This window comes from Desulfovibrio inopinatus DSM 10711 (assembly GCF_000429305.1).
In the GTDB taxonomy this organism is placed as follows: Bacteria; Desulfobacterota; Desulfovibrionia; order Desulfovibrionales; family Desulfovibrionaceae; genus Alteridesulfovibrio; species Alteridesulfovibrio inopinatus.
Map to the genome: position 1 here is coordinate 56,864 of NZ_AUBP01000027.1, position 57,671 is coordinate 114,534.

52 protein-coding genes and 2 tRNA genes (2 of these 54 running past the window's edge) are annotated in these 57,671 nt (G+C 48.4%); 39 read left to right on the forward strand and 15 right to left on the reverse strand.

The window, feature by feature from the left end; genetic code table 11:
- The 8 genes from ispE to G451_RS0116330 form a co-directional block, all read left to right on the forward strand.
- A protein-coding gene (gene ispE / locus G451_RS0116290) for a 4-(cytidine 5'-diphospho)-2-C-methyl-D-erythritol kinase (protein WP_027185094.1) crosses the window boundary here: on the forward strand, positions 1–522 show its 3' portion. The gene continues 366 nt to the left of window position 1, outside the view; only the last 522 of its 888 coding nucleotides appear in the window; the start codon falls outside the window, past its left edge; its stop codon occupies positions 520–522.
- Positions 523–620: 98 nt separating this feature from the next.
- Positions 621–696: transfer RNA gene (locus G451_RS0116295), tRNA-Gln, on the forward strand.
- A 21-nt stretch (positions 697–717) separates the two neighbouring features.
- Positions 718–1,665 (forward strand): ribose-phosphate diphosphokinase, encoded by a 948-nt coding sequence (locus G451_RS0116300; protein ID WP_027185095.1) that lies wholly within the window; start codon positions 718–720, stop codon positions 1,663–1,665.
- Between the two features lie 46 nt (positions 1,666–1,711).
- Positions 1,712–2,308, forward strand: coding sequence for a 50S ribosomal protein L25 (locus tag G451_RS0116305; protein ID WP_027185096.1), 597 nt, complete (start codon positions 1,712–1,714; stop codon positions 2,306–2,308).
- Between the two features lie 309 nt (positions 2,309–2,617).
- The gene (gene pth, locus G451_RS0116310) at positions 2,618–3,223 is read left to right on the forward strand and encodes an aminoacyl-tRNA hydrolase (protein ID WP_027185097.1); all 606 of its coding nucleotides are present in this window, start codon (positions 2,618–2,620) and stop codon (positions 3,221–3,223) included.
- Between the two features lie 213 nt (positions 3,224–3,436).
- Positions 3,437–3,949: a CarD family transcriptional regulator gene (locus G451_RS0116315; RefSeq protein WP_027185098.1), complete on the forward strand. Its 513-nt coding sequence runs from the start codon at positions 3,437–3,439 to the stop codon at positions 3,947–3,949.
- Positions 3,950–4,358: 409 nt separating this feature from the next.
- Positions 4,359–5,606, forward strand: coding sequence for a transcription termination factor Rho (gene rho / locus G451_RS0116320; RefSeq protein WP_027185099.1), 1,248 nt, complete (start codon positions 4,359–4,361; stop codon positions 5,604–5,606).
- A gap of 256 nt (positions 5,607–5,862) precedes the next feature.
- Positions 5,863–7,323 (forward strand): beta-barrel assembly-enhancing protease, encoded by a 1,461-nt coding sequence (locus tag G451_RS0116330; protein WP_027185100.1) that lies wholly within the window; start codon positions 5,863–5,865, stop codon positions 7,321–7,323.
- A gap of 122 nt (positions 7,324–7,445) precedes the next feature.
- Here the strand turns inward: G451_RS0116330 and G451_RS0116335 are convergent, their stop codons facing one another.
- From G451_RS0116335 to G451_RS0116350, 4 genes are all read right to left on the reverse strand, one after another.
- Positions 7,446–8,429 (reverse strand): GGDEF domain-containing response regulator, encoded by a 984-nt coding sequence (locus G451_RS0116335; protein ID WP_027185101.1) that lies wholly within the window; start codon positions 8,427–8,429, stop codon positions 7,446–7,448.
- A gap of 51 nt (positions 8,430–8,480) precedes the next feature.
- Positions 8,481–8,840, reverse strand: coding sequence for a hypothetical protein (locus tag G451_RS0116340; RefSeq protein WP_027185102.1), 360 nt, complete (start codon positions 8,838–8,840; stop codon positions 8,481–8,483).
- 90 nt (positions 8,841–8,930) lie between these two features.
- Positions 8,931–9,407 carry a tRNA (cytidine(34)-2'-O)-methyltransferase gene (locus tag G451_RS0116345; protein ID WP_027185103.1) on the reverse strand — a complete coding sequence of 159 codons (477 nt, stop codon included), beginning with the start codon at positions 9,405–9,407 and terminating at the stop codon, positions 8,931–8,933.
- A 101-nt stretch (positions 9,408–9,508) separates the two neighbouring features.
- A tRNA-Val gene (locus tag G451_RS0116350) sits at positions 9,509–9,584 on the reverse strand.
- Between the two features lie 81 nt (positions 9,585–9,665).
- Between G451_RS0116350 and rfbB the strand changes: the two genes are divergently transcribed.
- From rfbB to dnaK, 5 genes are all read left to right on the forward strand, one after another.
- Positions 9,666–10,688: a dTDP-glucose 4,6-dehydratase gene (gene rfbB, locus G451_RS0116355; RefSeq protein WP_027185104.1), complete on the forward strand. Its 1,023-nt coding sequence runs from the start codon at positions 9,666–9,668 to the stop codon at positions 10,686–10,688.
- The gene (gene rfbD, locus G451_RS0116360; RefSeq protein WP_027185105.1) at positions 10,685–11,545 is read left to right on the forward strand and encodes a dTDP-4-dehydrorhamnose reductase; all 861 of its coding nucleotides are present in this window, start codon (positions 10,685–10,687) and stop codon (positions 11,543–11,545) included. The genes rfbB and rfbD overlap by 4 nt, the downstream gene beginning before the upstream one ends.
- A 254-nt stretch (positions 11,546–11,799) precedes the next feature.
- Complete coding sequence (gene hrcA, locus G451_RS0116365) at positions 11,800–12,831, forward strand: heat-inducible transcriptional repressor HrcA (RefSeq protein ID WP_027185106.1); 1,032 nt, start codon at positions 11,800–11,802, stop codon at positions 12,829–12,831.
- Between the two features lie 143 nt (positions 12,832–12,974).
- Positions 12,975–13,520 (forward strand): nucleotide exchange factor GrpE, encoded by a 546-nt coding sequence (gene grpE / locus G451_RS0116370; RefSeq protein WP_027185107.1) that lies wholly within the window; start codon positions 12,975–12,977, stop codon positions 13,518–13,520.
- Between the two features lie 137 nt (positions 13,521–13,657).
- Positions 13,658–15,571, forward strand: coding sequence for a molecular chaperone DnaK (gene dnaK / locus G451_RS0116375; RefSeq protein ID WP_027185108.1), 1,914 nt, complete (start codon positions 13,658–13,660; stop codon positions 15,569–15,571).
- A gap of 122 nt (positions 15,572–15,693) precedes the next feature.
- Here dnaK and G451_RS32970 read toward each other — a convergent pair whose 3' ends face one another.
- The gene (locus G451_RS32970) at positions 15,694–16,359 is read right to left on the reverse strand and encodes a Crp/Fnr family transcriptional regulator (RefSeq protein ID WP_027185109.1); all 666 of its coding nucleotides are present in this window, start codon (positions 16,357–16,359) and stop codon (positions 15,694–15,696) included.
- A gap of 124 nt (positions 16,360–16,483) precedes the next feature.
- On the opposite strand from G451_RS32970, the gene G451_RS0116385 reads away from it, so the two are divergent.
- The 9 genes from G451_RS0116385 (at position 16,484) to G451_RS0116430 (ending at position 25,302) form a co-directional block, all read left to right on the forward strand.
- On the forward strand, positions 16,484–17,149 hold the full coding sequence (locus G451_RS0116385) for a chloramphenicol acetyltransferase (RefSeq protein ID WP_027185110.1): 666 nt from the start codon (positions 16,484–16,486) through the stop codon (positions 17,147–17,149).
- A 48-nt stretch (positions 17,150–17,197) separates the two neighbouring features.
- Positions 17,198–17,791 carry an HD domain-containing protein gene (locus G451_RS0116390; protein ID WP_051261582.1) on the forward strand — a complete coding sequence of 198 codons (594 nt, stop codon included), beginning with the start codon at positions 17,198–17,200 and terminating at the stop codon, positions 17,789–17,791.
- A 411-nt stretch (positions 17,792–18,202) separates the two neighbouring features.
- Complete coding sequence (locus tag G451_RS32975; RefSeq protein WP_051261583.1) at positions 18,203–20,452, forward strand: penicillin-binding protein activator; 2,250 nt, start codon at positions 18,203–18,205, stop codon at positions 20,450–20,452.
- A 107-nt stretch (positions 20,453–20,559) separates the two neighbouring features.
- Complete coding sequence (gene gatC, locus G451_RS0116405; RefSeq protein WP_027185112.1) at positions 20,560–20,844, forward strand: Asp-tRNA(Asn)/Glu-tRNA(Gln) amidotransferase subunit GatC; 285 nt, start codon at positions 20,560–20,562, stop codon at positions 20,842–20,844.
- 35 nt (positions 20,845–20,879) lie between these two features.
- Positions 20,880–22,349 carry an Asp-tRNA(Asn)/Glu-tRNA(Gln) amidotransferase subunit GatA gene (gatA, locus tag G451_RS0116410; RefSeq protein ID WP_027185113.1) on the forward strand — a complete coding sequence of 490 codons (1,470 nt, stop codon included), beginning with the start codon at positions 20,880–20,882 and terminating at the stop codon, positions 22,347–22,349.
- A 372-nt stretch (positions 22,350–22,721) separates the two neighbouring features.
- Positions 22,722–23,009, forward strand: coding sequence for a hypothetical protein (locus G451_RS0116415; RefSeq protein WP_027185114.1), 288 nt, complete (start codon positions 22,722–22,724; stop codon positions 23,007–23,009).
- A gap of 243 nt (positions 23,010–23,252) precedes the next feature.
- A complete protein-coding gene (locus G451_RS0116420) occupies positions 23,253–23,531 on the forward strand; it encodes a hypothetical protein (protein WP_027185115.1) in 279 nt (92 codons plus the stop codon).
- A 218-nt stretch (positions 23,532–23,749) separates the two neighbouring features.
- Positions 23,750–23,956, forward strand: coding sequence for a hypothetical protein (locus tag G451_RS0116425; protein WP_156921680.1), 207 nt, complete (start codon positions 23,750–23,752; stop codon positions 23,954–23,956).
- A 644-nt stretch (positions 23,957–24,600) separates the two neighbouring features.
- Positions 24,601–25,302 (forward strand): hypothetical protein, encoded by a 702-nt coding sequence (locus G451_RS0116430; RefSeq protein ID WP_027185117.1) that lies wholly within the window; start codon positions 24,601–24,603, stop codon positions 25,300–25,302.
- Positions 25,303–25,406: 104 nt separating this feature from the next.
- Here G451_RS0116430 and G451_RS0116435 read toward each other — a convergent pair whose 3' ends face one another.
- Complete coding sequence (locus tag G451_RS0116435) at positions 25,407–25,829, reverse strand: bacteriohemerythrin (protein WP_027185118.1); 423 nt, start codon at positions 25,827–25,829, stop codon at positions 25,407–25,409.
- A gap of 230 nt (positions 25,830–26,059) precedes the next feature.
- Between G451_RS0116435 and G451_RS0116440 the strand changes: the two genes are divergently transcribed.
- Positions 26,060–26,617: a hypothetical protein gene (locus G451_RS0116440; RefSeq protein WP_027185119.1), complete on the forward strand. Its 558-nt coding sequence runs from the start codon at positions 26,060–26,062 to the stop codon at positions 26,615–26,617.
- A 632-nt stretch (positions 26,618–27,249) separates the two neighbouring features.
- Complete coding sequence (locus G451_RS32980; protein ID WP_169727892.1) at positions 27,250–27,900, forward strand: tetratricopeptide repeat protein; 651 nt, start codon at positions 27,250–27,252, stop codon at positions 27,898–27,900.
- Between the two features lie 70 nt (positions 27,901–27,970).
- On the opposite strand, the gene G451_RS0116450 is transcribed toward G451_RS32980, so the two are convergent.
- The 5 genes from G451_RS0116450 to G451_RS0116475 all read right to left on the reverse strand — a co-directional run bounded on the left by G451_RS0116450 (position 27,971) and on the right by G451_RS0116475 (position 33,045).
- Complete coding sequence (locus G451_RS0116450) at positions 27,971–29,356, reverse strand: protein kinase domain-containing protein (RefSeq protein ID WP_027185120.1); 1,386 nt, start codon at positions 29,354–29,356, stop codon at positions 27,971–27,973.
- Positions 29,357–29,457: 101 nt separating this feature from the next.
- Positions 29,458–30,195, reverse strand: a complete 738-nt coding sequence (locus tag G451_RS0116455) for a metallophosphoesterase family protein (protein WP_027185121.1) — start codon at positions 30,193–30,195, stop codon at positions 29,458–29,460.
- 28 nt (positions 30,196–30,223) lie between these two features.
- Positions 30,224–30,919 (reverse strand): DVU0298 family protein, encoded by a 696-nt coding sequence (locus G451_RS0116460; protein ID WP_027185122.1) that lies wholly within the window; start codon positions 30,917–30,919, stop codon positions 30,224–30,226.
- Positions 30,920–31,245: 326 nt separating this feature from the next.
- A complete protein-coding gene (locus G451_RS0116465) occupies positions 31,246–32,139 on the reverse strand; it encodes a flagellin N-terminal helical domain-containing protein (protein ID WP_027185123.1) in 894 nt (297 codons plus the stop codon).
- Positions 32,140–32,595: 456 nt separating this feature from the next.
- The gene (locus G451_RS0116475) at positions 32,596–33,045 is read right to left on the reverse strand and encodes an FKBP-type peptidyl-prolyl cis-trans isomerase (RefSeq protein WP_027185124.1); all 450 of its coding nucleotides are present in this window, start codon (positions 33,043–33,045) and stop codon (positions 32,596–32,598) included.
- 295 nt (positions 33,046–33,340) lie between these two features.
- Here G451_RS0116475 and G451_RS0116480 point away from each other — a divergent pair, with 295 nt between their 5' ends.
- From G451_RS0116480 to G451_RS0116495, 4 genes are all read left to right on the forward strand, one after another.
- Positions 33,341–33,535 (forward strand): Nif11-like leader peptide family natural product precursor, encoded by a 195-nt coding sequence (locus tag G451_RS0116480; protein ID WP_027185125.1) that lies wholly within the window; start codon positions 33,341–33,343, stop codon positions 33,533–33,535.
- A gap of 147 nt (positions 33,536–33,682) precedes the next feature.
- Positions 33,683–34,909 (forward strand): hypothetical protein, encoded by a 1,227-nt coding sequence (locus G451_RS0116485; RefSeq protein ID WP_034642533.1) that lies wholly within the window; start codon positions 33,683–33,685, stop codon positions 34,907–34,909.
- Between the two features lie 122 nt (positions 34,910–35,031).
- Entirely contained in the window at positions 35,032–38,223 is a 3,192-nt protein-coding gene (locus G451_RS29900) for a beta-phosphoglucomutase family hydrolase (RefSeq protein WP_051261585.1), read from the forward strand.
- 183 nt (positions 38,224–38,406) lie between these two features.
- Entirely contained in the window at positions 38,407–40,425 is a 2,019-nt protein-coding gene (locus G451_RS0116495; protein WP_027185127.1) for a monovalent cation:proton antiporter family protein, read from the forward strand.
- A gap of 335 nt (positions 40,426–40,760) precedes the next feature.
- Here the strand turns inward: G451_RS0116495 and G451_RS0116500 are convergent, their stop codons facing one another.
- Positions 40,761–41,153, reverse strand: coding sequence for a Ros/MucR family transcriptional regulator (locus tag G451_RS0116500; RefSeq protein WP_027185128.1), 393 nt, complete (start codon positions 41,151–41,153; stop codon positions 40,761–40,763).
- A gap of 309 nt (positions 41,154–41,462) precedes the next feature.
- Positions 41,463–43,046, reverse strand: a complete 1,584-nt coding sequence (locus G451_RS32985) for a hypothetical protein (protein ID WP_051261586.1) — start codon at positions 43,044–43,046, stop codon at positions 41,463–41,465.
- A gap of 158 nt (positions 43,047–43,204) precedes the next feature.
- On the opposite strand from G451_RS32985, the gene G451_RS29910 reads away from it, so the two are divergent.
- The 5 genes from G451_RS29910 to rbr all read left to right on the forward strand — a co-directional run bounded on the left by G451_RS29910 (position 43,205) and on the right by rbr (position 49,946).
- Positions 43,205–43,876: a TetR/AcrR family transcriptional regulator gene (locus tag G451_RS29910; protein ID WP_051261587.1), complete on the forward strand. Its 672-nt coding sequence runs from the start codon at positions 43,205–43,207 to the stop codon at positions 43,874–43,876.
- 10 nt (positions 43,877–43,886) lie between these two features.
- Positions 43,887–44,906: an efflux RND transporter periplasmic adaptor subunit gene (locus G451_RS0116520; protein WP_034642536.1), complete on the forward strand. Its 1,020-nt coding sequence runs from the start codon at positions 43,887–43,889 to the stop codon at positions 44,904–44,906.
- A 3-nt stretch (positions 44,907–44,909) separates the two neighbouring features.
- On the forward strand, positions 44,910–48,107 hold the full coding sequence (locus G451_RS0116525; RefSeq protein WP_027185130.1) for an efflux RND transporter permease subunit: 3,198 nt from the start codon (positions 44,910–44,912) through the stop codon (positions 48,105–48,107).
- A gap of 27 nt (positions 48,108–48,134) precedes the next feature.
- A complete protein-coding gene (locus tag G451_RS0116530; protein WP_027185131.1) occupies positions 48,135–49,283 on the forward strand; it encodes a trans-sulfuration enzyme family protein in 1,149 nt (382 codons plus the stop codon).
- An 87-nt stretch (positions 49,284–49,370) separates the two neighbouring features.
- Entirely contained in the window at positions 49,371–49,946 is a 576-nt protein-coding gene (gene rbr, locus G451_RS0116535) for a rubrerythrin (RefSeq protein ID WP_027185132.1), read from the forward strand.
- 121 nt (positions 49,947–50,067) lie between these two features.
- On the opposite strand, the gene G451_RS0116540 is transcribed toward rbr, so the two are convergent.
- Positions 50,068–52,332, reverse strand: a complete 2,265-nt coding sequence (locus tag G451_RS0116540; protein ID WP_084448621.1) for a transglycosylase SLT domain-containing protein — start codon at positions 52,330–52,332, stop codon at positions 50,068–50,070.
- A 50-nt stretch (positions 52,333–52,382) separates the two neighbouring features.
- Between G451_RS0116540 and G451_RS0116545 the strand changes: the two genes are divergently transcribed.
- The 3 genes from G451_RS0116545 to G451_RS29915 all read left to right on the forward strand — a co-directional run bounded on the left by G451_RS0116545 (position 52,383) and on the right by G451_RS29915 (position 54,737).
- Positions 52,383–53,156, forward strand: coding sequence for a ParA family protein (locus tag G451_RS0116545; RefSeq protein ID WP_027185134.1), 774 nt, complete (start codon positions 52,383–52,385; stop codon positions 53,154–53,156).
- A 9-nt stretch (positions 53,157–53,165) separates the two neighbouring features.
- Positions 53,166–54,365: a hypothetical protein gene (locus G451_RS0116550; RefSeq protein ID WP_027185135.1), complete on the forward strand. Its 1,200-nt coding sequence runs from the start codon at positions 53,166–53,168 to the stop codon at positions 54,363–54,365.
- A gap of 90 nt (positions 54,366–54,455) precedes the next feature.
- Positions 54,456–54,737 (forward strand): amphi-Trp domain-containing protein, encoded by a 282-nt coding sequence (locus tag G451_RS29915; protein WP_051261588.1) that lies wholly within the window; start codon positions 54,456–54,458, stop codon positions 54,735–54,737.
- Positions 54,738–54,860: 123 nt separating this feature from the next.
- Here G451_RS29915 and G451_RS0116560 read toward each other — a convergent pair whose 3' ends face one another.
- The gene (locus G451_RS0116560; protein ID WP_027185136.1) at positions 54,861–55,364 is read right to left on the reverse strand and encodes a hypothetical protein; all 504 of its coding nucleotides are present in this window, start codon (positions 55,362–55,364) and stop codon (positions 54,861–54,863) included.
- A 257-nt stretch (positions 55,365–55,621) separates the two neighbouring features.
- Between G451_RS0116560 and G451_RS0116565 the strand changes: the two genes are divergently transcribed.
- The 3 genes in view from G451_RS0116565 to dsrK are tightly spaced (at most 39 nt apart) and all read left to right on the forward strand, a layout consistent with a single transcriptional unit that may run on beyond the window.
- Complete coding sequence (locus tag G451_RS0116565; protein WP_027185137.1) at positions 55,622–56,170, forward strand: RsbRD N-terminal domain-containing protein; 549 nt, start codon at positions 55,622–55,624, stop codon at positions 56,168–56,170.
- A 28-nt stretch (positions 56,171–56,198) separates the two neighbouring features.
- Positions 56,199–57,197 (forward strand): sulfate reduction electron transfer complex DsrMKJOP subunit DsrM, encoded by a 999-nt coding sequence (dsrM, locus tag G451_RS0116570; protein ID WP_027185138.1) that lies wholly within the window; start codon positions 56,199–56,201, stop codon positions 57,195–57,197.
- 39 nt (positions 57,198–57,236) lie between these two features.
- On the forward strand, positions 57,237–57,671 hold the beginning of the coding sequence (dsrK, locus tag G451_RS0116575; RefSeq protein WP_027185139.1) for a sulfate reduction electron transfer complex DsrMKJOP subunit DsrK. Its footprint extends 1,173 nt past the window's final position; 435 of the gene's 1,608 nt are visible here — the first part of the coding sequence; the start codon lies at positions 57,237–57,239; the stop codon falls past the right edge of the window.

Genomic DNA, 57,671 nt, shown 5'->3' on the forward strand with positions numbered 1-57,671 from the left:
GGTGAAAAAGGATTGGCTCTTGATGCACTTATTGATATTGCTGCCGGTCTTGGCGCTGACGTCCCGGTCTTTCTTTTGGGAAAACCGGCATTGGCGACTGGAATTGGTGAAAAGTTGGTTTCTGTTGCAATCGATATGACAGGGATGACGCTTGTTTTGGCTTGTCCGGACGTTCATGTTTCCACAGCATGGGCCTATAAAGCGTATGATGAGCATGTGGCATCGCGGGAAGCAGAAAAAATTGATGATGAAGACTTGACAAGCCGCCTGCGTCGGCATACACACATGCCCTTCCAAAACGGGGTTATGCTGTACAACAGCTTTGAAGAAGTCGTTTTTTCTCAGTACCCCGAAATTTGTCGGCTCAAGGAAATCCTTCTGACGAACGGTGCGCTTGGCGCACTCATGACAGGGAGTGGAGCCGCAGTGTTTGGTCTCTTTCATCAGGCTGAAGCTGCAAGAAACGTAAAATGTTCTCTTGACAAATCCGGAATCAGGACGTATTTAGCGCACTTAGGTTGAATCGATGTTTTCAGAAGCCCGTCGGTTCCGCTTCGTAGTTTGCGCTAATTATTCGCGTCGCATTGTGCATAGTTTGTACAAATAATGACGCAACTTGCTGGGGTGTAGCCAAGTCGGTAAGGCACGGGGTTTTGGTCCCCGCATGCGAGGGTTCGAGTCCTTCCGCCCCAGCCACTAATTATCTCGAGGCGGATCATGGGTGCACACGGCGATCTGAAGATACTCACCGGTACGGCCAACCCGGCTTTGGCCACTGCTATTTGCGATCATCTTGGATGTTCGCTCCTTCCGGCAAAAGTAACCACTTTTAGTGATGGCGAGATTCGCATTGAAGTCGGGGCAAATGTCCGTGGCTCTGATGTTTTCGTGGTACAACCCACGTGTTCGCCGGTGAATCACAACTTGATGGAGCTGCTTCTTATTCTGGATGCACTCAAGCGGGCCAGTGCCCGCCGCGTCACTGCGGTCATGCCATATTATGGATATGCTCGCCAGGATAGAAAGGTTGTTCCCAGGGCTCCTATCAGCGCACGACTTGTCGCTGACATGTTGTCGACGGCTGGTATGAATCGTTTATTGACGATCGATTTACATGCCGGACAAATTCAGGGCTTTTTTAATGTCCCTGTCGACAACCTCTACGCTGCTCCTATTCTTGCCGATTATTTCAAGGACGATGCAATAAGCGACCTTATGGTGGTTTCCCCCGACGCCGGCGGTGTGGAACGTGCTCGTGCTTTTGCTAAGCGGTTGTCTGGCGGGCTTGCTATTATCGACAAGCGTCGTGAAGCGCCCAATCAGGCCAAAGCGATGAATGTTATTGGCGATGTCACCGATAAGACGTGTGTCGTGCTTGACGATATGATCGATACGGCGGGAACCATCTGTCAGGCCGGTCAGGTTCTGATGGATAATGGTGCCAAAGCGGTTTACGCCTGTGCATCTCATGCGGTTCTGTCGGGGCAGGCTGTCGAAAGACTTGAGCAGTCACCTTTCTCTCAGGTCATTTTCACCAATTCTATTCCGCTCAATGCTGCCGCGCGCGCTTGCTCCAAAATCAAAGTTTTGTCCGTGGCCGGTATTCTGGCCAAGGCCATTCATAACATCCACACCGAGTCTTCGGTGAGCGTACTTTTTACTTGATGAAGACCGCGAGTCGAGAAGACCGCGCCCAAAGGAGATATACCTCATGAGCCAGTCCTTTTCCCTGAATGTGAAATCCCGCGCTGAAACAGGCAAGGGACCCAATCGTCGCCTGCGTCAGGAAAGCATGGTGCCGGGCATTTATTACAATTCTGAGGGAGAAAATATCCAGATTACTGCCGAGTCGAAAGCTCTGCGTAAGGTGCTGCAAAAAGCCGGCTATTCCCGTCTTGTTGAGTTGAGCATCAATGACGACGCCGCTCGCCCCACACTGATCTGGAAGGTTCAGCGCCATCCGTTCAAGAATGAATTCATTCACGTTGATTTCTACGGCGTGGACATGGATAAAGACATTACCGTCAGCATTCCTGTTGAAGTGAAAGGTCGCGCCAAAGGTGTGGTTCAGGGTGGTAAGCTTGAAATTTACCACGAACGCATCAACATCACCTGCTTGCCCGGTATTATCCCCGAGAAGGTTGTTCTTGACGTCACTCCGCTTGGTATCAATAGCTTCATTGGTATCAAAGAGATCGAACTTCCTGAAGGTGTAAGCGCTGTTTTTACGGATAACTTCGCCGTTGTCGGTGTTATCTTGCCGAAACGTGCATCGGAAACCGCTGGAGAAGCTGCCGAGGAAGAGTAGTCCTCTGTCTCTTGCGTCCGGGCTCTGGGCTGGTCCAAAACTGTTCTGGAGTTGCACGCGTTTTCTTTGCTTACTCGTTGTTTACGTATGCATTCAGCACGGTCGGGCGACGTTAATAACGCCCGACCGTGCTTTTTTTTATTGGGCATCGTACGGTTCCGCTATTTTTCTGTATAACCGGATGTGCCAACCGTATAGATCGATAATACATGCACAGGAAAGGGTCGGCATGGAGAACTTCGGCATCTGTTGACATGTGTCGTACTAGCTTTCGGCGCTTCCATGCATTTCAACACAAGAGTGTGCTCAATGGCTTTTGATGGACTGCTTGTCGGGCTTGGCAATCCCGGTGAAAAATACGAACATACGCGCCATAACTTTGGTTTTTGGGTTGTCGACGCATTTCTGGCAGAGCTCAATCGGTTGGGGGAAGATGTTCGTCCCATTTCGTTTGGCAAAGAGACGCTTCTTTACGAGTCCAGATTGTCACCAGGAGGAATGCGGCTTCTTTTAGCCAAACCGCAAACCTTTATGAATCGGAGCGGGATGGCTGTCGCCAAAATTGCCAATTTCTTTAAACTTGATCCTTTGCACGTGCTTGTTGCCCACGATGAACTGGATTTACCTGTTGGTAGGTTGAAGTTCAAACACGGGGGAGGCACAGCTGGACATAATGGGTTGAAGTCGATAGCCACATCTCTTGGTACACCTGATTTTTTTCGACTCCGTCTTGGGGTCAGCCGACCTGAACCTGGTCGCGATGTGGCGGGTTATGTTTTGAACAAACCAGCTCCACAGGAAAAACAGGCTGTTGATGCGGTTGTTGAAGAAGCCGTTCGAGGAGTCTTTCTCTTTTTTGAATCGGGCTTTGAGAAAGCGGTGACCTCGGTGAATGGATATAACGCTTGTCCCTGACGGTCATGTTGGTCGTCAAGGCCAGAGGTTTGCGTGTTACCTGTTCAAGACAAGCAAGCATATTGATTTCTTTTTGCGGTTTATTGCCATGATGCAATGTTTCGTTCTTCTTTTGAGTTTGGTCGTGGACTGTTTGAAAGTTATTTGTTATCATTACCAATACTCAATTAGAGTCAGAAGAGGATTCCTCATCCTTCCAAAGGAGCTCCGGCCGTGTTTTCCGTGGACCAACTCGTTGTATATCCAGCTCAAGGTGTGGGCAAAGTGGAGCGTATTGAAACGCAGGAAATCGGCGGTGCCAGCGCAGATTTTTTCATCGTTCGTATTCTGAGCAATAATGTCACCCTGATGGTTCCGGTTATGAATGCCGACAATGTCGGTCTTCGTCCTCTTTGCTCTCGAGAACAAGGGGAAGTTATTCTCGAATCATTAAAAGACCGATCTGATTTTACCGGGTACACCGGGCAGAACTGGAATCGTCGGTATCGAGAATATTCGGAAAAACTTAAAAGTGGTGATCTTGCCGACGTTGCGTATGTTCTAAAAGAACTTTTACTTATTGGCGAAAATAAAGAATTATCATTTGGTGAGCGCCGTCTTTTGGAACAAGCAACAAGTCTTTTGACGTTGGAGCTTGCCTTGGCACTTGACAAAGAGCAGGACGACATCAAAAGTGTCATCAATGAACTGTTTGCAGATGTGCTGCAAGATAAACCTTTGGAGTAGTTGCAGAGCAAAGAGCGATTTACACTGTACGATATGTACGCGCCGCAAGGATTTTTTACGCAAGATTCTTCTGTGGTCTTGACACATTTTCGAAATAGTATAAGTACCGCCTTGGGTGTGCGTCTGCGTCAGCTTTCAGTCGAATATCCCTAACCGATGCTATGCAGGTTTTTTTCTTGATCGTGCTTGCTAGCATGCGGTTCAATCGACCGATATAATTGAATCCTCATACTACAACACATTCCGGACATTCTTCTTAAATAATTACGACGGTCTCAATGGAACATATGACATCCCGCGGCGTAATGCACCGCGTGGGTAGTGCCTCATTGCATAAGCTGTACTCGGTATCTGATACCGGGTTATTCTTGTACGCAACAATTCCTCTTTCCTTGCATGGAGTATCTCAATGAATCTATCCGATCTGAAAACCAAATCAATGCCGGAACTTATGGAGCTGGCCAGCGAATTCAATGTTGAAAATCCAAGTGGTATGAGAAAGCAGGAGCTTATCTTTTCCATCTTGCAAAACTGTGCCTCGCAAAATGGCTCCATCTTCGGGGAAGGTGTTTTGGAGATCTTGCCCGATGGATTTGGTTTTCTGCGGTCCCCTATGTACAGCTACATGCCTGGGCCCGATGATATCTATGTTTCGCCGTCCCAAATTCGTCGTTTCGGCTTGCGTAAAGGGGATGTCGTTTCGGGACAGATTCGACCGCCGAAGGAAGGAGAACGCTATTTTGCCTTGTTGCGCGTCAATGAGATTGGTTTTGCGCCTCCGGAAGCGTCAAAAAATATTGTACTCTTTGACAACCTGACGCCACTCTACCCAGATCGTCGTTTTACGATGGAAAATGGTGACAAGAACTATTCATCTCGCGTCATCGATCTCCTCACTCCCATTGGCTTTGGCCAACGCGGGCTCATAGTTGCCCCACCGCGTACCGGGAAAACAATGCTCTTGCAGACCATCGCCAACTCCATCAATGCCAATCATCCTGAAGTTTTCCTCATTGTCTTACTCATCGACGAACGTCCCGAAGAAGTCACGGATATGGAACGGACCGTCAGTGCTGAGGTTGTTAGCTCGACCTTTGATGAATCTCCGCAACGCCATGTTCAGGTTGCCGAGATGGTCATTGAGAAAGCCAAGCGTCTTGTTGAAAGAAAACGCGATGTCGTTATCTTGCTTGATTCCATCACGCGCCTTGGTCGGGCTTATAACGCGGTGACCCCTTCGTCGGGTCGTGTGTTGTCCGGCGGGCTTGATGCTAACGCCCTGCAGCGTCCGAAACGCTTTTTTGGTGCAGCCCGGAATATGGAAGCCGGGGGATCTTTAACCATTATTGCGACAGCCCTCATTGATACAGGGTCCCGTATGGACGAAGTTATCTTTGAAGAGTTCAAGGGAACTGGCAATATGGATCTCTATCTTGATCGCCACCTTGCCGAAAAACGTGTCTTCCCCGCCATTGATATCAATCGTTCGGGCACACGTAAGGAAGAACTGTTGCTGCCTGACGATGTCCTCAATCGTGTCTGGATATTGCGTAAACTGCTTTCGCCCATGAATTCCATCGACAGTATGGATTTTCTGCTCGACAAAATGCGCGGTACAAAAAATAATCGCGAATTTCTTGATATCATGAATAAATAATTCCGGTTTTTTCAGACGGTATACGGTTTTCTCAAAGGATGCGTGTTTGCATGAAGCACGTGTCTTCGTCGGATTCTCACGTCAAGGAGCAAGGCCTCTTTCCTTGACGTGAGAAATTTTGTTTGCATTTTGAACTGTTGTCTTTCTTCCTTTCTGTTTTCACCCGCCTGTGTGTTTCGCATAGCGCTTATAGCGTGTTTGTCCTTTGTCTTTGCCTCCGCTTCCCAAATTCACGGCAAGAGTGTAAAGCGAACTCATGAAAACCATCCGTTGCTTTGCCTCTCTTTACGGGCTTGCGAAATCGGCCTGTGTACTCGCTCTCGTCGTGTTTCTTGTGGCGACGTTGTCTGTACGAAGTCAGGCTGGATTATTTGATTTTACTATAAAAGATGAGAAAGAACTTGGGGACAAATTCAATGTGCTTGTTCGGTCTCATCTTCAGCTCGTTGAGGATCCCTATATCATCGACTACGTTCGTGGGATAACTGATCGCATTTTACGGCAAATGCCTCCGACGCTGTTTCCTATCAAGGTTGGTGTTGTCGACGATCCATCCATGAATGCATTTGCCGCTCCTGCAGGCTATATGTATGTGTTCACGGGCCTTATACTTAATCTCGACCATGAGTCTGAGCTCGCCGCTGTCATTAGTCACGAATTGGCGCACGTTTCAGAGCGACACTTGGCGAATCGAATGGAATCGTTTCAGAAGATTTCCATTGGCGCATTGCTAGGCATGTTAGCTGGGTTGGCTGCGGGTGTTGCTTCGGGAAATTCCGATATCGGGGGGGCTGTTGCTGCCGGCTCACGTGCTTTGGGTGCCACAGCTATGTTGAAGTACAGTCGAGACGATGAACGCGAAGCCGATAAAGCTGGGTTGACGTTTCTTGTTGATGCCGGTTTTCAGCCAAACGGTATGCGCGGAGCATTCGAGACTATGCAACGCATGCGATGGTTCAAGGGGACAGGCACAATTCCGACATATTTAAGTACACACCCCGGGCTTTCCGAGCGTGTTGGATACATTGAAGATCAAATAAAGAAAATGCCAGCCAACATCCAGAATCGGCCGGAAGACGATGTGAACTTCAAGCGCGTCCAGACGTTAGTTCGGGCACGGTATACTCCTCCGAAATCTGCTTTGTCAGCTTTTAATAAGGCCGGTGATTCGACGTGTCTTGACCGTCTTGGGTTGGCCATTGCGCTTTCCAGACAAAACAACAAAAGTCCCGCCGGACCTGTATTTGAAAAGGCATTAGCCTGTGGAGGGAGCGACCCTCTGTTTTTACGCGAAGCAGGATTTTATTATCAGTCGATGCGGCAATTCGACAAAGCAGAAGGGTACTTGTCCAGAGCCGTATTGGATAATCCTCAAGATAGCCTGGCTCTTTTTGAGTATGCTCGTTTACTTTCTCAGCAACGGAAGGATGCTGATGCTATTGGTGTCATGAAAAAAGTCGTCGCGCTTGTTCCTGACAATCCTGATGTGCGTCAGGGGTATGGCCAGATACTGGGCAGTGCCGGCGAGATGTTCGGCGCGCAGCTTCAATTCGCCTATGCAGCGATGTATCGCGGGGACAAAAGAAAGACCGAGTATTTCATGGAACGCGCAGAAAAAGCCCAAGGACATAATCCTGAAAATAGTCGGGCATTGAAGCGTTTTAAAGAAGAGTACGAGAAACGTCGTGAAATATGGAAGGAACTCAAAATGGACTAGCGCCGTTTTCTTGTGACCTTATCTCCTGCTCATGCGAAAAGACAGGCGTATGTCTTTAGATACACTTTTCGGTCAAAGATATGCGCTTGCTTGTTCTCAATTCCCCGGTGAGCGCGTAAGTCTTAGAAGCTACAGCTTCCCGGAGTGTGAATATTGATCCGGTCCCGCCCCATGGATTTCGCTTGATACAAAGCTTGGTCTGAGGAACTGAGCAACGTTTTGGAATCAATGCTGTCGTCAGGAGTATGGCCGGCGATGCCAATACTCACAGTGACAACGTCGCTGACGTCGGAAGCCGAGTGCTCTATGTGAAGAGCGCCAACATTGTTTCGAATTGCTTCGGCAATGGTGACGGCTCCAGTCGGAGAGGTATCGGGGAGGATAACGACAAACTCTTCTCCACCATAACGAGCGATAAAATCACCTGGACGGCGTATTGAGGACTGAATGGCCTGGGCAACTTGTTTTAGACACGTGTCACCCTCAAGGTGACCATAGGTATCGTTGTAGCGCTTGAAGAAATCAATATCGATCATCATGACCGATAAGGGCTTTTTTTCCCTTTTAGAGCGGCGCCATTCCCGACCGTACGTATCTTCAAAACTGCGACGATTCGCGACGTTGGTCAACCCGTCGAGGTTAGAAAGTTCATGGAGTCGGCGCGTCAAATTTTCGAGTTGACGCTCACGGGCTTTGCGTTGATCCATTTCTTGCTTCAGTTTGAGAACGGAGCCGACCCGCGCACGGAGCTCTATTTTGCTGACAGGTTTATTAATGTAATCAATTGCCCCGGCTTCAAAGGCGCGTTCAAGACTATCTTCTTCATCTTTGACCGTTACCATAATGATCGGCACATCTCGAAGTTGTGGATCATTTTTAATGGCTCTTGTGGCTTCAATGCCATTGAGTCCCGGCATGACGATATCCATAAGAATTAAGTCTATCGGCGGTTGTGTCTCTGGCGACTCCTTCTTCGCTAGGTGAAGAAATTCAAGAGCTTCAGTTGCTGCATTGGTCCGGACAAGGTCATGATATCCAGCTCCATGGAGAATGGTTTCCAGCAGCATGAGCGACGTTTCGGAATCATCGACCAAGAGAATTTTCATGACGGACTCTCGCTCTCTGACACGGGGTTGAATACTAGCGTCATAGAGAAACTATTGTGCTCCAGAAGGTGTTGGCTCGACGGGCAGGGGCGTCGGCGTGCCGGACATATCTTGTAATATTTCAAATTTGGTGATTTTGATTTGTTTGACGTTGTCACCGCTTCCCGTTTCCGTAAAGGATTCATCGATTGTTGCGGTGATTTGGACTTCGATCCCCAGAACGTCAGCAGGATCTTGCACTGACGCAACAGGAATATAGATTGTATTCGGATGTTGGTTGGATTTGAATTGAACCATGCCTTCGTGTTGCTTGAATACGCCTGTCATTGTGAGAGCCTTTTGAGCAAAACTTGTCACTGAAACAAAAAGCAAGGTGATAGCGATAAACATGGCAAGAATGAACGATTTCATAGTATTCCTGTCTATATTAAAGTGATTGTTTTAAGGCACAATATTTATTTCACGGCAGACACAGTACTGTCAATTCCTATACTGATGTTATCACCCGATGTGAGAATTAAGTGTGCCTAATTGGCGGAGTGACTCATATAGAATAATAGAGGCTGCATTCGCGAGGTTGAGGCTACGGACTTCGCCAAAGATTGGGATTGCAATACATTGTGTCGGATCGGTGAGGAACGATTCCGGGAGCCCTTTGGATTCAGCGCCGAAAAGAAGCGCATCATTTTCCTGATAGGCGAATTTATGGTAAGGAACGGCGCCATGGCCACGATGCTGTGACGTTGTCGCAACAAAGCGTAAATGCGCATTGGCTTTGGCAAATGCAGAAAAATCGGGCCAGACCGAAAGATTGACATGGGGCCAATAATCGAGGCCGGCTCTTTTTAAATATTTATCTTCCAGCTTGAAACCGAGTGGTTCAATAAGGTGTAAGGGAATGCGAGTTGCAGCGCATAAGCGAGCGATGCTGCCTGTATTAGGAGGAATTTCAGGCTCGTACAAAACGATACATGGCATGGGAAAACATCCGTTGTTGCTTGACTTTGTTTCTTCTTGAAGCGAAAAGCACGGCCAACGGGGAAAAGAAAAAGCCCCGTTGCCGGGGCTTGATGTTTCGGTGGTGGGCGGTCGGGGATTTGAACCCCGGACTTCCACCGTGTGAAGATGGCACTCTAACCACTGAGTTAACCGCCCATTTGTCAATTTGCCTGAAACCATCGGGATTGGCAAGCCTTTTTTGTGCATGTCCCGAAAAAAATGAACTAAAGGAGCATCATGCGACTTCTTGTCACCGGTGGCTGCGGATTTATCGGAGCCAACTATATCCATCTCGTGATGCGGGAACAGCCTGAAGACGTCATCGTCAACCTCGATAAGCTCACTTATGCCGGCAATCCTGAAAATATGGTCGACATAGAGCGGGAATTTGGAGGGGAACGCTATTTTTTCGTACAGGGCGATATTGGGAACGTCGAGCTCGTTTCGCATATTCTTCGGACACACAAGATTGATGCTGTGGTGAACTTTGCAGCTGAATCCCATGTTGACCGCTCAATAGACGATTGTTCTCCATTTATTGAGACGAATGTCGTTGGTACAAAAAACCTTCTTGAGGCGAGCCGGAAATACGGTGTTGACCGATTTGTCCATGTTTCGACAGATGAAGTTTATGGAACGCTTGGAGAAGACGGGCAATTCAGCGAAGAAAGCCCGCTTGCTCCCAACAGTCCGTATTCTGCTTCCAAGGCTTCCTCTGATATGTTGTGTCGGGCATTTTTTGAGACGCATGATTTCCCTGTTGTCATCACACGGTGCTCCAATAACTACGGTCCGTATCAGTTTCCGGAAAAACTTATTCCTTTGATGTACTCCAAAGCCAAGGGCGGTGAATCTTTACCTGTCTATGGAGACGGCCAAAACGTACGCGACTGGATTTATGTTGCCGACCATTGTCGAGGTGTCGATTTGGCATTGCGCAAGGGACGCCTCGGTGCCGTGTATAACTTTGGCGGCGCAGCGGAAATGAAGAATATTGATGTCGTGAAAACAATTCTTTCTGCCCTCGGAAAATCTGAAGATCTCATTACATACGTGAAAGATCGTCCTGGACATGATCGACGGTATGCCATGAATTTTGACCTTGCAGCCAAGGAACTTGGTTTTGCACCGAGTCTGAATTTTGCTGCAGGTATTCAAGAAACGATCGACTGGTATGAGCAAAATAGTGCATGGCTTGAGGGAGTAGAAAGCGGTGCATATCGCTCGTTCATGAACCGTTGGTACGGAGAACGATCATGATTCCGGGGAGGGTCGTTGTTCTTGGCGGCAAGCGCGGCTTGCTCGGTATGCCGTTGACCCGAACACTTACAGAGGCCGGGTACGAGGTTGTTCCTACAGGGCGAGATACCCTCGATGTGTTTGACGAGTCGGCTGTCGCTCGACTTTTGAATGATTTCAAGCCGGACTATGTTTTCAATACGATAGCCTATACAGCCGTTGACCAAGCCGAAGATGAACCGGTGGAAGCAGCAAAGCTCAATAAGACACTCCCTCGTTTACTTGGTCAAATATGTCTGGATCACGGGAGTTGCCTTGTTCATTACAGCACGGACTTTGTTTTTGATGGAACAAAGACCGAACCCTATGTTGAGACCGATCCTGTTAACCCGCAATCCGTGTACGGAAAGACCAAGCTCGAAGGGGAGTTGGCCCTGGCCGATATGGGGATGGAGCATTTTTTATGTTTGCGCACCGCGTGGTTGTTCGGACCGGGAAAAATCAACTTTGTGGAAAAAATTCTTGGTTATGCAAGGGAGCGTGATGTTTTGCGTATCGTGCATGACCAGGTGGGGTCACCGACATCCACCATTGATCTCTCCTCTATGAGCTTGGCTTTGATCAAAGCGAATGCTCGTGGATTGTTTCATACAGTTGGAGGTGGCAAGGCGAGTTGGTGTGAACTCACCAGTGAGGCTGTAGCGGCAGCCGGCGTCAACTGTCGTGTTGAACCAATTATGTCAGATGAATTTCCACAAAAAGCGAAACGCCCAGCGTACTCCGTCCTTTCCACGCAAAAATTGACCGAGGTGACCGGGTTCACCCCAAGACCCTGGGTACAGTCCTTGCGGGAGTATGTTTACGGTTTCCTCGCATAACCCTTCTCCAACATTACAGAATACGCAAAGAAAGCATCCGGTCAGTCGGATGCTTTTTTTTATGCGTTGAACCAACCAGACGGCATATTTCGAAGAGGGAGTGGATCCAGTGATATCATTTTCTTTTAATGAATTTTCATCGACTTATGGGCGCTCATTTATTTGTCCAACAATTGAGCCGGGTTGACAGGGGGCACAACCGTTGTTACCTCCTTTGGCACTCAAAGAGGAAGAGTGCTAAGAGAGGTGGAAGCATGACTCTGACGGAGCGGGAACTTATTGTTTTACATTCGATCGTCGATACATATATCGCCGATGCCCAGCCCGTGGGGTCGCGTACTGTGGCCAAGACCTGTCCGCTCAAGCTGTCAGCCGCCAGTATACGAAATATCATGGCGGATTTGACAGATAAGGATTATTTGGCCCAACCGCATACGTCGGCCGGTCGTGTACCGACAGCACGTGCTTTTCGTTTATATCTCGATGAGATCATGAAGCAACGCCCGCTCTCCAATTTGGAGAAAGAGCGTATCATGATTGCGCTTGGGAAGGCTGGTCTGGAAATCGGCGATATTTTACGCCAAGCATCACGGGTATTGTCGGATACGTCACTGCAGGTTGGAATGGTGATTGCGCCGCGCCACACGAATATTCGGTGGCGTCGAATTGAGTTCGAACTCATCAAGCCGGGCTTGATTGTGGTGATGCTCATTTTGCAAGGGGGCATCGTTAAAAAACAGGTTATTGCCGTCGAGAAGGATATTACATCCAATGACTTAGTGAAGTTCGGCAACTACTTGAATTATCTTTTCCAGAATATGACGGTGGCAGAAGCGCGAGGGCGCATTGTCGCAGAGCTCAATGGAGCCAAAAGGGAACTGGACCGACTGTGTCACAAAGCATTGACGTTGGCGCTCTTGACATTCGAGGAAGACGAAGAGCCTGAAGTCTACGTTGAGGGCCGAGCCAATATTCTCGCGCAGCCTGAATTCTCCGACGCGACAGCGATGCGAGAATTGCTCTGTATTTTGGAAGAACATAATACTTTATTGCAGATTCTTGATACGACCGTACGAGAGTACAAGACTGCTGTTGTCATTGGTGAAGAAAGTCATCTTGATGAATTCAGTGTACTCGGTATCATTGCCGCGCCGTATGGGCCGGAATCGGCTCCATTAGGCACTGTTGGGCTCATTGGTCCTGTTCGTATGGACTATTGCCGTTTGGTTCCTATGGTACATTACACGGCAAGGACGTTAACCCAACTGTTGACAAAACACTTTTGAGTTCAAAAAGAATTGTGACGCCTTGTCCATGACAGAAAGAATGATTCGTTTGGGCAGAATGGCTTTCAACAACGTAAAAAAACGGATATGTCGGAATGAGCATTCCACAAATCCGTTATTTCCTATGTGAAGGAGAACCATACATGGTAGATGCAGACAAGGAAACCGTCCGTGAAGAGCTTTCGAAGGACGTTCCCGAGTCCGAAGACCAGGTGGAGATTTCCATGTCTCCCGAGGAAGAGATTGAAACGTTGCGGGAACAGCTCAAGGTCGAAAGCGAACGCAGGTTGCGTGCCATGGCGGACGCTGAGAACCTCAAGCGTCGCTTGACGCGGGAGAAGGAAGAGTTTGTCAAATATGCTGCAGAAACAGTGTTGCGCGACATTTTACCCGCTCTCGACAATCTTGATCTGGCGCTGACCCATGGTCGCGGCAACGAAGCATGTAAAGATTTCGTCATGGGCGTGGAGATGACGCGCAAAGCATTGATGGATGCGCTCAAAGGGCATGGTGTTGCCGAATTCGGCGAAATTGGTGAGGCCTTCGACCCCGCCTTTCACGAGGCTTTGGGACTCATGGCGCGTCCTGACCTGGATCAGGATTGTGTGGCTGAAGTCGTGCAGAAAGGATTTCGTTTGCACGACCGGTTACTGCGCGCTGCGAAGGTGATGGTCAACAAAACATCATAAAAAAAATCAGATGTGCCCCTTTACAATCCGGAAAGGGGAATTAAAATGCTGGTTTGTGTGAGCGCATTCCCGCAGAGCGATGGCATGCGCCTGCGGCATCCATTATACATTTTCGATTTTGAGGAGGATAAATACATATGGGCAAAATTATCGGTATCGACCTCGGTACGACCAACTCGTGCGTTTATGTTATGGAAGGGAAAGACCCGAAATGTGTCTCCAACCCCGAGGGTGGCCGTACCACCCCTTCGGTGGTGGGATTCACCAAAGAACGCCTTGTCGGTGAAATCGCCAAACGTCAGGCCGTGACGAACCCGGACAAGACCGTTTTCGCAATTAAACGTCTTATGGGCCGGAAATTTGATTCTCCCGAAGTTTCCCGTTGGCTGGATCACTGCCCGTACAAGATTGTCTCTGGCAATAACGGTGACGCGTATGTCGAAGTGGACGGTAAAAAATACAGCCCGTCTGAAGTTTCGGCCATGATTCTACAAAAGCTGAAAAAAGACGCGGAAACCTACCTTGGTGAGTCCGTGACCGAAGCAGTTATTACGGTTCCGGCATACTTTAATGACTCGCAGCGTCAGGCTACGAAAGACGCCGGACGTATTGCCGGTCTCGAAGTGAAGCGCATCATCAACGAACCGACAGCTGCTTCGCTCGCTTACGGATTTGACAAGAAGTCCAACGAAAAGATTGCCGTCTTCGACTTGGGTGGTGGTACGTTTGATATCTCGATTCTTGAGGTTGGCGATAATGTTGTTGAAGTTCGCGCAACCAATGGCGACACGTTCCTCGGTGGGGAAGACTTTGACCAGCGTGTCATCGACTACCTTGTTGCCGAGTTCAAGCGCGAAAATGGCATTGACTTGTCGCAGGATCGTATGGCCCTGCAGCGCCTGAAAGAAGGCGGTGAAAAAGCCAAGAAAGAACTTTCCACGGCCATGGAAACCGAAGTCAACCTGCCGTTTATCACCGCCGACGCCAGCGGTCCCAAGCATATGCTTGTCAAACTGACTCGTTCGAAACTGGAAAGCTTGGTCGAAGACCTGGTAAGCCGCACGATCGAACCCTGCAAGAAGGCTTTGGCCGATGCTGGCGTCAGCGCTAGCGACATCGACGAAGTTGTTCTTGTTGGTGGTATGACGCGTATGCCTTTGGTTCAGAAAAAGGTGCAGGAATTCTTCGGTAAGGAACCCAACCGCAGCGTGAACCCTGACGAAGTCGTCGCCATGGGCGCAGCTATTCAGGGTGGTATCCTGGCCGGTGACGTTAAAGACGTGCTGTTGCTCGACGTAACGCCGCTGTCGCTCGGTATCGAAACTCTGGGTGGAGTTTTCACCAAGCTCATCGACCGGAACACGACGATTCCGACTCGCAAAAGCCAGACCTTTACGACTGCTGCTGACAACCAACCGTCTGTTTCCATTCACGTCATGCAGGGTGAACGCCCCATGGCCGGAGACAATATGACCTTGGGCCGCTTCGAACTGACCGGTATTCCGCCGGCACCTCGTGGTATGCCGCAAATCGAAGTCTCCTTCGACATCGATGCGAACGGTATCGTCAACGTTTCGGCGAAAGATCTGGGTACCGGCAAAGAGCAGTCGATCCGCATTACGGCTTCTTCTGGTCTTTCCGAAGACGAAATTCAGCGACTGGTCAAAGACGCTGAGTCGCATGCTGACGAAGACAAGAAAAAACAACAGCTTATTGAAGCGAGAAACGAAGCTGACACCTTGGTTTACACCACGGAAAAATCCATTCGTGACCTCGGTGAAAAGGTCGATCCGGCGCTCCGTGCTGAAATCGAAGGTAAGGTTGAGGGCGTTAAAAGCGCACTCCAGACGGATTCTCTTGAAGACATCAACAAGGCCAAGGACTCCCTGGCGCAGTCGTCGCACAAACTGGCCGAACTGCTGTATCAGCAGAAGGGTGACCAGGGTGCAGGAGCGGGTGGTCCTGAAGCCGGCCCGCAAGCTGGTCCGTCCGGTGCAGCCGGTGGCCCCGATGACGACGTCGTCGATGCCGACTACACTGAAGTGAAATAAGGTTTACTCCTTAAATAACATATTGTGCTCAAAGCCCTCGGTCCCGCGTTTAGTGGGACCGAGGGCTTTCTTCGTAAGTTGAGGGAGACTCCACTCAAGACGAAAAGCAGGCAGCAGAAATTTTATGCGTCGTATTGGCGCATGACGTTTTCAAGACCCTCCATCGTTATAATCTCAATTTTTTGAGCGGGTGAGATGACGTGCTTGCTACACAGGTCTTTCAAAATTCGATTGATGCTTCTCACACTCGTTCCCAGGTAATTGGCAATATCCTCTTTGGATACATGCAATCTGAGTGAAGAGCGTTCTTCCGCCATCATTTTCAGCAACTTGAGCACAGAATATTCCATAGGGTAGGAAAGGTGAGTTGCAGCTCTCTTTGTCATGATTTGGAGGCGATATGTAATGATTCGATTCACTAACAGCGCAAAGGCATGGTCCTCATTGAGCCAATTTGGGTACGCCTGCAGAGAAATTTTTGCCACCTTACTTTCCATTAACGCTGTGACAGAGCAGGTCGCTGCTTCCCCGGTCAATGCTTCAACTTCCCCGAAGAGAACGCCTGGCCCCTCAATGGCAACAAGAAATTCGTTTCCTTTTGGGGTGTTGAGATGGATTTTCATGCTGCCGTGAAGGATGATGTAAACAAATTCGGGAGACTCTTTCTGAAGAATGATTGATGTCCTTGGTTGTATGACGGCTTCTGATATTCCAGCCTGACCTTGTCGAAACCTACGCGCTACCGCTGCTAACAATTCTTGGGCGAGTTCCTTGTGCACGGATTGCATTGAAATATCCTGTGGGACAAATGTCCTTTCCTGTTAATCTTTCATTCTGTATTGCCCTTCTCGAGCACGTGGCGAGTGTTAAGAACACTCTCGGTTGTTATCAACACAATGGGGTGGAGTTATTATGAAAATTATCGACATGAGTACGTGGGAAAGAAAAAGTCATTTCTCTTTTTTCTCCGGAATAGACTTGCCGCATTTCAGCGTCTGTTTTGATCTGGACGTGACGACCGCGCGCGGCTTTGCAAAAGAACATGGGGTGAAGATTTTCAGTTTGATGCTGTTTCTCGCATCGTACGCCGCCAATCAGATTCCTGAGATGAAAACCCGAATTCGAGATGGGCAAGTGGTGGAACATGATTGTGTTCACCCTGCATTCACCATAATGGGAAAGAATAATGTCTTCAACTTCTGTCGAGCTCGTTTCAATCGTGATAGTCGGATTTTTTTTCAGGAAGTCGATGAAAACACTGAAATAAATAAGCAAGCAGAGGAGCTTATTCTTGGCGACTTCGGACAAGATGACGAGGTCTACATGACCTCTTTGCCCTGGATTAAATTTACGAGCGTTCAGCACCCGGCTCTCTTGAATAACAATGACTCGGTACCACGACTAACTTGGGGGCGCTTCACTCAAGATGGTAATCAGTGGGTGACGCCGTTCTCGTTTCAGGTCCATCATGGTCTTGCGGACGGGTATCATGCTGGATTGTTCGCCGACATACTGCAGACGATACTTAACAGTCCCGAAGAGTATGTCAGTGGAAGCAACGCAGAGGCGGAAAAATAGATATCGTGACTGTTTGTTGTTTTGGTCTCAAAAGCATCGGGGAAAATCATGTCAGAGAGTAATAAGGAAGATTGGGTTTATAATCTCCTGGATTTCCTGCGCAGAGCGGAGGCATTAAAAAGTACTCTGCGAACGACATGGACGCAGTCTGGAAGGCAAGAAAGTACGGCAGAGCACAGTTGGAGACTGTGTCTTTTTGCGATGCTTATAAGCAAGGCATATCCTGATTTGGATGCTTTGAAAATTTTACAGCTTTGTATCGTTCATGACCTCGGTGAAGCCATCCATGGCGATATTCCTGCCCCGGAACAGACCGGTCCAAAAGATGAACAAGAACGTGAAGATTTGAAAGACTTGGTCCGTCCGCTCCCAGAAGAGCAACGCCATGAACTCCTTTGTCTTTGGGAGGAGTATGAATATGCTCAATCTCCGGAAGCGCGTCTTGTGAAGGCATTGGATAAGCTTGAAACCCTTTTGCAACATGTCCAAGGAACCAATCCTTCTCGTTCCGTTGATTACATTTTTAACTTAGGCTATGGGGTCCGCTATACGGAACTGGATGAATTTATAAAAGAACTTCGCTCCGCAGTAGATCGAGAGACAGAGTGTTGTTTGCATTCTCGAAGTTGTCAGGGCGATTGATTGTTGAGGGACGTTCTGCAAGGCATCAATAAACGAGAAGAGTCTCACAACGAGCAGGGCAGTGTTTTATGGAATGAGAGAAACTTTTTTTCATAGAACCAGAGGGGGTTGCGGAATGTTTATTCGATATCGTCCTTTGGCTTGGTAAGCGCATTGTAAACTTTCTCTCTACGATTTTATGTTCCGCTGGTTGTGCTGTCGCAAGCTGTGCACCCGGTCTCGCACTTTGCGGGACCGCTTTTTTTTTGCTATGGATGCAACCGGTTTATAGTCTGAAATTTACAACGCCAATCGAAGAAAAGAACGCCGAAGGTGTTCTCGTGTTTCTCGCTTGGCAGCGACTGTTCTGCGTAAAAACAAAATCGATATATCATAACCACGGACACCGGGTGCCCGTGAGGGGAGGACGCCATGCGTTGGGTTGGCCGACGTGAGAATATAACGGTCTTTCGAGGCGTTGTGGCGATATGTGCCGTGTTGTTATTGTTCGGGTGTACGATGATGGTACCGAAACCGGGAACCTCGTCTAAGGCAACCGGGCCGTCACCGGCATCGCAGCTCAATGAAGAAGCCTCGCGAGCATGGAATAATGGAGACTATGCACAAAGTGAAATTCTCTATTCCAAGCTTGTGAGTATGGCGGGACTCAGTGCGTCCCAACGTAATCAGGGCTTTGAACGCATGGTAAAAAGCGCGTACTTCCTTGAGCGCTATGAGGCTGTGTTAAAGGGCCTTGATCGTTGGAAGAATTTCAATCCAGATATTTGGAGACAACCCGTCTGGTTACTTTTGCACGCAAAGTCGTTGGAAGCAATGGGCCGTGGCCAATCGTTTGAGGCGGAGTCGTATCTTTCCGAGGTGTTGACCCGCAACGATGTACCTGCGGATACGGCGGCGATAGCGGCCGTTGAGCTTTTTTCTCTGTTTGCCAAAGGAAAAAATCCTGCCGGAGCTGTAACGGTTGTTCGTGATGCCTATACTCGTATGCCTACGACAGAAGACAAAGTGCGCATGGAGGCATGGCTGGCTCGTACTCTTGATGGTTTGGACAGTTCGGCGTTTTCTTCATTGGAAACAATGGTGAATGAACAGAGTCGATTTGAGTTTCCTCAAGCGCTTATTGCTTTTGAACAAGCCAGACGTCTGGCGCGTGATTATCCGGAGAAGCGTGGCGAGTTGCGCCAGTATGCACAACTTCTTGCATCGCAAGGAAACATTGCCGACCGAACGCTCTTTATCAAAATTCTCGACGGTGGTGTTGCGAACCTGCCATTTTATGGCTTGGAAAAACCCAAAGCCATGGCTGGGGCGAAAAAACACGGTGCGCTCAAAACAGCTGTAATTCTCCCGCTTGGTGGTGCATTTCGTGAACTTGGCGGAAAAGTGCAGGCCGGTGTCGCCGCCGCGGAAAAAGTGTTACAGCAGAACGGTACTCCGGTTCAGGTGACGATCATTGATTCGACGGCTCCGGATTTTAACCAGACCTTGGCCAGCCTTGACCCAACCATTCATGTTGTTGGTGGCCCTATGCACAAGCAAACATTCGGTGATCTCGTGAAAGCCGGTGCGTTGTCCGGTCGTGTTCCGCTGTGTTTTTTGCCCTCTTTGGCCGACGTGACTGAAGGAAGCCAGGCGTGGCGTTTTTTTGGCAGCCCGGAAGATGAGGTCGCTGCGCTGGCTGAACTTGCTGTGAAGGACTACAGATTAACGAGACTTGCCGTGTTACGGCCGAGTGATCGATACGGCACGACAATGGCTGACTTGTTCGTCAAAGCCGTGCGTTCGCGTGGTGGGGAAGTGGTGATGACCGGTTCGTATGATCCGAACAACCCAGCCTCCTGGCGGTCCGTTGTCGAAAATATGGTCGGCGAAAATGGTCAAACGAATTATGACGCCGTGTTCGTGCCCGATGCATGGGATCGTATCGATGGGATTGTTCCGTATTTCTTTTATTTCAACGCGAACCACTTGCTCTTTCTTGGACCGCGTTTGTGGAGTCAGGCGCTGACCCGTGCGGCCGTCGCGAAACGTCCTATCGACGTGAATCATTACCGACTCGCTGTGTTTCCTGGAGCGTATAATCCGCAATCCAACACTATGGAGAGTGCAGCCCTTAAGTCGGCGTATATGGAACAGACCGGCGGAGAACCCGATTTTTGGGTGGCGCTCGGATATGACTATTTACGTTTTGCTGTAGCATTGGGGGATATTGATCCGATGTCGCCGCGAGATCGGATCAATGCGCGACTTGCCGAAACCGCGAGTCATTTTCAATGGACGATGGCCCCTTTGCAGTACGATACTTCCGGCTTGGCAAGTCAGCAGATGTTTCTCTTCCGTCCTTCGGTAGAAGGGATGAAAGAGATCAATAAAGATGGTTTTTACAGACGCTTGGAAACGATTCGAGGACAAGGCGCCTTTCCGGCCGGTAACCTCGACATGAGCACGAGGCAGTCCGCCCCGGAATATAGTGGAGGTGGCAATGGAGTCAGTGTTGTTGCATCGCCGCCAGCGTCCGGAGCGATGGAGCATGGTGCAGCGCCTCCGGTCTCGACGTCGCTACCGGCAACATCCTCCACACCGGCCATGGTCAATGAACCTCCCGCTGTGAATGAACCACCGACGATGTCGACCGGATCGCAAGGGACGGATGGGTACTAATAGCCGGCAAGGCATCGCCACGAGAGACGTCGTTGAGCGAGCTTGTCGTGTTCTGACATATTGAGCCGGGCCGATGCCTGTCGGCCAAAGAGAAAAGGATAACCAGCATGAATATCAGCAAGGACGAAGCCGCCAAAGTGGCCAAATTAGCCCGGTTGCGCCTCGATGATGACAAGCTTGCACTGTTTGCCGGCCAGATGGATGATATCCTTGGCCATATGGCTGTCTTGAACGAGCTCGACACGGAGAATGTCGATCCGTTGTATAGTCCGGTGGCCCATTCGACGCCGTATCGTAAAGATGAGGCGTTCAAGACGACAGAGCGGAGTGACGTTCTGGCGAACGCACCGGAAGATGACGGTCAGTTTTTTATTGTTCCTCGAATTGTCTAACTCTTTTCAGGTGATTGCCTGGATAAGGATAGAGCATGTCTGATCTCACTTCGTTGACCCTGACGCAGGTACGCGACAAATTGGCGGCAAAAGACGTGTCGGCCACGGAAACGACTACGACTTGTATTGATCGCATTGCAGCCACAGAGCCATCCATCAAAGCGCTCTTGCATTATGATCCGCAAAACGCCTTAGACCAGGCCAAAGCGCTTGATGCTGCAGGACGTAAACCGGAGCAAACCCTGTTCGGGGTACCTCTTGTCATCAAAGACGCTATTTGTGTGAAAGATGCGCCGACAACCTGTGCATCGAAAATTTTGGAACGATTCGTTCCATTCTATGATGCTTTTGTTATCGAACGCCTCAAAAGCCGCGGTGCGGTGATTTTGGGGAAAGCCAACATGGACGAGTTCGCCATGGGGTCGTCGACGGAAAATTCCGCATTCGCCGTCACCAGAAACCCTTGGGATTTGGAACGTGTTCCAGGTGGGTCGAGTGGTGGTTCTGCGGCGAGTGTGGCCGCGGGGCAGTGTTTTGCTGCCCTTGGAACTGATACCGGTGGATCCATCAGGCAACCGGCATCGTTTTGTGGGGTGGTTGGATTGAAACCGACCTATGGCCGCGTTTCTCGATATGGTCTTGTCGCCTATGGTTCGAGTTTGGATCAAATCGGTCCTCTGACTCGGACTCCGGCCGATGCCGCCGCCGTTTTGACTGCTATTGCCGGCCATGACCCGCGCGACAGCACGTGTTCGCCATCGGAGTCGTCCGATTATGAAAGTGAACTTGCTAAAGCCACCGACCTTAAAGGTGTTCGTTTGGGCGTTCCCGAAGAATATTGGGGAGAGGGGGTCGATGACGAAGTGCGATCGGCCTGCCAGTCTGCGATCGATAGTGCTGCCGAGCTTGGGGCCGAGATCGTACCGGTATCTATGCCGCATACGAAATATGCTGTGGCGACGTATTATGTCTTGGCCATGGCGGAAGCGAGTTCCAACCTCGCACGTTTTGATGGCGTTCGCTATGGATATCGTGATCCGAATGCCGAAGAACTCATTGATATGTATGAAACGTCACGGACAACCGGTTTCGGCGATGAAGTGAAACGTCGTATCATGCTTGGGACATATGTTCTTTCTGCCGGCTATTACGATGCATACTATCGCAAGGCCGCTCGGGTTCGGCGTCTTATCCGACAGGACTATCTCGACGCATTTGAACGGTGCGATATCCTTGTTGGTCCGGTTTCACCGTTTACAGCGTTTAAGGTTGATGAAAAAACCGCTGACCCGTTGCAAATGTATTTGAGTGACATTTTTACGCTGTCCCTCAACCTGGCAGGCCTTCCGGGGCTGTCATTGCCTGTGGGGCTGGGGAGTGTCTCTTCGATGCCTATCGGCTTGCAGATGATTGGACCGGCTTTTTCCGAATCGTCTTTACTGTGTAGTGCGCATGTGCTGGCCAAGGCCATGCCGACAATGACGAATCCGTCCGGTTTGGTATAAAACGTTTACACTTGGTACAAACCCTGCATTTTCATATATAAAGCGGATATGCAAAACGCCGTCCGCGCTGTGGTTCGCCATGTCCTTTCGCGGGCATGGACATGGCGAACCTTAGAGACGACACTCTGCCTCCAGTGCAGGAAATGGCGGAGTATACCGCTTTCGGGTCGACTCGATATTTCGAGCCGACCTGTTTTTTTAAGATATCTTCAAGAAAAATTGGAGAATTCAGATCGTGCTTCATAAAAATGAAGACTTTTTGTATTCTCAAGAATATTCTCGTCACCTGAGTTTATGAAATTTCATGACGAGATCTCGGCACTGTGCCGAAGTGTCTTTATTACGCTTGTATAGCATAATTCGGGAGAAGCTATGAAGAATACTCTCAAGCGAACATGCCTGCTCGGCGTGATTGCTCTGGCATTGATTGTCTCTGCATGCGTTCCGACGGCGACAAGTCCATATTCTACGCCGTATTCCACCAATAACCAGCAGTATGATCAGCGCAAAGCCAAGCACTTGCGCAATTGTCAGATCAATTGGACGCAATGCTCAAATTTATGCAACACGATTGCCGAGAGTTCTCGGCGCATGCTGTGTGTCAGCCAGTGTAATACCGCGCTGAATCAATGTCAGGCCCACCGACCTGATATGAATTAAGAGCGCTTTAAGAGAAAATCCTTCGATGGAGGGACTTGTGTTGCTTCACTGCCGTCTTTTGGGATGGAGTAGATTTGGCCTGAGTTCTGAGGTCGATGTATTCAGGGGAGATGTTCTTCCATTGAAGGATAAAACGAAGCCCCGTTGTAAATGAAAGAGAAAGGATCGCTTGCGTCGATTCTTCAATGTGTTTCGGTGTAGCGTGGTGCGATAAGATGGGTTTGGTTTGAGGAGGCACCTGCCGTGAAAGTTTTTGGTTTTTTCTTTTTGAGCATTGTGTGTGTCGCCACCATGGCGGCCTGCACCAGAGTCAAATTTACTCATTACGATCCGAGACTATCGACTTCGCAGTATGAGGCTGATGAAGCCGAATGTCGTAAGGAAGCGAAAGAAGTGACTGCTGCTGATCCCGATTCATGGGCTATCGATATTCTCGATACTGAAGGCAAGAAAGAGGATCGCCTCATTCGATGTATGGATCGGAAAGGGTATACTATACAGTATAAATCCATTCCGTGGTAGGCGTGATTCGTTGTGCAAAATAGATCCTATAAGCAACGGGAAACTTTATTGATAGCACAAGGGCATGGCTTTTATTGACCTGAAGTGTTATGTGCCCTACAAGACTCCAATAGTGATGAGCGTGTTTGACAAGCTCCCTGGGTATCAACGGCAACGACAAGGATTGACGGATGAATCTCGAAAAGAGTCTGGAATCTGGGGTGATGCGGATATTGAAAATGATTTTCGACCAGCTTCGCAACATCGGGCTATGTACGTTGGCCTATGTCTTGATCCTGTGGTATATGGGATCACAAGAAATTATTGCAGGAGATGTGCTGCGCATATCTGTTGTGATATATATAGTTGCAATTGTTTTGATTTTTGCTTTCAATGTCTATCGGGGCTACGCAAAAGCTTCGGCCGAAAAGAAAAAAACTCAGTGATTCTTCTTTTTCGCCACGGTGACTTGTCGAAAAGTCATCGTGGCGGTTTGTTATTGTCTATACTTGGACATTCGGTTTCGGGCTGTTTCCCTCCATGGTGATGTGTTTGTTGTTTTCATGTTGGCGAGGCGGTTCGTGTTGAGGAATACTGCTTCCGTTTTGACATTGGCGTTGAGTTTTATTGTCGTGTATTTTCTGTAATACTCAAATTCCCCCTCCACAACTCGGTAGTCTCTGGGCACCGATCTGATTTATTTCTTTGTCATACGTCGTTTGAGGCGTGTTTCCGAGCACGTGTTGAGCAAAGTCATGTGATATGCCTTTTGCGTCCAGTTTGTTGTGTCCAGTACCGTGTGCCTATCACTATGGTTGGACTTTTGCGTCCAGTTTAACGTATGCAATTCGGAATGGTTACTTTGTATCCCGAAAGAAGATGTCAATAAGAGCGATGTTTGTCAGGCCGGGAGAGCAGTTGGATCGTCCGCAATAGTAGTTCTAGGCGGCCATACCAGAGGCTTTGTTTGCTTCAAAAAAACATGTACATCGATTGGAAAAGGAGTCGATTATGACTAAAAAAAACACATATTTGGGTTCTGGTCGTCAGCGTAGTTCTCTGGACTGCTTCGGGAGCTTGGGCGGCAACCATGGATATGACTGGAGTATGGACGTCAACGGAAGCATACGGTCATGTCGCGGGAGATGGATTTCCCGTCGCGAATCCTGCGACATTGACTATTGATGTTCAGCAAGGACGAGCTTTTTCCGGCTCTTTGAGTACTGGGCCTACTGAATCTTTGCAGACAATTGCTTTTTCAGGCGTTATCGATTTTGGCGACAATGGATTCTATCTTATTCGTACTGGCGAGAAGAATACAAACGCTTCTTTTTATTCAGGTCGCATCCTCTCTCATGACGAAATAGCGCTGACGGCCCTTACCGCTGGCAAAAACGATATGGCCATGACATATCGGTTTGTTCGCCAGGGCACTTCTCCAGATGGCGAAACTGGAGGTATGGGGTATATCCATTTTTTTGTCGTTCCTTCGGCTATCCCTGGGGAAAACAATGTTGCAAAGCAAATTACCGATCTGAAAAAAATGCTTATCAAAGTTGCTGGCGGGTATACCGAACTGGGGTTAACGCATGGTGGGTCGGTGAAGACAGACGGCAATATTGAGCTGGAGAACAATTTTTCTTTTGTTGTGACAGCAAAAACCGATATTAGCCAAGAGCTTTCCGCTTTTATCAAGAAGCATTTCAAGTCGAAAGCGCCGTTTATCGTTACATGGCCGGCCAATGTGAGCATTTATGGTCTCATGGAAGCGAGTACGCCAGCGAAACAATAATTGACAGTATGGCTTTGACTGCATTTCCATGGCAACTCGGCAGGTCGGGCGTTATCCGGCTTGCCTGGTTGCCGTCTCTCTTGACGTGAGGAATATTTTGAGCGTTAGTATTCGTTTTGGATTGTTTCTATGACATCAAGATGCTGTAAGTATTCACCAAACTGCATGTCTACCGTCATGATATGATTTGAAATCCACCCCTCGATATAGTCGACGACTTCAGAGCGTGAGGGCCCTGAGCCAAAGGCACATTCCACATCATATTCACCGACCTGTGAGATAAATGTTGCATGCGCACGGAGGTGATTGTCAGCGTATGGATAGTTGAAGCGATCCATGAGCCGTTCTTCAAGAGCAAAGTGCATTGCGGCATAGGTATTGAGTTCATCTATTGCTTTTTTGATTTCTTCACTGTCATCGGAATCCACACTGCGTAATGTATCGATGAGTATGAAGAGATGCTTGTGTTGTGAATCGATTGTCGGTACGCCTACTGCTAGCGCATCGTTCCAACGGGAAGAAGTCATGGCGTTTCTCCTAGAGTTTTATGGAGTGGAGGAGAAGACAGAGTTTCATTCTCATGTTGTGTAGACCTTCACGAAGTTAACCAAAGGAAGCAAAGATAAACGCCCAGAATTTGGGCTCCGGCGCAGGCTATCCCGAAAATTTGGATTTGCCATTCTTCCTGGTTGGATTATAAACCGATGGAGCAAAACCGCAATATATTCGCTTCGTGCGAAGAAAAAAAGGATACAGGATGAAATTTGATTTGCAGATAATGGGCCAAGGACAACGGCTCTTTTATACGTTTCTTGAAAAAGAGACCATTCGCAAGGCAAAAGAAGTCGGAAAGGATGAGTATGTCCAACAAATTATGTTTGAGAATGACTGCTTCATCCATTCCGCTGGCGAGCGGTTGCTTGATCAAAACGATACGACGATGCTGTTGATTCTCAACGAAAATGAAAATATTAAAATTAGTCTTACCAAGGTCAATCACGAGATTCGTGAACGCGAACCGAGTTTTGTCTTTCAGCCTTTCATCAAAAATAAGGTGATGTATACCTTCGGTTATAACGAAGAGTATGTGAGTAAATACTCTTTTGGGAGTGTGGATTATCTTGATATCGACAAGATTTTCATCAAGATCAATCGTTGCGAAATGCCTAAAACGATCGATAACGATGTGTGGTTGACCAACGTCTTTTTCATTGAAAGCGTGCATTACGATGGACAAGAAATTTCGCACTTGTCCTATGTCAGTCGGCCTAGCTCCCATCAATTCATTGGGCCGAAGGTTATCGACTTCGAATAATTTTTTTTGCTGGGTGGACTTGACGAAGGGCGGTTGATGCTTATTTCCTAAATACAGAGCAGTAATGTCCCCCACGGTCGCGAGATCGTCTGGCAGAGAGAGCCAGCGGCGGACGTGAAAACCGTCGATCGGTGTGGACATGACAGCGGGGTACGGGGGTACCTGAAGGAGGGCCCGGTACCAGAGGAAACGAAGGTGCAACCACAACAGGAGGATGCCTCAAATAAACGTGTATTCCCATACTCGCGCAGTGAGGCGCCATGAAGCAGGACTTGAGAAAGCATAATGTCGGCTGTGACCGTAAAGGGGGCGAGCCGCGGTTCCGGAAAGAACCGAAAGCGAAATCGAGTCCTTGTCAGAAGCAGAGTCAATCAGCAGTGAAATTTCAACACAATTCCAATGGATTCTGGTGGTTCAGGCTCTTTTTGACACACAATGATTGTATAACACGGTTGCCATGAGAGAACGTATCCAACGTTTATCTTCTTATGGCAACCGTTTCTTTTTGCATTCCTTTCATCAAATTTCTGTTGGATGCGTATTGCATCGGGATGATCTCCATGGTCTCCGTTCGGTCTTGCATGTACGTGAAACTCACGGTAGACGAAACGACGCACAATCATGGAGGAATCATGCCTGATAACACCACACAGCGTCGAAATGTCGTGACCAGAACCACAACCGTCATGATTGCCATCGCAATGCTTTTGATCGGCGGTTTTTTGGGATTTATGGTTGGAACACAGTATGCCCCGCATGCGAATGTTGCCCAGATGCCACCGCAGCAAGGTCAGAATCATCAAGCCGAAATTGAGCAACTTGAAAGCGAATTGGCGTCCAATCCCCAGGATGCGGCTCGCTGGGTACAGCTCGGTAACCTGTACTACGATGCAGGGAACCCCGCTAAATCTATTGATGCGTACACGAAGGCACTCGATATTGTTCCGGATAACGCCAATGTTCTTGTTGACCGTGGTGTCATGAAGAGACAGCTTGGTGATTCCAGAGCGGCTGTTGCCGACTTTGATGCTGCCTTACGTGTTGACCCGAGTCATAAAACAGCTCTTTTCAACAAGGGTATTGTCTTGCTGCATGATCTTCGTGAGCCCGAAGGAGCAATAGCGTCCTGGGAGGCACTCCTCAAGGTTGATCCCTCCGCGACCAATCCAGGTGGGATGCCGCTGGCTGAGATGATTGTAGAGATTAAAAAAAGTCTTCCTCAACAAACGCCTGCTGAAACATCCCCTCAACAAGACGGCACCATTCCAACAATGGCGCAATAATTTTTTATTTCAGCCAAACACATGTGGCGGCAGCGGCGGTTTGACGGTCGCTGCCGTCACATGTTGAGCGCTATGTATTATTCGCTGGAATCATTCCACTCCGCACAGCCCGAACAGAAAGCTGGCATGTATCATCGGCACACATGACAAAGCCGAGTTCCGTTTCAACACCCCAATAAGAAATGAAAGTACGGCGATCCGTACTCCAAAGGCGTCGTTGACGGGTATCGAAGGCGTCATGGCGACAAAGGCCAAGCCCAGTAGGAAGTGGCGTTAAAATTGTGAGTAATTCTGGAAGTGTGGGAAGACGCCAATCCGTAAAACCACCGAATTGGGAATCGTTGAGCTCGGCAATATAGGCCTGTGCTGATTCAAAATCTACAGGGTAGGGAGAACCGCCGGCTTGCCAGATGAGATGATTTTGCTCGTCAACAACAATATCGTGCGATCGGGTAAAGCACGACTTGCATTTGGGGTGGGGGCGCCACAGGTCATCAAGATTGAGCTGGGTTTGCATGGTCGTAGCGTCCATTTTTGTGGGAGAACTGCGTATTGGCTCCGTTGAGCATGATTCGGAAATAGAAGGTGGAGTCAGCACTTCGTCAGCCAGGCTACACATACCGGCAACACGCGATTTCCAATCCTCAAGGACTTTGTCAAGCTCCTTACGCATGGTGAGTGCATTCTCAAAGCGATTGGCTGCTGATCTGGCCACTGCTTTCTGGAGAAACACATTGAAAGCCTCTGTGAGGTCCGTGTTTTTCCGACTTGGTTCGACAAACGTTGAGGTCTCGTCCGGATACGGTAATTCACCGGTGAGCATGCGATAGAGCATGACACCGACGGCGTAGAGGTCCGAGCGGACATCGGCGGACTCGGGATTACGTTCTTGTTCAGGTGCTGTATAAAACGGTGTACCGATTTTGAGATTGTCAGGAGTCTCATGCTGCGGTCCTGCTTGCGTTTTAGACAGGCCGAAATCTATTATGCGTACTCCGTGCTGATCGGTGAGGAGGATATTCTGTGGCTTGATGTCCCGGTGAATGATTCCCTCGAAATGGAGGCGCCCGAGTCCATCAAGTATCTGTCGGACATAGTGACAGGCCCGAGGAACACCGAGACGTCGTGTCGGGGCTTCGATTCGAAAAGACTCGCCAATAACGTCCCCAAGGTTATTGCAGAAGTAATTCATGACAAAGTACGGATTGCCATCGTGCCTCCCAAAATCAAAGACTTCGACGAGGTTTTCATGACGAAGTCCTCCAAGGAGACGGACTTCGATCATAAATCGCCTGACGATTTCATCCATGCCGAGCAATGTGACAAGAAAATCATTTGGTTTCAGGAGTTTTAAAGCAGCTAAGCGGCCTGTGACCGGAGCTTTCACTTTATAAACAACTGCTTCTCCTCCTTGACCAAGTCGGCCAAGGATCTCGTATCCGTCAATTCGTAACATATCGCAACTCCTTACTCCATTGCGATGGGGGTATCGGGTGAAAGTCCTCGAATGTCAAAATGAGGCGTCACGTGAGGTTGGGGCGTATACAGAAAAATTTGCTAAAGCAATCGATCCGCATATTGTCGAGGAATGTTTGCGGCAAGAATCTTTTCCGCCGTCTTGTGAGCATCATAGGTAACACTGCGAATATCAAGGCGGTATGTTTCGATGTCAAAGAGGATATATTTGGCGTTGCTATTGCCGTCTCTGGGCTGTCCAACACTACCGACGTTGATAATGGAACGGGATATTGTGTCGATGAAGTAGATACCCTCTTTCAAATGTCGTCGTACAAGCGTTTGATCGGGAAGAAGCTCGACATGCTCAAGCATATGCGTATGTCCGACAAAACAAATGCGTTCGGTATACGATGAAAAAATATCATGAAGCATCGTATCATCGCATTCAAAAAGATAGGTGCGGAGCGACTTGGGGGGCATGCCGTGAACAAAACGAAAATCGCCAAGCACAAGGTGGTCATCGAGTGTTTTCAGAAAGTCCAACGATGCAGGAGAGAGCATTGCGATGGTTTTGTCCAAGGCTTGGCGTGATGTGGAATTGAACCAGGCACGGGCTTTTTTACTGAGAACACCTTCCTCATGATTTCCCAAGGTACAGATGACATTGTCGAGTTCACAAAGACGAGCAATGACGGCGTCAGGATCGGGACCGTATCCAATCATATCGCCGGGGCAAATAATGCCATGAACCGGAGTTGCATGCTTATCGATATCATCAAGAACAGCATTTAGCGCTTCGAGGTTCGCGTGAATATCCGAAAGAATGGCGTATTGCATAATGAACTTCAGTATGGAGCGTACAATTCTATGAGATTGCCTTCAAGGCTTCCTGAGCAAGTTGGGCGACTGTGGTGTCTTCAAGACAACGATTTCGATAGAGACGAACAGCGTTCTGATCGTTGCACAGTGCGTCGAGATATCCTCGTGCATCGGGATCTTCGACAGGACCAAGGAGACTCACGGTCCATGCACAGAGACCACGTGTCACTGCATCATCATTTTGCAAACCATCAATAACGTCACGCTGACCATGCCGAGCAAGTTCCGGGCGAGCCTGAGCAAGTCGACCGATGCCCCAATAGGCACACTGTCGAAGAGGACAGTGGTCGATGTAATTACTTGAGCAGGCATTTTCCTGAATATACGAGATGAGAATACGATGAAATTCCAGTGCAAGTCCTTCATGACAGGCCAAAATTTCCCCAAACGTTTCAGGAATTCCCCAACCAATGTTGCCGGATTCTTCATTGAGATTCCACATGAGCCTTCGCATAAGAATGCGGCCGTCCTCCATACGCGCGTCAGCCATAGGAGGGACAACAACACCAAACGCCGTCACCGCATGCCACCGAACGAGTTCTTCTTTATCGAGCAGCGCTCCAAAAAGTGGGCCGAGTACTGTTTTAGCTGGCAGGACAAGCAATTCGCTCAGTCGGGATTCCCAGTCTGCTGCAGCGAGGATGTCTCGAGTTTTTGAACGAAGTGCACGCATTCTTGCCATGATAATCTCCTTTGTCTCACAATGTAGAGCGAGAAGAGGAGACCTTAAAGGAATTTGTTTCGTTTGGAAATAAATCGATCGTTTAAAGTTGAGCGTTTGCAGTGCGGATTTTTCGCGCGAGTGCCAGCGAGATATGACATGGTGATATCGTGATGGGTGATAATTTATGGTGCAGTGTATGTTCACACGTTGTTTTTCATATTTTTGCGTCGTTCCTGAGGCAGACAATCTTGTATTATAAAGAATAAAAAAACACCCCCTCCAACTGCATGAGGGGGTGTTTTTTTGTCAAAAAATTGACAATAAATAAGTAGGCGCCGTATCGGTTAACCACCGATAAGTTGCATAGCCATTTTAGGCAGGGAGTTGGCTTGTGCAAGCATGGCGACGGCGGCTTGCGTGAGGATCTGGTTGCGAACAAATTCGGTCATTTCTGTAGCAACGTCGACGTCAGAAATGCGTGATTCAGCAGCAACAAGGTTTTCCGCCTGAATGGATAAGTTTTCGATGGTGTTTTCCAGGCGGTTTTGCAGCGCACCAAGATTGGCTCGAATGGTGTCCTTGGAAATAATGGCTGCATTGATTGCGTCCAGAGCTAACTGCGCGGCTTCTTGTGTTGAAATACTGTATCCGGCTCTTCCTGCTCCAGTGCTATTTCCGACACCAAACGCTGAAGCGGTCGAGTTCCCGATGCGGACATAATAGTAGTCTTCAGCTGAGTTGTTGCTTGTGCCAAAGTGAACCTTGAGTTTGCCCGTGGACAGCAAACCACTGCCGTTATGGACATCAGACGACAAGTTGCCATCAAGCAGATGGATACCGTTGAAGTCGGTTGCCATGGCGATACGAGTGATTTCCGACGCCATAGCCTGATATTCCGAATCAATGAGAATACGTTGTGCAGAACTGTAGGTACCCGTGGCTGCTTGTTCCGCGAGTTCCTTCATGCGAATGAGTTTTTCATCGATAATCTGCAACGCTCCGTCTGCAGTCTGAATCATGGAAACGGCGTCGTTAGCGTTACGAATGCCTTGGTTGAGTGTCGCAACATCAGCGCGCATAAGTTCGCGAATGGCCAAACCTGCAGCATCATCAGCCGCCGTGCCTATGCGCAATCCCGACGAAAGGCGGCGGGTGGAGGTATCAAGTTGTGCGTAGTGAAGGTTAAGATTTCTGGCCGCGTTCATGGCCATGAGGTTGTGATTGATTACCAAGGACATAGTCCGTCTCCTTTCTCGCCTGTTGAAATAGTGGTCTGGTCATCCAGTAAGGACGTGTCCGGCGACTTGGCTAATGCACATCGCTTGCCACATTTGAAAAGATATTGATTATCAGTGTGTTGCGTCTGGCTAACGATTGTTCAAGGCAAAAAATTCCCTGCCATGATTTTGACGAAACCGGTAAAGAATCTCTTTTTACAAAGAAAATGAGATGAGGGGACGGGATATCCAGGACAAAAAAGAGCATGATCGGAAAGGAGAATTATCAATACCTTTCAAGAAGAGCGGGGTTATATTCGAGGAGACGACCAAGACAAGAATATAAAGGCGTCAATAATTTGAAATTGAGTAAGAATAGAGGATGGGTGATATCGTGTGCTTGTGCGAAAACGTCAAAAGATTCACATGAAGGGAGGTCGGTGGAGCCAAAGCCACCGCGTTTACAGGCTTGGTATTCTATTGCGCCATTGGGACGTCCGCTGGCCGTCGGACATCAAGGATGGTGATGTGAAATACAAGATCATAATCCGAGAGTGGGTGATTGAAATTGATCGTAATTGTATCTCCGTCACATGCAACGATTGTTGCTAAACTGGCCTTCTCATTGTGGGGAACACGCAGGACGGTGCCTGGCTGAGGGATGATATTTTTCGGGAGCTGAGATCGGGATGTTTGGGCAATACGTTCCGGTTGGAAGCTCCCGAATGCCTGAGTTGCAGGAATATACGTCGTGAAGACATCGCCCGGCCCATGTCCCATAAGTGCAGCGTCAAAACCGGGAAGAATGTCACCTGAACCGGCAACCAAACAACATGGGGTACTTTCCGTTGTCGCATCAAGAACGAATCCGTTCGGCAAAGAACAGCAGTAATGAACGGAAACACAATCTCCTGGACGGATCTTCATGGTCTCTCCTCCAAGAAGAGGGAAGGGGAAATGAGGGACATCATTCAGGGACTGTAGACCAAGCACATTTGATTCTCAATGGGTTTAAGAGACATGAGGAGGAGAAATGAATATAAATGGATTCCTTCTGGCATTGATCTTGAGGATAAAATCGGTTTAGTATTGAATACATTTGATTGAGAACGCTTGAGGAACGGGGTGTAACGCCAAAATGAATTTATGCGTATTCATGTGTGGAAATAGAGTATCTCAGGACCGTGAAATACACGCCTGAAGTATACGCCAAGGAGGGACTATGTCTGTTGAAGATGCAAAACGCTATATGAAACGTATGCGTGAAGATAAAGATTTTCGAGCGATGATAACGCAAGAAGAGGATATGCAGAAAAATTGGGAACGCATACACGCTGAAGGCTATGATTTTACGCCACAAGAGTTTAAGCAAGCACAACGTGAAGAATATGAAACGGTATATGGCGATACGCATTGAAGAAGGCGACGTTCGACCATGATTGGGGGTGTTTGAAAGAATACTCGTGTGAGAAAGAGTCAAGGAAGTTATATTCTCTGAATATTCAATTCTTCGTACGCGCTTCGACTGTTGACGACCATCAACCTCAAGCTATGGAGCCGTTTCATGTTTGATATTCCTTTGTCCTGGGAGGTCCCTGTCACGCTGAAATCGTTTTATGAACTCATGGAAAAAACACATGGAGTTCGGTTGTCGCTCATGGAAAATCATGAATACGGGCAACCGTATGATACGCAGTCCGTGACCTCATTGAAAGGAGCGTTGGCCGCATTGGAAGCTCTTCCTCTTGAGTCGGGAAAACGACGTGTCGAGCTTTCTCGCGGACGGGATGTCTTGCTTGATATCGGGTATGAGGCGGATGAGTTAGCCAAAGACATTTTTTATACTACCCATGACGACGCCACATTCTTTGATTTTTTGGGATCGAAATCAGGCGAGTTTGCTGATGATGTAGAGCGGATTGTTGCTGCTTTTTCCGGGATGACGTTCGAAACGTTCGTAACAGATCGGGACGGGACAATTAATAATTATTGTGGTCGCTATCAAACATCTATCCAATCACTCTATAATGCGGTGTACCTGACTGCTTTTGCCAGAGCTCAGGTGACGAATCCTATCATTTTAACGTCTGCCCCGCTGGCCGATTTCGGTATTGCCGACCTGACCGTTTCACCCCCAAACGCGTTTATCCTCGCGGGATCCAAAGGACGTGAATTTTTCGATTTGGAAGGAGAGCGTCGAGTATTCCCCATTGATCCACATAAACAACGCTTGCTTGATACCTTCAATACGCAACTAGGTGCGATGCTGCTGGCCCCGGGGATGGAAACGTTCACACTCATCGGGTCCGGTGTGCAATTCAAATTCGGCCAGACTACCTTGGCGAGGCAAGATTATTCGAAGAGTATTGATCCGGAGCTTTCTCAAGCGCTGCTTGATGCCATCCGAACTCTTGTCTCCAGAGTTGATCCTTCCGGAGAGCATTTTCGCATTGAAGATACCGGACTTGATATCGAAATTATTTTAACCATTGATGACGACGTTCAGGGGGCGAAGGATTTCGATAAAGGAGACGCCATACGGTTTATTACAGAGACGTTGGCTGTCGACCTGGGGCAGGGGAATGTTTTGGTCTGCGGAGATACCAACTCCGATGTGCCCATGCTTGAAGCGGCGATGAAGTCCAATCCCAAAACTCAATCCGTATTTGTCACGACAGACGAGGCACTACGCTCTCGCGTTGCGTCGATTTGTCCACAGGCGGTGTGTGTTGCGTCGCCCGATGCACTTGTTACGGCTCTGTACCGTTTGGCCGGAGGAATACGCAGGTAAACAGGAGGCAACAAACGGAAGCGGAACCGGAGCTATGATCGGGCAGCGTCACGATATGCCCACGAACCAGCCGGCAACACCGCGATATGTCGATGCGGGTCGGTGTTTCCAACGAGGATGCCATGGATTCGATCTCTTTCAAAGGCGCCATTTTCGATCTTGATGGGGTCATCACACGGACGGCAGCCGTCCATGCCGACGCATGGGAGGCTATGTTCAATGATTTTTTGCGGGTATATGCCGAACGTGAAGACAAACCGTTTTTGCCGTTTGATAAACGTGATGATTATTTCAAATATGTTGATGGATTACCGCGGTTTCAGGGCGTAAAGAGCTTTTTGCAAGCTCGAGGTATTGAACTTCCTTTCGGTGCCGTAGACGACGCGGATACAGTGGAAACCATTTGTGGGTTAGGAAATAGAAAAAACATTGAATTCCAACGTATTTTGAAAGAAAAAGGACCTGAAGTTTTTCAGCAATCCGTTGAGTTTATCAATTCGTTGAAAGCCCATGGTATTCGTGTTGCCGTGGCGTCTTCTTCACAGAATTGTGCGCTGGTGCTTACCCTGGCCGGACTGGATTCAATGTTTGAAGTTCGTGTAGACGGAATAATGTCGCAAGAACTCGGCCTTACCGGCAAACCTGATCCGGATATTTTTCTTGAAGCAGCTCGCCGTCTTGGTTTGCATCCGAGTCAATGTATGGTTGTGGAGGATGCCATTTCTGGGGTTCAAGCAGGACGTAATGGCAACTTCGGCTTGGTGCTCGGTGTGGCCACCAATGTTGCCGGGAGCTTGTTAAAACAATTCGGTGCTGATCTTGTTGTTCGAAACCTCGGAGAGATCACGCATGAAGACATCGAGTATTGGTTCCTTGATGAGATAGAGCGTGACGGTTGGCGTTTGTCGTATACCGGTTTTGATCCAGGTGATGAAAAGCTTCGTGAAACACTATGCGCTATTGGGAACGGATATATTGGGACTCGTGGATGTTTCGAAGGAGAAATGGCATCGTTTTCTTTTTATCCGGGGACGTACATTGCTGGTATCTATAATTGTGTTCCTACCGAGATTCATGGCCGCCAAATTTATAACAATGATTTTGTGAACTGCCCGAATTGGCTGCTCTTTGAACTTAAAATCGGGCGTTCGGACTTCAAGAGTCCTCTCGCAATGGAATTGTTAAGTCATGCGCAGACATTGAGTATGAAGGACGCCGTGTTTGAACGCACCATTGTGTGTCGTGACGAACTCGGCCGTATTACCCGCATTCGGTCCATGCGCTTGGCCAGCATGGCTAATCCTCATGTTTTAGCCATGCGTTACGAAATAACGCCGCTCAACTATTCAGATAAAATAACGGTTCGGTCATGCATTGATGGCAATGTGAACAATGACAATGTCCCGCGATATCGCGAACTGGAATCACAACATTTGGCCTATGTCGATTCCGGAACGACCGATTACGGTTTCTTTCTCCACAGTGAAACGACCGCTTCCAAATATCAGATTCTTATGGCGGCGAAAAACCTTGTGACAAAAAATGGTCGTGATTACGACCCCAAGCGCACGTTCTACAGAAGCGGCGCCAAAGTCGGGGAAGAGCTTGTTTTTGAAATTGAGGAAAATAATGCCTATGCCGTCGAAAAAATTGTAGGTGTTGCCACATCGTTGGATGATTGTCCCGATGCATGTGACCTCAATCCCAAACGGACGGCCGTAGATGCCATGAATGCGGTCCGGAGTTATCAGGCCGCTTATAGTCCTCATGCGCGAGCCTGGGAGACGCTTTGGGAAAAGTTGGATACAGAGATCGTAGGGGACCGTTTCGTTCAGAAAGCGATTCGTCTCCATATGTATCACTTACTTGTGTCCGCTTCGCCAAATAATCATGAAATCGATGCCGGTATCACGGCTCGTGGTCTGCACGGGGAGGCCTATCGAGGACATGTTTTTTGGGATGAATTGTATATCTTACCATTTTATAATCTCCATTTTCCAGAGATATCAAAAGCATTATTGCTCTACCGATACCGTCGTCTTGATGCTGCTCGGGAATATGCTCACGAAAATGGCTATAAGGGAGCCATGTATCCTTGGCAAACTGCCGATACCGGGGGCGAAGAAACCCAAGAGCTGCATTATAATCCCGAGGCCGATACCTGGGGCCCTGATTTGAGTCGCCGGCAACGTCACGTCTCCATTGCCGTGTTCTACAATGTATGGCGCTATGCCCGCGATACGGGAGATCGTCGGTTTGTGCTGGATTACGGCGCTGAAATGATGATTGAAATTGCTCGGTTTTGGGCAAGTATAGCCCAATACGATGAGGCCGATGGCAAGTATCACATCCAAGGCGTTATGGGACCGGATGAATTTCATGAAAAGTTGCCAGGGTCTGAAGAACCCGGTTTGAAAGACAATGCGTATACCAATATCATGGTCGTTTGGTTGCTCAACAAAGCAAAAGAACTTGTTCAGTCTTTAGGGGTGAGTTCCAAGCGTGCCTTGAAAGAGCGTATTGATTTCGACATATCGGAAGTCCAAGCATGGAAAACCATTGCCGAGTGTATGAACGTTATTATTACGGACAACGATATTATTAGCCAGTTTGAAGGCTATATGGATCTCCAGGATCTCGACTGGGAGTACTACAAGAAGCGGTATTACAGTATTCATCGCATGGACCGGATTCTCAAGGCACAAGGCGATTCTCCGGATAAGTATAAGGTCGCCAAGCAGGCCGACGTCCTGATGACATATTATGTTCTCGACCCCGCAACGGTTGCAGAAATACTGGGAACCCTCGGGTATGAGATTGATGACCCTGTGCACCTGTTGCGGAAAAATTACGAATATTATGTCAAACGGACGTCCCATGGCTCGACGTTATCAAAAGTGGTCCATGCCGTTATCTGCAACTATACCAAAGATCCCCAAACAGCTTGGCAATGGTTTATGGAAGCCATGCAGAGTGATATTTATGACACTCAGGGGGGAACAACCGTTGAAGGTATTCATACGGGGGTTATGGCTGGAACATGCGATGTTGTTTTGCGGTATTTTGCGGGCGTGGAACTTGGCGGGAAAAATCCGGTTATCACGCCACACCTTCCGTTACACTGGAAGAAATTACGGCTTCGCTTTGTCCATAAGAAAATTTGGTTTGATCTGACCATTACCCAGGAGACCATCACCATCAAAGTGAACAAGCAAGGGCGGGATACGGTGCAGGTCAATGTATTCGATGATAAATATTTCTTTATGGATGGAGAGACTAAAACTATCGCCATGAATCATGGGGGAACAGCTTAACGGGCATCGCATTTAATGAAGTGAAATCTTGACGGGATATTCCTTGCCAAGTGAATTCGCAAATTCTTTTACAGAATACAGGGGAAAGGGACGTGCTTCCTTTTCCCCTGTAGCATTTTCAAAAACAACGAGATCATCATACTTTGGCTTTTATTTTTGTGATGGTTTCGATATGGGGTGGTCATGGAACTCCCACTTTTACAAGACCTGTTCGTCGTGTTCGGTTTGGCCATCGGGGTCATTTATGTATGTCACCGTATTCGGATTCCTCCCATTGTAGGTTTTTTGCTGACAGGGGTGTTGACGGGTCCACATGGTTTGCGTCTTGTTCATAATCCCCACGAAGTCGAACTCATGTCCGAGATCGGCGTTATCATGCTGTTGTTCACCATTGGGTTGGAATTATCGGTTTCTGAACTGGCACGGTTGAAACGACCGGTATTTATCGGCGGCGGCGCGCAAGTGCTGTTGACCATCATCGCCTTTTTCTCCATTGGAGAAATCTTGGATTTAACGTCCAACCAAGCCGTTTTTCTTGGTTTTCTAGCTGCACTGTCCAGTACAGCCATTGTTCTCAAATTATTGCAGGAACTCTATCGTATCGATGCCCCCCATGGGCGAGTCACGCTATCTATCCTTATTTTTCAGGACGTGATCATTGTTCCGATGATGCTGCTTGTGCCCATTTTAGCCGGACGATCCACCAATCTGGGTATGTCGCTTTTATTGCTGTCGGGAAAATTCGTCCTTGTTCTTGTACTGGTTTTTTTTCTGGCGCGTCGTCTCATCCCTTGGATATTGCAGCAGGTTGCTTCGGTGAAGAGTCGCGAACTCTTCCTCTTGGCGACCTTGGGTATATGTTTGGGTATTGCTCTGATGACATCGTCGTTAGGGTTATCACTCTCCTTGGGAGCATTCTTGGCGGGCCTTGTCATTTCGGAATCGCCGTATAGCCTCTCTGCATTGGAAGGCATACTGCCATTTCGTGATGTGTTTACGAGTTTGTTTTTTGTCTCCATCGGCATGCTGCTCAACACCGCGTTTTTTTGGGAACACAGCATGACCATTTTCGGTATAGCCATATCGATTTTATTCGTGAAATTCTTGTTTGCCGGAGCAGGGGCCATTATACTGGGATACCCTCTGCGAACGGGGCTGTATGTTGGACTCGCCCTTTGTCAGGTCGGTGAGTTTTCATTTGTTCTAGCGAAGGCCGGACTTGATGTCGGCCTCATTAAGGAACCGTTTTACCAAAGTTTTTTAGCAGCCAGTGTGCTGACAATGGTGCTGGCTCCGTTCATCATCAAAGGATCTCCAGCACTCGTGAAACCTGTTATGCGTTTGAGAAACAGGCTCTTTCCCGATGCTGGCGTCGATACGGAAGATGTTCCAGTACAGCCGGAATTTAAAGACCATCTCATTATTGTTGGATACGGAGTCGGTGGGCGTCATCTTGCTCAAACCGCAAAAGCATCGCACATTCCTTATGTTATCGTGGAACTCAATCCTGAAACGGTGAAAACCGTTTCAAAGCAGGGCGAAAACATTTTGCTTGGTGATGCTGTCCATGAAGCGGTATTGGATCATGTTTGTATTCGTTCGGCTAAAGTCCTCGCGCTGGTTATACCCGACCCGGCTGCCGTCAGACGGATTACCGATCTGGCAAGGAGGATGAGCCCCGGCCTTCATATCATCGCTCGAACGCGATTTCTGGCAGAGATTGAGCCACTTTTGGAGATTGGGGCCAATGACGTTGTGCCTGAAGAATTCGAAACATCTATCGAGATACTATGTCGAGTGCTTTCGACATACCGTGTTCCTCGGAAGGAAATTGCCAGTCTTACACAGGCAATTCGAGCAAGTGGATATCGCTCGTTGCGCAAGGACGGCGAAGATATGCAAGTGATTATTGATGCTACCCGGCATTTGCCTGATGTGGATGTAAACGTCTTTCGAGTGGAGCATGGAGCATGTTTAGAAGGGAAAAGTCTTGAAAGCGCAGCGTTACGCCGTGAGCATGGTGTGACTGTTGTCGCCGTAAGTCGTGGATCGATCACGACAGCGAATCCACATGCTGAGTTCCGCTTGGAGGAGGGAGATAGGGTGAGTGTGTTGGGTACCCGGGCTTCGCTCATTGCTGTTGCCGAATTGTTCTCTCATGAAGGGAATGAAGCCTTGGAAGGGGAAGACGAATTTCTTTAACATCTTTTAGATGTTGAGATACGCGCGAACAATATGTTGCAACTATATTGTTTCTTAAATATAGTAATCTACCTACGTTAATTATGGGGAGGGCGAAAAAAAATTTCTCTTGGGTATTGTGATGTTGGCTCAAGTTGGTCCCACTATACCTTATGAACGTAACATCTTTTCATTTTTGTGATTATGCGCAAGGTTTGTGATTGTATGTCGATGATTGGTTTCGGAGTAGGGATATGAAAAGCCCGATTTTGCCTAAACAAAACCGGGCTTATATACACACTGTAAAAAGCGCTGATACTTTGCTGAAAATGTGGTGCGATGATGTGCTTATTCTTTTAAGACTTGGTTCGCTTTTCCCACAATTTCATTTTTTTCATCTTGTTACGCCGTTCACGCTGTAACGATTTGCATACTAGCGGCGTATTTTTCTTATAACCCCACTTTTCACGATATTCAGCTGTGGTTAAACCGTGAGCGGCAAGATGTCGTTTCGTCAGTATCTTGAATGATTTTCCACATTCAAGACAGGAAACTGATTTTTCCTTGAGCGCTTTTTTAGGGTCAATATTAACCGGCGATTCATTATCGGCATTAAACTGCCCATCGCTGATGTTTTTGATATCGTCCGCTAGCTTCTTCACCATAGAGGTGATTTCTTCTTCTGTCATATTGCGCACACTGGCCTGCGCTTTGACGATTTCCAGTGCTTGCTTCAAATGTTCGTCCATTGGGTTCTCCCTTCTCATTGAAAACAAGAATATATATAATTTTCAAATGAACCATTTTTAAAACAATGTCAAGAATTGAAGAAAAGAATCTGTGCAATGCGAATCATTTTTCATATGAAGTGCGTTGAGTATACACATTGTCTCTTCACAGAACAGTCTGTATGGAATGAGAACAATGTGTCAGTCAAAAAATACGACATTTTGAGTTTTCATCATTAAAAACCAAACGGGATACGATGAAGAAACGTCGGTGTCGAAGTTTATGAAAGAGATTCGCAAACAGAATAGAAAAGTTTGTGGTTTCACCAATCAACATGGATGTTCAAGATGCGGTCCGCAATGACCAATAATGATCTTGGAGTCCTGTGGATCCCATTCGAAGTAAATACGAACTGTTTCGTAAATACTGTCTTTTACTCCTATTTTGAGGTGTTTGAGCATAACCATAGGCACCCCTTTATAATGAAACGTGTGAAGCTCTCGAGATCGCGGGTTGGATTCCACTGTTTTCGATTCTCTGGCAGAGTAGGCATTGCCAAAGACTTTCCGTGCCTCGGCATCCCCTTTGCTTTGCAACACCTGATAATAGTCGGTGACCAGAGTGCGCAAAAGATCGAATGCTTTTTGTCGATATTTGAATCGTTGAGATTTTTTGGCTGAGGCCATGGCGGTATCTAAAATAACGATGCGATCAGGGTAAATTGTGCTAAGGAGCACAAGGGATTGTTCCAATGTAGGGCCTTCGGCGAAGAGTGATTCGAAAGCTTGACAAAATTCTGGTGCATATGAGTCGGTTGTATTCGATGGACCACTTTTGTTTTCAACAATAAGTCGCATGTTGTCGTATTTGGATTGAAGCTGACGGTTCTCGTCGACAACATTTTCCAAATCATGCTGCAATTTTATGACTTGCCTCTCTTTGGTCGTTAATTCGCGGTCTGCTTCTTCAAAAAGAGCTGCATATTCTTTCGTTTCCTGTGTGTTGGCCTCCAGCGCCTTCATTTGATTGATACGTTGAGTGAACTCATGGCGAAACAGGCTCGTCTTGATGGTGTCGAGCGATGTGTGGCGCAAGGCACATTGCCGATTGGCATGATGAAGCAACCTGGCTACCAGTTCATCTTCTGTGCAGTAGCGTGTTTCACGCTGATGTTGGGTCTGCAAAGGTACACGGGCCATATTCGACTCCAAAGAGTCTGTCTGTCTAAGCCGGAAAGGGTAAAGAAACGTGGCTTCTTTGGGGCTGAGCAACGCGTGGAGCGGAGAGGTGTCTTTATTGAGTGTTTGTAGACAATCGGGATCAAAGGTACATACGTCCGCGACACCAACAAGCTGTTGGCGAAGTCTCTCTGGATGAATCGCGGCTTTTGATTGCTGTTTGGGCAGAAGGATGAGTGGATGGAGACGTTTTTCGTCAAGGATAAGTTCCGTTATTGAATCCAGCGTAGTGCTATCGAGATGCAGGGGGACAAGGCCAGGGGTTCCGCTCACGGGGTTGCATTTTTCAAGAAGTCCATCAAGGACATCCGGTCGTGTCGGAAGAATCGGTTTAGAAACAAAGGGGCTTTGCTCGTCAAGGCGGGAGACAACAGAGCAAAAGACGTCACTTTTTTCTTGTGCTTGTCGAAGGCCTATTTCTGTTATCCATTGACGGCTGGGGGAAGCCAAGTCGGGAACGGTGTGTCGTACAGCGTATAAACGAGGATAACCGGACTGTTTTTCGATAAAATCGACAAGAACCCCATCACGAAATCGTGAGGTTTTTGCTGCGCGCATTTTCGCAGTTGTAAAGGAGCGCTCCAGTGCCATGCTGAGCCATTCCGTTATCGTGTCGAGTACCTGTTCCACTCCGTCGGTTGGATTAAGTTTGCAGATTGCACAATAAACAAGCATAAGAGTATCCTTTGACAAGGTTTATGTTTCAGGATGAGTACATAGCGCATTTTTTCTGAATTGCAACGTTGCAAAAAACAACTATGGAAGTTGAAAGATCCCACAGATAATCAGTAAACAATGTTTACAAGAAGAACTTCGTTTGCTAGAGCCCGGCCATGTCAATCGAAGAACGAAAAGAACGAGATCGACAAATCATGCGGCGAAAGATTCTTGATGCCGCGAGAGTGTTATTTGTCCGAGAGGGGTTCGACAATGTTACCATGCGTCGCATTGCTCGCCGAATTGAATATAGCCCTGCTGCATTATATCGCTATTTTCAGAATAAGGCCGACCTGTTACAAAGTCTACGGATAGAAGGCTTCGATATGCTCAACCATGAGATGTTACGGAATGGAAATGAGCCTGATCCAATGAAACGCCTTCGCCAGTTGGCTTTGGTTTATGTTCGGTTTGCTTGTGATAATCCTGAATATTACGAGTTGATGTTTAATGCGGGCGATCCCACGTCCGTAGAACAGGGATGGCCAAGCGAGCCCATGCAAGCCTTTGGTATGCTCCAAAACGTTGTTATGGCTGCCATGGCAGAAGGAGCTTTCAACAACGTCGATCTCGAAACAGCAGTTTTTGGAATATGGTCGTCATGTCATGGCCTTGCCAATCTTGTTGTGAAGAACAGGTTAGCAAATCTTGTTGGCGATGAACATGTTGATGAACTGGTTGAGAAGATTGTTGATTTTGGAATTTATACGAGTGAACGTGGTACCAGAGCCAGAAAGTCGGCCGGCAGTACGCTGAATAGTCAGGCTGATCAAGCTGCTTCTGGATAGGAGAAACGTAATGAAGCGTTTGGGCGTAGTCGGGTATGGGCTCCTGTTCTTCATTCTTTGTACTTCTTATCCGGCTCGAATAGCCCAAGCGCAAATTCAGGCTGAAAAAACTTTTATTCCTCAACCAGCTTCCCGCGAAATCGTTTTGACGGGGTATACGCGTCCGAGGACTGAAGTGACGCTTGTCACCGAAGAATCGGGCCGGTGTCTCTCCGTTAAGGCGGATATTGGCGAGGTTATTGCTCCTGGTGGCGTGTTCGCCATCCTTGATCCCACCTTTATTAAGCATGAACTTGCCGGCAACCGCGCCGATCAGGCCCGATTGACGAGTGAAGTCACCTATTTCAAAAAGCAATTCGATCGCTTTAATAAGCTTGTTTCGAAAAAAGTGGCCGCAATGTCCGATTTGGATGAGGATTTGCGCGATCTGGAAAGCGCCAGTCACCAACTCGACAAGCTCAAAGTGGAAGAACGCCGTCTTGAAGAACGCTTGCGCCGTTCGGTTGTGCATGTGCCACCCAAATGGAGCTGGAAAGTCATTGAGCGATACCTTGAACCCGGTGAATGGGTGAATCAGGGGGATAAAGTTGCTGAGCTTGGCCGCTTTGATGTTCTTCTTGTGCCGTTCGCACTGACCTTTGAAGAACTGAAAGCCCTTCAATCTGAAAAAGTCCCTCAACTGCGTCTGCCTGAATTGGATACAACCGTTGATGCCGCAATTGCCCGGATTTCACCTGATTTTGATCCGGAAACCCGCAAAATTGATGTTGATTTGGAAATTATACAAGGGAACTTCGCGTTCCGCGGCGGTTTGCGGACAGAGTTAACCATTCGAGTGGCGGCAGCTGGGAATGCTCTCCTTGTTCCTCAAAAAAGTCTACTCAAAGCCTATGAAGATGTTTTCCTCGTCCGGGCTGATGGTGAGCGCGTCAAAGTCGTTCTTCTCGGTCCAGCCGGGAACGATATGGCGCGGGTCAGCTCGATAGAGATCAAGTCCGGGGACCGATTTCTTCTTTCGCCGGGGTCTTGATATATGAAATCCCTTCTTCGTTTTACGATAAGCCAGACCGTTTTTATTAATCTCATCTTCATTTTGCTTATGGTCGTTGGCGTTTTCTGCATGTACGACCTTCCAGTAGAGCGTTACCCAAACGTCCATATCGGTAAAGTCATTATTTCTGCATTTCTGCCGGGTGCTTCACCTGAAGAAGTGGAAGCGCTTGTGACGCGGGAAATTGAAGATGCCCTGGACGATTTGGAGAATGTGGAATACGTCCGTTCACGTTCCTATCGCGAACGAGCCAGCATTCTTGTCAAATTTATTGATGATACCGATTATAAAAAGGGATTTGACGAGCTACGATTTAAAGTTCTCAATATCCAAAATGATCTGCCGTCAGGCATGGACCCTCCCTTTTTCATAGAAATCCAAGTCAGTGAGTTCGTTCCCGCCGTCGTTATCAACTTGACCGGCAATCGCGAGAACCGTGCGTTGTCACTCATCGCCGATGAATTGAAGATTCCCCTTCAGCGCATTCCTGGAGTCAAAGAAATTGAGCTGCAGGGCGAGTACACCCGGGAATTCCATGTGACTCTCGATCCGGAAAAGCTCGTTCGCAACCGGGTGGTGTTCGATGACGTGGCGAACGCGTTGACTGCGGCCAACGTGACCATCCCGGCAGGGGATTTTACCGCAGAAAGCGGGGATTTTGTCATCGTGGTGGACGAACGTTTCCGGTCTCCGGATCAGGTGGCGGATACGGTCATTCGGCGGGATAAAGATGGATCATTTGTGACCGTGCGCGACGTTATGAGCCAGGCGCAAGTTTCCTACCGAGACCCTCATGTCATTACCTCCACCAACAGTCGTGATTCCGTCGCGCTCCGCATCATCAAATCACCGAGTGGCAATGCATTGGATATTGTTGGGGCCGTGGAAAAGGTGCTGACCGAATATGCTCCGGTTTTGGCCAAAGAAGGAGTGGACGCTGTTCTGACGCAAGACCAGCGTGTTTATATTGATGACGCCTTATCGACCTTGGGATTGAACTTGATGGCCGGGATCACGCTTGTCCTGATTATCATTTGGCTCGTCATGGGATTCCGCAATGCTCTGTTGACGACGGTGGGCATCCCATTTTCTTTTCTCGTTACGATGATCATCATGTGGCTTACCGGGAATTCGCTGAATGAAATCACCTTGTTTTCTTTCGTTCTGGTAAGCGGGATTATTGTGGACGACGCTATTGTCGTGGTGGAGAATGTATATCGACATATTCAGAAAGGAGTACCGCTCAAAGAAGCCGTTATAGAAGGCACGAGCGAAGTGTTTTGGCCCGTCATTTCAGCGACTGCGACGACAGTCGCTGCCTTTCTGCCCATGCTGATTATGACTGGATCGACAGGCGAGTTTTTTGCTCAAATTCCTAAAGCTGTAACCTATGCACTGGTTGCGTCTCTTATCGAGTGCTTGCTTATTTTACCGGCGCATATTCTTGATTGGCCGGGAACAAAAGGCATGGCCCGAGGGGAAGGACTTCATCATCGAGACCCGGCGTTCATGGTGTGGCTCAAGGATCGTGTCGATGGGCTTGTCTGCCTTTTTTTACGTCATCGTTTGAAAGCGCTGGCAGGGATGCTCGCTGTGTTTCTCGGAGCACTTTTCATTCTTGGAGTTTCCTTGTCGGGAAAGATGAACCTCATTCGTATCAAATTTTTTCCCGATGATTATAATATCTATTATGTTGAAATGTTTGGTCCTGTTGCAACCCCTATTGAAGACACAGATAAACGATTGAAAACCGTATCGTCGTATCTGGCATCACTTGGTCCAGGGATGGTCAAATCGGCTGATGCTAATGCCGGCTTCTACATGACTGAGGATCATGAGACATTTTATGGGGCGAATACAGGGTTTATTGCAGTTGAATTGCCAACTAAAGAAAATCAAGTCTTCCCTGACGCACCGCAGAATGATCCTGTGGCGTTGTTGGAGTATATGCGAAATGACCTGCAAAAGCGTTTTCAGAAGGATGGTTGGGAGGTACACGTACGCGCCGAAAAAGGTGGGCCGCCTGCCGGGAAAGATGTCAACGTACGTATCCTGGGGCCTGACGTCGCTTCTGTAGAAGGACTTGGGGGGCAGGTTCTCGATTTTTTGAAGACCGATTCGAAAATTTCGCCATGGCTTACTGATCTCGGCGCAGATAATGGAGAGCCCAACCGCGTTTTTCGCTTTTCTCCCATACGGGAGCGTATAGCTGAATATGACCTGACACCACGGCAAGTAGCGGCTCTTGCAGGATCGGTTCTTGATGGTCGGTTTGTTGGTGAATACCGTCTGTCCGATGAAGATGTTGACCTCCGTCTAAAAATAGATCCCAAGACATTGATTTCGCCCGAAGACGCGTTGAGTATTCCTGTCTTTGAACATGATTTTTCAGCCGTCCGTCTGGGGGACCTCGTGACGGTCTCGACGTATATCGAACCTGGCCAAAAAAATCGGTTTCAGGGGCAAAGGGCCATTACTGTAACAGCAAATATCAAACCGGGAGCGCCGATTTCCGGTCCCATGATCGTGCGAGCGGTTAAAGCTTTTCATGAATCCATTGCTGCAAAATACCCTGGAGCATCACTGGACTTTGCCGGGGAATTCGAAAGTACATCCAAGTCGTATACGTCGTTGGGGTATGCCTTTTTCCTGTCCATTCTCATTATTTATTTGATACTGGCGACCCAGTTTCGTTCCTATACACAACCGGTTATCATTTTGTCGGCTGTAGTGTTTGCTTTGACTGGTGTTGTCTTTGGGACATTCATTACCCGATCATTGTTTACGGTAAATAGTTTCATTGCCACAGTGGGTGTCACCGGGGTGGTCGTCAATGACTCGTTGGTGCTTATCGATTTTATCAATCGGTTATACGCATCTGGCATGTCCAAGCTTGAAGCGATCCGAGAAGGAGTGCGCATCCGACTGCGTCCTATTCTTTTGACCACTTTGACAACCACGTTGGGCTTGCTCCCTATGGCTCTCGGGATACCCAAATATTCTCTTGTCTGGGGAACCATGGCAACAAGCTTTGTGACTGGCCTGTGTACAGCGACAGCGCTGACGATTGTTATCGTTCCTGTGGAATGGAGCCTACTTATTTCTTGTATCGATTGGGTTAGGCGCAGGAAGGCCGGGAAGAATGTTAAGAAGAAGTCCAAAAATGTCATGACATCGTGATTTCAGACCATCCAGGGGGAACGCCGTATGGCGAAAGAAAATTTATCGATAGAAAGTACCTGCGTTCACGCGGGAACGTACTTTGACCCAGCTACCGGGGGCGTGAATACGCCTATCTTTACATCTTCTTCGTTCCGCTATCCCAGTCCGGATGGTGTGGGGCGTTACCCTCGATACCAGAATGTCAAAGGGGTCAATGCTGCCGCTGTCAAACTGGCCGTTTTGGAACACGCTGAAGACGGGATCATCGTCTCTTCAGGCATGAGCGCCGTGACAGTCTCGCTGTTACCGTTTTTATCCAGCGGGCATCATGTCATTCTTCCTGGTGATATTTATGGTGGAACTCACCATATGGTGATGGCTGAGTTTCCGAAACTCGGAATCGTCTATGAATTTCTCAGCGAATTTACAGCGCAAACCGTGGCGGACTCGATCCGGCCGGAAACGCGAATTGTCTATATTGAGACCCCTTCTAATCCTCGACTTGGCATTGTCGATCTTGCCGCTATCGCTCAGGTCTGTCGGGAACGAGGGGTTCTGACTGTGGTCGATAATACGTTTGCGTCACCTATTAATCAGAATCCGATTTTACTCGGCTGCGATATTGTTCTGCATAGTGGAACGAAGTATCTGAATGGGCATAGTGATTTATGCTGCGGTGCCGTGGTTTCGTCGGCAGTACTTATGGAGTCGATTCGCGAAACGGCGGTGAATCTTGGAACCAGTCTCAATGCCATGGATGCCTATATCCTCGAACGTGGCATGAAGACGCTTGCGCTTCGTATGGAACGGCAAAATGAAAATGCCATGGTGCTGGCAGGCTTTCTTCAAAATCATGATGCTGTGACCCATGTTTACTATCCCGGTCTCGAATCCCATCCCGGTCATGACATTGCTTGTCGGCAAATGCGGGGATTTGGTGGAATGCTTTCATTTGAGCTTGATGGAGACGCGTTGGAAGTCGAACGCTTTTTAGAATGTCTGCGCCTGGTAACACCGGCACTGAGTTTGGGGGGTGTTGAAACCCTGGTGTGTGTGCCTGCGCAAACCTCGCATGTCAAAATGTCGGCTGAAGATCGAGCGCAAGCAGGAATTACCGATACGCTTGTTCGAGTTTCCGTCGGTATTGAAAATATAAACGACATCATTGACGATTTTTCCGATGCGTTAAATTGAGGAACGGTGAGATACTGGCCTTTACATTATTTTATGCTATAGGAAGCTCTCAACGCATAATCATTGACGATAGTAAAAGGAGAAATCATGAAGTCACTGAAAGGAAGTCAGACTGAAAAAAATATTCTCACAGCCTTTGCCGGTGAATCGCAGGCCCGCAATCGGTATGTGTATTTTGCCAAACAAGCCAAAAAAGATGGTTTTGAGCAAATTAGTTTCATTTTTGATGAAACAGCGGAGCAGGAAGTGATGCATGCCAAACGGCTTTTTCAGTTTCTTGAAGGTGGAGAAGTTGAGATTTGTGCTGCATTTCCAGCCGGAGTCATTGCCGATACCCGGTCCAATCTGCTTGCGGCCGCTGCGGGCGAACATTACGAAACGACCGAAATGTATCCCGGCTTTGCGAAAATAGCCCATGAAGAAGGCTACGAAGAAGTGGCCACGACATTTGAAAAAATTGCTGTTGCCGAAGCCTATCACGAACAACGCTACGTTGAACTGGCCGGCAATATTGAAAATGATCGTGTTTTCAAACGTGCCGAGCCGGTGAAATGGCGCTGCCGTAAGTGTGGGTATATCCACGAAGGAACCATGCCTCCACAAAAGTGTCCGGCTTGCCAGCACCCCATGTCGTATTACGAAATCGCTCAGCACAACTGGTAATCTGGGTTTCCATAGATGGAATTGCACGGGGGAGGCTTCGGTCTTTCCCGTTTTTTTATTGGTTCTCGATGGGGTGAGCCATGTCCGTAAGACTTTCTGTCTCTGTGTAATTTTTTTCAGCTCACCATAAGCGTCTATACATTGTCGCATTGTTGAGAATGCGCCGGACATAATTACGTGTTTCCGTATAGGGAATGAAGGCGATGAACAAGTCTTGATCGAGGTTTCCGAGGTGGGCATTCCAAACGTCGGCCTTTTTGAATCCGGCGTTGTAACTGCATAACGTTGGGACAATTGCATTATAACGAGAGAATCGGCGTTTGAAGTAGGTGATGCCGTAGCGAAGATTGAATGCGGGATTGAAGAGTTTGTTACGGCTATAGGAACGATCCTTGAGCCAGGAAGCAATGGTTTTTCCTGTCGCTGGCATAATTTGCATTAATCCTATGGCACCGACCCCTGATACAGCGGAAGGGTTGAAATAGCTTTCTTGTCTAATCAGGGAAGAAATAATGGTTGGGTCGATGTCTGTTCCCTGAAGATTGGCAATGATGTCTGAAGCGTATTGTTGTGGATACAAGATGGAGCGGATGGGCATAAGGCCTTCAGGAGAACCGCGAAAGAGGCATCCTCCGAAAGTACGCCACAGAGGACGAGCAGCGTCCATATGCTTCCCCATGGTAGCGGCGAGTCGGGCACTCTGACAGGCAAGACCTCCGTCGTGGGGCTTGGCTCGCGATGCGGCTTCCCATTCGGGCAGTGCCAATGTGTTCAGGCCTACGGATTCGAGAACAAGAGCTCTATTCGATGCCGGTGTTGTTGCAGCGATGCCAGGATCGAAATTCGTCGATGTGGGGCATCGTGGTGCGCCTGGGATGGGAGCAACCGGTTTGACAGCATGCGGATCGATGTTGGCCGTGTCGCGTAATTGAGCGAGGAGGCGAGCACTTTCATAGCCATAGTATGTATTGGGCCAGGTGAGCGCAGTATATTTGAATTGTGCCGCAGCATGGTGAAGTTGGTTATTGGCCATGAGGGCTTTGCCGGAAAAGTAGTGGACAGCTCCTTGTTCCTCTGCTCCCGAGGCAATGGAAGTATAGGCAGCCAAGCGTTCAACAGCTTGACTTGGTCTTCCCAAGGCAAGAGGCAGAATTGCACCGAGCCATTGCGCTTGTTTGGCGGTTTTCGGGCCAGCTGTAGCCACAAGAATATCAGCTTGTTTCAATGCTTCAGCAAAGCGGGCATGTTCAATGAGATAGAGCATTAACAGTTTGCGTGAAGCATGAACAACTCGTGCGTCCGATGGATTCATGGCAAGGACGCGTTGCAGCGCACTTTCCATGTCGGCTTCGTCAGTTTCTTTTCCGTATCGCCAATATCCTTTTGCCTGGTGGTACAGTGCCCAGGGAGCAAGGCCTGATTGCGGAGCCGATCTAACGACGTGTTCCAATGTCTCAATGGACTTTCGAGTTTTGCGGAGTCGATAGAGCGCTTTCCCTTTATAATACAAAATACGATTGCGGTCTGCGGTGGTTTTCAGCAATTTGTCGGCGAGTTGTAAGGCGTCTTGCCCTTTACCCCGATCGATAAGGCGTGTGAGCATCTTTCGTTGGACCGTTTCGGCATTGGGATTGAATGCAATCGTTCCTTGTGTGTGCAACTCATGAGCAAGCGTCGTAGCGGCTGCTGCCGAATTGGTCCAAGGATAGGTTTTCAGGCAGGTTTCCAGCAAATTCGCAGCCGTTTTGGACTGACCGATGCGGCTGGCACAGACAGCGGCACGCAATTGAACGTATGCGCGGAGACTGTTTCCTGACTGAGCAAGCCAACTTTGATAGCGGGCGAGGGCTGCTTTGTAACGCGCAAGATATTCAAGACATAGAGCACGTAAGAAAAGTAGATCTCGGCGTAAGAGTTCTTTTCCTGGAGATTGAGCCGCACGATCAAATGTATTCAATGCGTATTGAAAACGTCCCAGTTTGAATTCGCAGAGTCCTTGATAATAGAGAATGTAGGCTTGAAGCGGGCCAACTTCTGTAGCCGTTTTCGCGAGTTCCTGTTGAGCTCTGCTCAATTGTCCTTGCAGATAGCGTTCGATCCCAGCCCGCAAAGCCTGGGCTTGCGGGAGTGGGGAAGGAAAAAGCCTGGTATTCGGGGATGAGCAGAGCGGTTTTGTTGACGAAGGGAGAGGTACATTTCGGGGGGACTGCGGAAGGGTGTACGAAGCAGCAAAGCTTTGGGAGCCTCCGGCGAGCGTCATCATGAGCACGAAGCTCGCCACCACCATAGCGTATTGCCGTGTGATAGTTTGTAATCTAAGCCCCAGGAGCCAAGGGCGCTCGTCTTGATCTGTCCTAGGAAATGGGAAATACTGAGAATCATTCATTGCATTTCATCCTGCTGCGGTTGTGCCGCGGCCGGCAAGGAGTCGTCTTTATGCGTACCATCGCCGTTGTTAACCAGAAAGGCGGGGTTGGCAAGACCACCTCTGTCGTAAATATCGGGGCTGGCCTGACTCGATTGGGATATTCCGTACTGTTGATCGACCTCGACCCCCAGTCCCATCTGACTCTGTCGCTCAGTGTAGAACCTGACGAGACGCGAGCCACAATGTTCGATGTGTTATCCGACTCGGCGAAGCTTCATCAAGCTATTGTTGATGTCGAAGGGATGCACCTCGTTCCTGCGTCTTTGGACTTGGCGCAAGTCGACGCCGTATTTTCAGCGACATCGAATTGGGAATTTCTCCTCGCGGATGCATTGGTCGACTTGCCCCCCGTTGATTTTCTCCTGTTTGACTGCCCACCAAACTTGGGATTGCTGACGGTTATGAGTCTCTGTGCTGCTCGGGAAGTCTTTATTCCGCTCCAACCAGAGTTTCTCGCGCTCCACGGCCTTGGCAAGTTGGCTGAGACGGTTGGCGCCGTCAAGCAGCGCCTCAACCCTCCTTTGGAGATAACCGGTATCATCGCCACACGCTATCAAAAGCGAAAAAAATTGAATCGTGAAGTAATCGTCAAGATTCGGGAATATTTCGGTGATATCCTTTTTACTACGAAAATCCGTGACAATATTGCCGTGGCCGAAGCGCCGAGCTTTGGACAGGATATTTTCAGATATTCCCCGCACAGTAATGGGGCACTCGATTACATTAACCTTTGCCGCGAAATTGCGGCGCAATCGGGGCGGAATGATATGAGCGCCCCATGAGGCACGTTCATGGCAGATCAATCCCGCCTTGGTAAAGATCCACTTCAAGGGCTCGCTGGATCGCGAAATACGTCGCAACGACGTCCTGGTTTACACTCTGAAGCCACGCATTATGAACCGTTTTCCATGCCTCTGAGTGGCTTTGAATCACGAGAAAACCGAATAGTGCAGTCGGTCGATGATAAGCAACCAAGTGTTGAACCGTCACATACATCCTCGGCTTTGCTTGATGGATTGTTTTTGCCGTATTTTGAAATGAATGAGGACGGTATTATTGTCTTCGGTAATCGTGCTTTCAATGAACTGGTGGATCTTGATGAAACCATCGGGAGCTCTTTCGCGAGACATTGTGTACTCGGTCGATGGCGTGAGGTGGAACAGCATGCCTGCACCTGTGCCCTTGAGCAATCGGAAGGGCGCGGCGATTTCATGGAGATTCGTGGCCGGAAGGGCTTGCTCCAAGTTACAGTCTTGCGACGTCGCATGACAAGCCCAGAAGGAGATCCGCGGCTCTGCTGTACCATTATTGATACGAATGCCTTGCGAATGACCGACGCAAGTGTTGCGGAGTCTTCTCGACGTGATTTTCTTCCTCGTCTTGGTGGACTGATGACCGCGATGGCTGACGAAGACAACGGTGATGGTCTTGAATCGTCGGACCGGTTTACGCTCTTTTCCGAATTGCTTTTGGACAGCTATGATCTCTTGCCGTCAGCCGGTGTGGATTTACGTTCTTTTTTGGATCGACTCGCGGATAAAATTACGGCCGTCGCACCGCATATTTCCGTTACAGTCGAGATAGAGCTTGATACGACATCGTTCTACGCCATTCGATTTGTTCCCGAAGAAGATTGGGATACGAGAAACGATGTTGAAGCAATCGTCGCATTTGAGAAAGCATATAGTATCGCTTTGGCTTGTGTGCTTGCCCTTCGTATGGCCGGTATTGATCCGTTAATTCCAGAAGATGCGGTAAAAAGTGCACAATACGAGGAAGATACGAAGGAACTGAGTATTTGTGTAAGGTGCCCAGACGAGAAGGCATGTGTTCGTATCTTCGATAATGCCTCCGACGGGGGAATCTTTTCAAAAGAGAAAGTGTCACTGAAAAGCGAAGCCGGACTCCGTCTTCAACGTTTTGTTAGGGCTCGAGGCGGCGCTGTTTTTTTGAAGAAAATCAAGGCCACGGAGCTCCAAATCACTTTTTAAGGAAAAGATTGGACACGAGGAGATCGAATTCGGTATTGACCGACATTCAGTCGGTTTCATGATTCCCAACTCCAGCAAAGGAAAAATACAATGGGTAAGAGCAAAGTGAAGATGGAAGGCATCATGGAGTTACGAGAGGTTATTGCATACCTTGAAGACGTGGTGTCAAATATGAAGTCCGGAGCGATTTGCATGACCGCCGGGGAAGATTGTGTCACCTTGCGGCCGTCGAGCATTGTTGATGTGGAAATGAAGGCCTCGCAGAAGAAAGACAAAGAAAAATTTTCAATTGAAATCAGTTGGCGTCCGGCCAATCGAACAGAAGAGCCGAGCGTAACGATTTCGGGCACATCTGATGAGTCTGGCATGTAAAGCTTGTGGGCGAGGGGGCCGCATCACGTGGAATATTTGCCTATAGCCATTCAAAGCTGGCTCGCATAAACGCAAGCCGGCTTTGAATGGCTATAGTGTTTCATGACAGGCGAGAATGGTCGCCTAAATCAGTGCGAGTTCTTTGAGGAGGCGATTTGCTTTGGCTGTCAGAATAAAACCCTTCAACTTTTCTCCGTCTTCAAGACGGATTTTAATTCTCAAAATAAATCCGCCAAGATAGAGTTCTTCGACATCGTTTTCTGCATATTGGCGAATCATGCTTTTGGGCATGATGCCTCGGAAAAGGCTGATTCGGCACGTGTAGACGATATCACAAAGAAGATCGAGTTGCGAAGGGGTGGGCAATGTTTCATTTGACGTACACGCTCTTTTCGGGCCTTCCAGAAATTTGCGACCGGTGGACGTCAAACGTAACCCCTTGACGCCTTTGCCACAGGGGAAAGTGAGCTTCACCCACTGCAAAATATCGGAATGTACAAGCTCGTTTATATCCTTCTCATCATACATAAACGCGTGCTTGCGGGGGAGAGTCCCCTGATAGCGATCAATAGAATCAAAATCGGCCACTGTTTGAACTATATTCATTTGCCTTTCTGTCAAGGTCATGTGTTCCTCGTGAAAAGTCGACATACTGAAAACAGATTGTCTGTACAACCAACCTCGTCAAGTTGCAAACCCATTCTTTTTGAGTGTGATTTTTCATATTTGTCAATTTTGCTTGTTTTTGCCTCTCACGAAATTGTAGGGTAAAAGGGGCTATTCAGTCGCTTCCTATTTTGATAATGACTCTCAAAACTTTACAAATGCTCAATTTTTGATAAGTGTTCAGCCGATTGGCATTTGTGAATAAAAGGACGATCCTCTTGACAAAAAAACTCCCACTCCTCATTGCACAAAACCGCGCGAAGGTGGAACAAAAGTGGTTCGACGCAATTTTGTCGACGTATGCTCCTGAAACCGCCACCGTGTGGAAAAAGGAAAAGAATCGCTTTGCAAACCCTGTTTGCCATGCCTTTTCTGTCTGTATCGCCGCCGTCATTGATTATCTTGTCAGCAACGATGCCGATACCGATAGCCGGTTGGAGGCCGCCAAACCTGGTTTGGAAGAGGTGGTTCGCATCCGCGCCGTTCAGAACTTTGCGCCGTCGGAAGCATTAACTTTTCTGCCTCTCCTGAAAAAAGTTGTCCGTGAGATGTTCTGGAACGATCTTGCAGGCTCCGACATGGCAGTGGAGTTCCTGGCACTCGAGTCACGTATCGACGTCGTCTTGCTGCTGGGCCTTGACATCTATAGCAAATGCCGGGAAAAGCTCTTCGCACTGCGCATCAAAGAGCTTAAGAATACGCACGCGACCCTGCTTCGGCGGGCGAACTTGGTCTGCGAACTTTCGGACACTGTCCCGAAATCGTAACGTGAAACAGCAAACGAGGTGAGGCTACATGGCAGCGTTTTTCTCTTTAGTTGCGGTAGCGGCGCTCATGCTCATCGCCTATGTAGGCGCGGGCGCCGGGATGCAGGGTTTTTTCGGCATATTTTTGCCGTACGTGGCAATCGCGGTTTTTATCGTCGGATTTGTCATCAAAATTTATAACTGGGCGTCTGCTCCCGTGCCGTTTCGGATTCCGACAACGGCTGGACAGCAAAAGTCCTTACCGTGGATCAAGCGGAATCGGTTTGATAACCCGACTTCGGGATTTGAGACCTTCGTTCGCATGATTCTCGAAGTCGTGACGTTCCGCTCCTTGTTTCGGAACACGTCCATTCAGCTCGACAAAGAACAAGGCCGGGTCGGATTTAATTCCGCGAAATGGCTGTGGTTGTTCGCGCTGACCTTTCATTACTGTTTTCTTTTGGTTCTGATCCGACACTTGCGTTTTTTCCTTCAACCCCTGCCTGCCGGTATTGCCAACCTCGATTTCATGGACAGCATCCTGCAGATCGGCGCTCCTCAGCTCTACATTACTGACATTGGTATTCTTGTTGGTCTGGGCTTCTTGCTCCTGCGCCGCTTTTTCGACTCGAAAGTCCGGTATATTTCTCTTCCGTCGGACTACTTCCCGCTTTTTCTCATTCTTGGAATTGCTCTCACCGGAATGTGGATGCGTTATATCACCAAGGTCGACGTCATCAATATTAAAGACCTCGCGTACGGACTGGTCACTCTGTCTCCCGTCCTTCCTTCGAATATTAGCGCGACCTTTTTTGTCCATTTATTTCTCGTGTGTGTGCTGTTCATGTACTTTCCTTTCAGCAAGCTCATGCACATGGGCGGCGTCTTTTTGAGCCCCACCCGCAACCTTCCGAATGACAGCCGCATCAGACGGCATATCAATCCTTGGAACGATCCTGAAGTTAAGCCGCATTCCTATGCCGCTTATGAAGATGATTACAGGGAAAAGATGATTGAGGCCGGATTGCCGGTGGAAAAGGAAGCGTAAAAATTTGCCGAAACAGGCGTGATTTCAAAAGGAGTGACCATGGCTAAGATGCCACCCCCAGAAGAATTACTGGATATCAAGTACACGACGCCCGTGAAGGGATGGATGGATATCCGTCCCGAATTTCGGCCGGGCGTTTTCAGTTATCCCGGCAAACCGGATATCATCAAAGGCCTGGGGTTCCCCAATTCCCGTGAATGGAAACCCACAGATGAAGACTGGAAACTTCCGGAAAACTGGCGCGAAATTATTTCGGAAGGCTTCCGTGAGCGCCTGAAGAAATACCGCTCGTTTAAAGTCTTCATGGACATTTGTGTACGCTGCGGTGCTTGCGCCGATAAGTGTCACTATTTCATTGGGTCGGGTGATCCGAAAAATATGCCCGTTCTGCGTGCTGAGCTTTTGCGTTCCATCTACCGCAACGACTTCACCTTTGCCGGAAAAATTCTTGGCAAGTTGGCCGGTGCACGCAAG

Coding starts and splice junctions, on each gene's coding strand:
- G451_RS0116385 (WP_027185110.1), top strand. CDS start 16,484: ATGAAAATTATCGACATGAGTACGTGGGAAAGAAAAAGTCATTTCTCT.
- G451_RS32970 (WP_027185109.1), bottom strand. CDS start 16,359: ATGCAATCCGTGCACAAGGAACTCGCCCAAGAATTGTTAGCAGCGGTA.
- dsrM (WP_027185138.1), top strand. CDS start 56,199: ATGGCAGCGTTTTTCTCTTTAGTTGCGGTAGCGGCGCTCATGCTCATC.
- dnaK (WP_027185108.1), top strand. CDS start 13,658: ATGGGCAAAATTATCGGTATCGACCTCGGTACGACCAACTCGTGCGTT.
- G451_RS0116560 (WP_027185136.1), bottom strand. CDS start 55,364: ATGACCTTGACAGAAAGGCAAATGAATATAGTTCAAACAGTGGCCGAT.
- G451_RS32980 (WP_169727892.1), top strand. CDS start 27,250: ATGCCTGATAACACCACACAGCGTCGAAATGTCGTGACCAGAACCACA.
- G451_RS0116550 (WP_027185135.1), top strand. CDS start 53,166: ATGGCAGATCAATCCCGCCTTGGTAAAGATCCACTTCAAGGGCTCGCT.
- G451_RS0116480 (WP_027185125.1), top strand. CDS start 33,341: ATGTCTGTTGAAGATGCAAAACGCTATATGAAACGTATGCGTGAAGAT.
- G451_RS0116425 (WP_156921680.1), top strand. CDS start 23,750: ATGATTTTCGACCAGCTTCGCAACATCGGGCTATGTACGTTGGCCTAT.
- G451_RS0116500 (WP_027185128.1), bottom strand. CDS start 41,153: ATGGACGAACATTTGAAGCAAGCACTGGAAATCGTCAAAGCGCAGGCC.
- G451_RS0116485 (WP_034642533.1), top strand. CDS start 33,683: ATGTTTGATATTCCTTTGTCCTGGGAGGTCCCTGTCACGCTGAAATCG.
- G451_RS32975 (WP_051261583.1), top strand. CDS start 18,203: ATGCGTTGGGTTGGCCGACGTGAGAATATAACGGTCTTTCGAGGCGTT.
- G451_RS0116520 (WP_034642536.1), top strand. CDS start 43,887: ATGAAGCGTTTGGGCGTAGTCGGGTATGGGCTCCTGTTCTTCATTCTT.
- rbr (WP_027185132.1), top strand. CDS start 49,371: ATGAAGTCACTGAAAGGAAGTCAGACTGAAAAAAATATTCTCACAGCC.
- rfbB (WP_027185104.1), top strand. CDS start 9,666: ATGCGACTTCTTGTCACCGGTGGCTGCGGATTTATCGGAGCCAACTAT.
- G451_RS0116340 (WP_027185102.1), bottom strand. CDS start 8,840: ATGAAATCGTTCATTCTTGCCATGTTTATCGCTATCACCTTGCTTTTT.
- grpE (WP_027185107.1), top strand. CDS start 12,975: ATGGTAGATGCAGACAAGGAAACCGTCCGTGAAGAGCTTTCGAAGGAC.
- G451_RS0116440 (WP_027185119.1), top strand. CDS start 26,060: ATGAAATTTGATTTGCAGATAATGGGCCAAGGACAACGGCTCTTTTAT.
- G451_RS0116305 (WP_027185096.1), top strand. CDS start 1,712: ATGAGCCAGTCCTTTTCCCTGAATGTGAAATCCCGCGCTGAAACAGGC.
- pth (WP_027185097.1), top strand. CDS start 2,618: ATGGCTTTTGATGGACTGCTTGTCGGGCTTGGCAATCCCGGTGAAAAA.
- G451_RS0116475 (WP_027185124.1), bottom strand. CDS start 33,045: ATGAAGATCCGTCCAGGAGATTGTGTTTCCGTTCATTACTGCTGTTCT.
- G451_RS0116545 (WP_027185134.1), top strand. CDS start 52,383: ATGCGTACCATCGCCGTTGTTAACCAGAAAGGCGGGGTTGGCAAGACC.
- gatC (WP_027185112.1), top strand. CDS start 20,560: ATGAATATCAGCAAGGACGAAGCCGCCAAAGTGGCCAAATTAGCCCGG.
- G451_RS0116525 (WP_027185130.1), top strand. CDS start 44,910: ATGAAATCCCTTCTTCGTTTTACGATAAGCCAGACCGTTTTTATTAAT.
- rfbD (WP_027185105.1), top strand. CDS start 10,685: ATGATTCCGGGGAGGGTCGTTGTTCTTGGCGGCAAGCGCGGCTTGCTC.
- G451_RS0116415 (WP_027185114.1), top strand. CDS start 22,722: ATGAAGAATACTCTCAAGCGAACATGCCTGCTCGGCGTGATTGCTCTG.
- G451_RS0116300 (WP_027185095.1), top strand. CDS start 718: ATGGGTGCACACGGCGATCTGAAGATACTCACCGGTACGGCCAACCCG.
- gatA (WP_027185113.1), top strand. CDS start 20,880: ATGTCTGATCTCACTTCGTTGACCCTGACGCAGGTACGCGACAAATTG.
- G451_RS0116540 (WP_084448621.1), bottom strand. CDS start 52,332: ATGAATGATTCTCAGTATTTCCCATTTCCTAGGACAGATCAAGACGAG.
- G451_RS32985 (WP_051261586.1), bottom strand. CDS start 43,046: ATGCTTGTTTATTGTGCAATCTGCAAACTTAATCCAACCGACGGAGTG.
- G451_RS0116345 (WP_027185103.1), bottom strand. CDS start 9,407: ATGCCATGTATCGTTTTGTACGAGCCTGAAATTCCTCCTAATACAGGC.
- G451_RS0116455 (WP_027185121.1), bottom strand. CDS start 30,195: ATGCAATACGCCATTCTTTCGGATATTCACGCGAACCTCGAAGCGCTA.
- G451_RS0116495 (WP_027185127.1), top strand. CDS start 38,407: ATGGAACTCCCACTTTTACAAGACCTGTTCGTCGTGTTCGGTTTGGCC.
- G451_RS0116335 (WP_027185101.1), bottom strand. CDS start 8,429: ATGAAAATTCTCTTGGTCGATGATTCCGAAACGTCGCTCATGCTGCTG.
- rho (WP_027185099.1), top strand. CDS start 4,359: ATGAATCTATCCGATCTGAAAACCAAATCAATGCCGGAACTTATGGAG.
- G451_RS29915 (WP_051261588.1), top strand. CDS start 54,456: ATGGGTAAGAGCAAAGTGAAGATGGAAGGCATCATGGAGTTACGAGAG.
- G451_RS0116435 (WP_027185118.1), bottom strand. CDS start 25,829: ATGACTTCTTCCCGTTGGAACGATGCGCTAGCAGTAGGCGTACCGACA.
- hrcA (WP_027185106.1), top strand. CDS start 11,800: ATGACTCTGACGGAGCGGGAACTTATTGTTTTACATTCGATCGTCGAT.
- G451_RS29910 (WP_051261587.1), top strand. CDS start 43,205: ATGTCAATCGAAGAACGAAAAGAACGAGATCGACAAATCATGCGGCGA.
- G451_RS29900 (WP_051261585.1), top strand. CDS start 35,032: ATGGATTCGATCTCTTTCAAAGGCGCCATTTTCGATCTTGATGGGGTC.
- G451_RS0116460 (WP_027185122.1), bottom strand. CDS start 30,919: ATGGCAAGAATGCGTGCACTTCGTTCAAAAACTCGAGACATCCTCGCT.
- G451_RS0116450 (WP_027185120.1), bottom strand. CDS start 29,356: ATGTTACGAATTGACGGATACGAGATCCTTGGCCGACTTGGTCAAGGA.
- G451_RS0116330 (WP_027185100.1), top strand. CDS start 5,863: ATGAAAACCATCCGTTGCTTTGCCTCTCTTTACGGGCTTGCGAAATCG.
- G451_RS0116430 (WP_027185117.1), top strand. CDS start 24,601: ATGGATATGACTGGAGTATGGACGTCAACGGAAGCATACGGTCATGTC.
- G451_RS0116465 (WP_027185123.1), bottom strand. CDS start 32,139: ATGTCCTTGGTAATCAATCACAACCTCATGGCCATGAACGCGGCCAGA.
- G451_RS0116390 (WP_051261582.1), top strand. CDS start 17,198: ATGTCAGAGAGTAATAAGGAAGATTGGGTTTATAATCTCCTGGATTTC.
- G451_RS0116530 (WP_027185131.1), top strand. CDS start 48,135: ATGGCGAAAGAAAATTTATCGATAGAAAGTACCTGCGTTCACGCGGGA.